This window comes from Streptomyces sp. NPDC000134, assembly GCF_042899225.1.
In the GTDB taxonomy this organism is placed as follows: domain Bacteria; phylum Actinomycetota; class Actinomycetes; order Streptomycetales; family Streptomycetaceae; genus Streptomyces.
In genome coordinates, this window is sequence record NZ_JBIAZN010000029.1 from 1 (window position 1) to 56,592 (window position 56,592).

General features: G+C 72.9%; 50 protein-coding genes, 1 tRNA gene and 1 pseudogene. 28 read left to right on the plus strand and 24 right to left on the minus strand.

The window, feature by feature from the left end:
- Positions 1–540, minus strand: a 540-nt coding sequence (locus ACFY32_RS31290; RefSeq protein ID WP_390676074.1) for an LLM class flavin-dependent oxidoreductase, incomplete at its 3' end; no start/stop codon positions are given.
- Positions 541–621: 81 nt separating this feature from the next.
- Between ACFY32_RS31290 and ACFY32_RS31295 the strand changes: the two genes are divergently transcribed.
- From ACFY32_RS31295 to ACFY32_RS31335, 9 genes are all read left to right on the plus strand, one after another.
- Positions 622–1,263: a hypothetical protein gene (locus ACFY32_RS31295; protein ID WP_390676075.1), complete on the plus strand. Its 642-nt coding sequence runs from the start codon at positions 622–624 to the stop codon at positions 1,261–1,263.
- Positions 1,264–1,802: 539 nt separating this feature from the next.
- Positions 1,803–3,371: an alpha-L-arabinofuranosidase B gene (locus ACFY32_RS31300; RefSeq protein ID WP_390676076.1), complete on the plus strand. Its 1,569-nt coding sequence runs from the start codon at positions 1,803–1,805 to the stop codon at positions 3,369–3,371.
- Positions 3,372–3,691: 320 nt separating this feature from the next.
- Positions 3,692–4,237, plus strand: a complete 546-nt coding sequence (locus tag ACFY32_RS31305) for a sigma-70 family RNA polymerase sigma factor (RefSeq protein ID WP_359202346.1) — start codon at positions 3,692–3,694, stop codon at positions 4,235–4,237.
- A gap of 263 nt (positions 4,238–4,500) precedes the next feature.
- Complete coding sequence (locus ACFY32_RS31310; protein WP_390676077.1) at positions 4,501–5,055, plus strand: hypothetical protein; 555 nt, start codon at positions 4,501–4,503, stop codon at positions 5,053–5,055.
- A gap of 178 nt (positions 5,056–5,233) precedes the next feature.
- A complete protein-coding gene (gene thyX / locus ACFY32_RS31315) occupies positions 5,234–5,968 on the plus strand; it encodes an FAD-dependent thymidylate synthase (RefSeq protein ID WP_390676078.1) in 735 nt (244 codons plus the stop codon).
- A 175-nt stretch (positions 5,969–6,143) separates the two neighbouring features.
- Complete coding sequence (locus ACFY32_RS31320) at positions 6,144–7,184, plus strand: isopenicillin N synthase family dioxygenase (RefSeq protein WP_390676079.1); 1,041 nt, start codon at positions 6,144–6,146, stop codon at positions 7,182–7,184.
- 128 nt (positions 7,185–7,312) lie between these two features.
- Entirely contained in the window at positions 7,313–9,217 is a 1,905-nt protein-coding gene (locus tag ACFY32_RS31325) for a hypothetical protein (RefSeq protein WP_390676080.1), read from the plus strand.
- A gap of 205 nt (positions 9,218–9,422) precedes the next feature.
- Entirely contained in the window at positions 9,423–10,253 is an 831-nt protein-coding gene (locus tag ACFY32_RS31330) for a sugar nucleotide-binding protein (RefSeq protein ID WP_359202356.1), read from the plus strand.
- A gap of 313 nt (positions 10,254–10,566) precedes the next feature.
- Complete coding sequence (locus ACFY32_RS31335) at positions 10,567–11,688, plus strand: polysaccharide biosynthesis protein (protein WP_359202358.1); 1,122 nt, start codon at positions 10,567–10,569, stop codon at positions 11,686–11,688.
- Positions 11,689–11,733: 45 nt separating this feature from the next.
- Here ACFY32_RS31335 and ACFY32_RS31340 read toward each other — a convergent pair whose 3' ends face one another.
- Genes ACFY32_RS31340 through ACFY32_RS31350 form a run of 3 tightly spaced genes read right to left on the minus strand, consistent with a single transcriptional unit; the run spans position 11,734 to position 13,987 of the window.
- The gene (locus ACFY32_RS31340; RefSeq protein WP_390676081.1) at positions 11,734–11,958 is read right to left on the minus strand and encodes a hypothetical protein; all 225 of its coding nucleotides are present in this window, start codon (positions 11,956–11,958) and stop codon (positions 11,734–11,736) included.
- Positions 11,955–12,782, minus strand: a complete 828-nt coding sequence (locus ACFY32_RS31345; RefSeq protein ID WP_390676082.1) for a glycosyltransferase family 2 protein — start codon at positions 12,780–12,782, stop codon at positions 11,955–11,957. Before ACFY32_RS31345 ends, ACFY32_RS31340 begins: the two co-directional genes overlap by 4 nt.
- Positions 12,783–12,823: 41 nt before the next feature.
- A complete protein-coding gene (locus ACFY32_RS31350) occupies positions 12,824–13,987 on the minus strand; it encodes a glycosyltransferase family 2 protein (RefSeq protein ID WP_359202364.1) in 1,164 nt (387 codons plus the stop codon).
- A 479-nt stretch (positions 13,988–14,466) separates the two neighbouring features.
- Here ACFY32_RS31350 and ACFY32_RS31355 point away from each other — a divergent pair, with 479 nt between their 5' ends.
- The 4 genes from ACFY32_RS31355 (at position 14,467) to ACFY32_RS31370 (ending at position 18,044) form a co-directional block, all read left to right on the plus strand.
- Positions 14,467–15,138: an ATP-binding cassette domain-containing protein gene (locus ACFY32_RS31355; protein ID WP_359202366.1), complete on the plus strand. Its 672-nt coding sequence runs from the start codon at positions 14,467–14,469 to the stop codon at positions 15,136–15,138.
- Positions 15,135–15,815: a hypothetical protein gene (locus tag ACFY32_RS31360; protein WP_390676083.1), complete on the plus strand. Its 681-nt coding sequence runs from the start codon at positions 15,135–15,137 to the stop codon at positions 15,813–15,815. The genes ACFY32_RS31355 and ACFY32_RS31360 overlap by 4 nt, the downstream gene beginning before the upstream one ends.
- 559 nt (positions 15,816–16,374) lie before the next feature.
- Positions 16,375–17,217 (plus strand): geranylgeranylglyceryl/heptaprenylglyceryl phosphate synthase, encoded by an 843-nt coding sequence (locus ACFY32_RS31365; RefSeq protein WP_390676084.1) that lies wholly within the window; start codon positions 16,375–16,377, stop codon positions 17,215–17,217.
- On the plus strand, positions 17,214–18,044 hold the full coding sequence (locus ACFY32_RS31370; RefSeq protein WP_359202372.1) for a Moenomycin biosynthesis protein MoeN5: 831 nt from the start codon (positions 17,214–17,216) through the stop codon (positions 18,042–18,044). Before ACFY32_RS31365 ends, ACFY32_RS31370 begins: the two co-directional genes overlap by 4 nt.
- Positions 18,045–18,084: 40 nt before the next feature.
- On the opposite strand, the gene ACFY32_RS31375 is transcribed toward ACFY32_RS31370, so the two are convergent.
- From ACFY32_RS31375 to ACFY32_RS31405, 7 genes are all read right to left on the minus strand, one after another.
- Positions 18,085–19,677 (minus strand): carbamoyltransferase C-terminal domain-containing protein, encoded by a 1,593-nt coding sequence (locus ACFY32_RS31375; protein ID WP_390676085.1) that lies wholly within the window; start codon positions 19,675–19,677, stop codon positions 18,085–18,087.
- Complete coding sequence (locus tag ACFY32_RS31380) at positions 19,677–20,987, minus strand: hypothetical protein (protein ID WP_359202376.1); 1,311 nt, start codon at positions 20,985–20,987, stop codon at positions 19,677–19,679. Before ACFY32_RS31380 ends, ACFY32_RS31375 begins: the two co-directional genes overlap by 1 nt.
- On the minus strand, positions 20,977–22,491 hold the full coding sequence (locus ACFY32_RS31385) for a B12-binding domain-containing radical SAM protein (protein ID WP_359202378.1): 1,515 nt from the start codon (positions 22,489–22,491) through the stop codon (positions 20,977–20,979). Before ACFY32_RS31385 ends, ACFY32_RS31380 begins: the two co-directional genes overlap by 11 nt.
- Positions 22,492–22,563: 72 nt before the next feature.
- Positions 22,564–24,099: an asparagine synthetase B family protein gene (locus ACFY32_RS31390; protein WP_390676086.1), complete on the minus strand. Its 1,536-nt coding sequence runs from the start codon at positions 24,097–24,099 to the stop codon at positions 22,564–22,566.
- Between the two features lie 2 nt (positions 24,100–24,101).
- Positions 24,102–25,310 carry a Moenomycin biosynthesis protein MoeGT1 gene (locus ACFY32_RS31395; RefSeq protein WP_359202382.1) on the minus strand — a complete coding sequence of 403 codons (1,209 nt, stop codon included), beginning with the start codon at positions 25,308–25,310 and terminating at the stop codon, positions 24,102–24,104.
- A 7-nt stretch (positions 25,311–25,317) separates the two neighbouring features.
- A complete protein-coding gene (asnB, locus tag ACFY32_RS31400; protein WP_390676087.1) occupies positions 25,318–27,267 on the minus strand; it encodes an asparagine synthase (glutamine-hydrolyzing) in 1,950 nt (649 codons plus the stop codon).
- Between the two features lie 5 nt (positions 27,268–27,272).
- Positions 27,273–28,265 (minus strand): NAD-dependent epimerase/dehydratase family protein, encoded by a 993-nt coding sequence (locus tag ACFY32_RS31405; protein WP_390676088.1) that lies wholly within the window; start codon positions 28,263–28,265, stop codon positions 27,273–27,275.
- Positions 28,266–28,677: 412 nt separating this feature from the next.
- Between ACFY32_RS31405 and ACFY32_RS31410 the strand changes: the two genes are divergently transcribed.
- Both ACFY32_RS31410 and ACFY32_RS31415 read left to right on the plus strand, forming a co-directional pair.
- Positions 28,678–30,384, plus strand: coding sequence for an ABC transporter ATP-binding protein (locus ACFY32_RS31410; protein WP_390676089.1), 1,707 nt, complete (start codon positions 28,678–28,680; stop codon positions 30,382–30,384).
- A complete protein-coding gene (locus tag ACFY32_RS31415; RefSeq protein WP_359202390.1) occupies positions 30,381–32,246 on the plus strand; it encodes an ABC transporter ATP-binding protein in 1,866 nt (621 codons plus the stop codon). Before ACFY32_RS31410 ends, ACFY32_RS31415 begins: the two co-directional genes overlap by 4 nt.
- Before the next feature lie 7 nt (positions 32,247–32,253).
- Here ACFY32_RS31415 and hemA read toward each other — a convergent pair whose 3' ends face one another.
- Entirely contained in the window at positions 32,254–33,456 is a 1,203-nt protein-coding gene (hemA, locus tag ACFY32_RS31420; protein WP_390676090.1) for a 5-aminolevulinate synthase, read from the minus strand.
- A 130-nt stretch (positions 33,457–33,586) separates the two neighbouring features.
- Between hemA and ACFY32_RS31425 the strand changes: the two genes are divergently transcribed.
- On the plus strand, positions 33,587–35,170 hold the full coding sequence (locus tag ACFY32_RS31425) for a long-chain fatty acid--CoA ligase (protein WP_390676091.1): 1,584 nt from the start codon (positions 33,587–33,589) through the stop codon (positions 35,168–35,170).
- Between the two features lie 45 nt (positions 35,171–35,215).
- On the opposite strand, the gene ACFY32_RS31430 is transcribed toward ACFY32_RS31425, so the two are convergent.
- A complete protein-coding gene (locus tag ACFY32_RS31430) occupies positions 35,216–36,352 on the minus strand; it encodes an NAD(P)/FAD-dependent oxidoreductase (RefSeq protein WP_359202394.1) in 1,137 nt (378 codons plus the stop codon).
- Between the two features lie 132 nt (positions 36,353–36,484).
- On the opposite strand from ACFY32_RS31430, the gene ACFY32_RS31435 reads away from it, so the two are divergent.
- The 7 genes from ACFY32_RS31435 (at position 36,485) to mnhG (ending at position 43,924) form a co-directional block, all read left to right on the plus strand.
- Positions 36,485–37,096: a helix-turn-helix domain-containing protein gene (locus ACFY32_RS31435; RefSeq protein ID WP_359202396.1), complete on the plus strand. Its 612-nt coding sequence runs from the start codon at positions 36,485–36,487 to the stop codon at positions 37,094–37,096.
- A gap of 260 nt (positions 37,097–37,356) precedes the next feature.
- Entirely contained in the window at positions 37,357–40,260 is a 2,904-nt protein-coding gene (locus tag ACFY32_RS31440) for a Na+/H+ antiporter subunit A (protein ID WP_390676092.1), read from the plus strand.
- Positions 40,257–41,024: a Na(+)/H(+) antiporter subunit C gene (locus ACFY32_RS31445; protein ID WP_359202400.1), complete on the plus strand. Its 768-nt coding sequence runs from the start codon at positions 40,257–40,259 to the stop codon at positions 41,022–41,024. The genes ACFY32_RS31440 and ACFY32_RS31445 overlap by 4 nt, the downstream gene beginning before the upstream one ends.
- Positions 41,021–42,667: a Na+/H+ antiporter subunit D gene (locus ACFY32_RS31450; RefSeq protein ID WP_390676093.1), complete on the plus strand. Its 1,647-nt coding sequence runs from the start codon at positions 41,021–41,023 to the stop codon at positions 42,665–42,667. Before ACFY32_RS31445 ends, ACFY32_RS31450 begins: the two co-directional genes overlap by 4 nt.
- Complete coding sequence (locus ACFY32_RS31455) at positions 42,664–43,251, plus strand: Na+/H+ antiporter subunit E (RefSeq protein ID WP_359202403.1); 588 nt, start codon at positions 42,664–42,666, stop codon at positions 43,249–43,251. The genes ACFY32_RS31450 and ACFY32_RS31455 overlap by 4 nt, the downstream gene beginning before the upstream one ends.
- The gene (locus ACFY32_RS31460; protein ID WP_390676094.1) at positions 43,248–43,565 is read left to right on the plus strand and encodes a monovalent cation/H+ antiporter complex subunit F; all 318 of its coding nucleotides are present in this window, start codon (positions 43,248–43,250) and stop codon (positions 43,563–43,565) included. The genes ACFY32_RS31455 and ACFY32_RS31460 overlap by 4 nt, the downstream gene beginning before the upstream one ends.
- Positions 43,562–43,924 (plus strand): monovalent cation/H(+) antiporter subunit G, encoded by a 363-nt coding sequence (mnhG, locus tag ACFY32_RS31465; protein WP_390676095.1) that lies wholly within the window; start codon positions 43,562–43,564, stop codon positions 43,922–43,924. The genes ACFY32_RS31460 and mnhG overlap by 4 nt, the downstream gene beginning before the upstream one ends.
- Positions 43,925–43,942: 18 nt before the next feature.
- On the opposite strand, the gene ACFY32_RS31470 is transcribed toward mnhG, so the two are convergent.
- The 5 genes from ACFY32_RS31470 to ACFY32_RS31490 all read right to left on the minus strand — a co-directional run bounded on the left by ACFY32_RS31470 (position 43,943) and on the right by ACFY32_RS31490 (position 47,026).
- Positions 43,943–44,470: an NUDIX hydrolase family protein gene (locus tag ACFY32_RS31470; RefSeq protein WP_359202447.1), complete on the minus strand. Its 528-nt coding sequence runs from the start codon at positions 44,468–44,470 to the stop codon at positions 43,943–43,945.
- Positions 44,471–44,549: 79 nt separating this feature from the next.
- Entirely contained in the window at positions 44,550–45,197 is a 648-nt protein-coding gene (locus ACFY32_RS31475; RefSeq protein ID WP_390676096.1) for an endonuclease, read from the minus strand.
- 2 nt (positions 45,198–45,199) lie between these two features.
- Entirely contained in the window at positions 45,200–45,532 is a 333-nt protein-coding gene (locus ACFY32_RS31480) for a DUF3140 domain-containing protein (protein WP_359202409.1), read from the minus strand.
- Between the two features lie 45 nt (positions 45,533–45,577).
- Entirely contained in the window at positions 45,578–46,060 is a 483-nt protein-coding gene (locus ACFY32_RS31485) for a DNA starvation/stationary phase protection protein (protein ID WP_359202411.1), read from the minus strand.
- Between the two features lie 87 nt (positions 46,061–46,147).
- Positions 46,148–47,026: an alpha/beta hydrolase gene (locus tag ACFY32_RS31490; RefSeq protein WP_390676097.1), complete on the minus strand. Its 879-nt coding sequence runs from the start codon at positions 47,024–47,026 to the stop codon at positions 46,148–46,150.
- Positions 47,027–47,160: 134 nt separating this feature from the next.
- Here ACFY32_RS31490 and ACFY32_RS31495 point away from each other — a divergent pair, with 134 nt between their 5' ends.
- From ACFY32_RS31495 to ACFY32_RS31505, 3 genes are all read left to right on the plus strand, one after another.
- Positions 47,161–48,348, plus strand: a complete 1,188-nt coding sequence (locus ACFY32_RS31495; protein ID WP_359202415.1) for a thiolase family protein — start codon at positions 47,161–47,163, stop codon at positions 48,346–48,348.
- 58 nt (positions 48,349–48,406) lie between these two features.
- The gene (locus tag ACFY32_RS31500) at positions 48,407–49,921 is read left to right on the plus strand and encodes a long-chain fatty acid--CoA ligase (RefSeq protein WP_390676098.1); all 1,515 of its coding nucleotides are present in this window, start codon (positions 48,407–48,409) and stop codon (positions 49,919–49,921) included.
- A 73-nt stretch (positions 49,922–49,994) separates the two neighbouring features.
- Entirely contained in the window at positions 49,995–50,789 is a 795-nt protein-coding gene (locus ACFY32_RS31505) for a sulfite exporter TauE/SafE family protein (protein ID WP_390676099.1), read from the plus strand.
- A gap of 37 nt (positions 50,790–50,826) precedes the next feature.
- On the opposite strand, the gene ACFY32_RS31510 is transcribed toward ACFY32_RS31505, so the two are convergent.
- From ACFY32_RS31510 to ACFY32_RS31520, 3 genes are read right to left on the minus strand one after another with little or no spacing between them, the layout of a single operon-like run.
- Complete coding sequence (locus ACFY32_RS31510; RefSeq protein ID WP_390676100.1) at positions 50,827–52,914, minus strand: MDR family MFS transporter; 2,088 nt, start codon at positions 52,912–52,914, stop codon at positions 50,827–50,829.
- 60 nt (positions 52,915–52,974) lie between these two features.
- Positions 52,975–53,745 carry a precorrin-6A synthase (deacetylating) gene (cobF, locus tag ACFY32_RS31515; RefSeq protein WP_390676101.1) on the minus strand — a complete coding sequence of 257 codons (771 nt, stop codon included), beginning with the start codon at positions 53,743–53,745 and terminating at the stop codon, positions 52,975–52,977.
- A gap of 49 nt (positions 53,746–53,794) precedes the next feature.
- Entirely contained in the window at positions 53,795–54,337 is a 543-nt protein-coding gene (locus tag ACFY32_RS31520) for a DUF309 domain-containing protein (RefSeq protein WP_390676102.1), read from the minus strand.
- A gap of 98 nt (positions 54,338–54,435) precedes the next feature.
- Between ACFY32_RS31520 and ACFY32_RS31525 the strand changes: the two genes are divergently transcribed.
- Positions 54,436–54,509 (plus strand) — tRNA-Pro (locus ACFY32_RS31525).
- An 86-nt stretch (positions 54,510–54,595) separates the two neighbouring features.
- On the opposite strand, the gene ACFY32_RS31530 is transcribed toward ACFY32_RS31525, so the two are convergent.
- From ACFY32_RS31530 to ACFY32_RS31540, 3 genes are all read right to left on the minus strand, one after another.
- Entirely contained in the window at positions 54,596–54,964 is a 369-nt protein-coding gene (locus ACFY32_RS31530) for a hypothetical protein (protein ID WP_359204173.1), read from the minus strand.
- A 107-nt stretch (positions 54,965–55,071) separates the two neighbouring features.
- Positions 55,072–55,635, minus strand: coding sequence for a TetR/AcrR family transcriptional regulator (locus ACFY32_RS31535; protein WP_390676103.1), 564 nt, complete (start codon positions 55,633–55,635; stop codon positions 55,072–55,074).
- Between the two features lie 259 nt (positions 55,636–55,894).
- Positions 55,895–56,179, minus strand: a complete 285-nt coding sequence (locus ACFY32_RS31540) for a DUF6355 family natural product biosynthesis protein (protein ID WP_359204167.1) — start codon at positions 56,177–56,179, stop codon at positions 55,895–55,897.
- A 118-nt stretch (positions 56,180–56,297) separates the two neighbouring features.
- Between ACFY32_RS31540 and ACFY32_RS31545 the strand changes: the two are divergent.
- A pseudogene (locus ACFY32_RS31545) lies at positions 56,298–56,567 on the plus strand (aldo/keto reductase); the annotation flags it as partial.
- Between the last annotated feature and the right edge of the window lie 25 nt (positions 56,568–56,592).

Here is a 56,592-nt window from a genome sequence, read left to right on the forward strand (position 1 = left end):
GGCGATCAGCGTGCCGTCCGCGACCCGCCCGGACAGCTCCAGCGAGCGCGGCCGTACCACCCCCGCCACCAGCGGCGGCGGCTCGGCGGGCGGATGCACCAGCTCGATGCCGTCGATCCGCACCTCCCGCCCGTCCACCGTGACCCGCTCCCCGTGCAGCAGCGCCCGCACCGCGGTGATCGTCTCCTCCAGCAGGGCCAGCGGAGAGCGCGGCGCCACCCCGACCTGCTCCATCCACTCCCGTACGCCATGACCGATCCCGGCCACCAGGCGGCCGGGGAACACCCGTGCCAGCGTGGCCAGTTCCATCGCCAGCAGGGCCGGGCTGCGCAACGGCGCCGGGGCAATCCCGATGCCCACTCGCAGCCGCTCGGTCGCGCCCAGCGCCACGGCCGCCGCCGACACCCCGCCGTTCCAGCGCAGGTCCTCCACCACCCACAGGTCGTCCGCCCCGAGCGCCTCGGCCCGCCGCGCGAAGGCGGGCAACTCCTCGGGCACCCAGTCGCGGTCGTACATCACACCGATCCGGAAATTCGTCATGCGACGGAACCTACGGTCCGGCCGAAGAGGTGATCAACAGCTTTGCCGGTACGGGGTCCGCTGCCGCCGAAGCCCTGGAACTTGAATCTTCGCCTGCTTGCCCTGGCGCGCGGCGTGCACGACCTGCGGAGCCTGGATGCCGAGCGGCCCGGCGGGCTGCCGGTGGCGGTATGGCATGGTCTGCTCACGGAGGATCGCGTCGACCTCGCGCCATTCCGGCAGCCCGGAAGTGACCGGTGGCGCAGCGGCAGCGGCCTCCCTTTGGGCCCCCTGGCCGCGCTCCAGCTCCACACCACCAACGCTAACCCTTTGATCGAGGGCAAGAGCCACTCACCGCTGTGCCGGCATGCTCACGAACGCGCGGTCGTGGCTGGTGACGACCTCCTCACCGTCGCCGATCTCATGGCCCGTACCGACTTCGACTGGTGCAACAAGTGCGGCGGTCACGCCGTACGCAGGCTCACCTGCTCGCAACTGTCCTACTACCGTGCGGCACACCGATTGCATGACATCAAACGGCGACTCGACGGCGGGACCCGCACTCCCGACACCGACAGCTCCACGGTGAGTGCCCGCCTGGAGGAACTCGCGGCCTGGCAGCCAGTCGATGGGGAACAGTGGTGCAGCAGTGATTCCTGGCAATGGCAGGACACCATTCGCGAACTCAGGCACAAGGCCGGGAGATCCCACGCCGCGACAGGCCCTGGCGCACCGGCCTCTTGACCCGGCGGCGGCCCTCAACGCGCGCATCACGGACATGGCCCGTGGGGACCAGTTGGGGACCAGACGGTGTCCGCGCACCTGAACGGCACGCACGGCACCGCACGCTGCGCACCCTGATTTCTAACTATATATGCTGGCAAATTGGACACCCCTTACTCCTGGGGGTCAAGGGGTCGCAGGTTCAAATCCTGTCGTCCCGACTCGTGAGAGTCGCAGATGAGGGCCGGTTTCGGAGGTTTGCGAAACCGGCCCTTGTTCCGTCGCCGGCCGCGCTTGCGGGGCACACCGCACGGCCCTGTCCACCTCACGCCGGAACGCCGGATCGGCGCCGAGGTCCAGTGGCGCCGTCCCGCATCTCTCCGGCCCCGCACCATGCTTTGCGTACTCGTGTATTGACTGCCCGTCACGGCATCCCTAGGGTCCACGACGAATTCACGAACGGCGTTCGATATATCGACCGCATCGATCAGGCGTGAATGTCATGCGCATGACTAAGCGAAGAACGGACTCCGCTCCCCCCGATCCCCAGGAGACCGCCCATGTCGGTGAGATCACCCCGCACCTGGCGGGACAGGCCGCTCGTCCTGCTCGCCCTCGCACTGGCTCTGGTCAGCGCCGTGTTCGCCACCCAGACCTCCGCGAGCACCAGCGCCGCGGCCGCCGGCTCGCAGCCCTGCGACCTGTACGCCGCGGGCGGCACCCCCTGTGTCGCCGCCCACAGCACCACCCGCGCCCTGTACTCCGCGTACAACAGCCGCCTGTACCAGGTGAAACGCGCCTCCGACGGCGCCACGCGGGACATCGGCGTACTCAGTGCGGGCGGTTACGCCGACGCCGCCGCACAGGACGCGTTCTGCGCCGGCACCGGCTGTCTGATCACCGTCCTCTACGACCAGTCCGGCCGCGGCAACCACCTCACCCAGGCCCCGCCCGGCGGCTTCCAGGGCCCCGCCGCCGGAGGCTACGACAACCTCGCCGAGGCATCCGCCGCACCCGTGACCGTGGGCGGCCACAAGGCGTACGGCGTCTTCGTCGCGCCCGGCACCGGATACCGCGACAACAGCACCAACGGCATCGCCACCGGCGACCAGCCGGAAGGCATGTACGCCGTCCTCGACGGCACCCACTACAACGGTGGCTGCTGCTTCGACTACGGCAACGCCGAGACGAACAGCCGCGACAACGGCAACGGCACCATGGAGACCATCTACTTCGGCAACAGCAGGACCTGGGGCTACGGCTCCGGCAACGGCCCCTGGGCCATGGCCGACCTGGAGAACGGCCTCTTCTCCGGCGTCAACCGCGGCTACAACGCGGGGAATCCCAGCGTCAGCCACCGTTTCCTGACCGCCGCCGTCAAGGGCGGACCGAACCACTGGGCCATCCGCTCCGGCAACGCCCAGTCGGGCGGCCTGGCCACCGCCTACGACGGTCCGCGCCCCAACGCCACCGGCTACAACCCGATGAAGAAGGAGGGCGCGATCATCCTCGGCATCGGAGGCGACAACAGCAACGGATCGGCAGGCACCTTCTACGAGGGCGTCCTGACGTCCGGCTTCCCGACCGACGCCACCGAGAACGCCGTCCAGTCCAACATCAACGCGGCCGGCTACGCCACGTCCGCCGTGGCGGGCGCACCCACCGTCGGCTCCCGTGTCTCCCTGCGGGCCACCACCTCCTGCTGCACCGCCGACTACCTGCGGCACAACACCGCCGACACCAACGCCGTCATCGCGGCGACGTCCTCGTCCAGCCCGGCCGCCGACAAGGCCGCCGCCACCTGGACCGTGCGCGCGGGGCTGGGCGACGCCTCCTGCGTGTCGTTCGAGTCGGCCGACAAGCCGGGCCAGTACCTGCGCCACTACGACTTCCGGCTGCGGGTCGACACCGTCGACACCGCGCTGGCCCGGCTGGACGCCACCTTCTGCCCGCAGGCCGCCCACAACGGCCAGGGCGTCTCCCTGCGGTCCGCCAACTACCCCGCCGACTTCGTCCGCCACTACGGCTACGCCGCCTACGTGGCCGCCGACGGCGGCACCCACGCCTGGGACAGCGCCACCTCCTGGGCCGACGACACGAGTTGGGTCGTGACCTCGCCGTGGGCCTGACCCCTCGGTCCTGACCTCTGACGCACAGGACGGCTGTGCCACCCGTGCCGGTGGCACAGCCGGTCACCCGCCGGCCGGTCGGCGCCAGCCTCGTCGACGTGGGAAGCGAGGCAGCTCACCACGGCCGCGCGGACGACGGCGCCGGATGCGCTGATCACAGGTGTACATGACCGACTTCGGCGGGCGGGGGCGCGAGTGCTGCCGTGGGGCGCTGAAGCCGCCGCGTGCTGCGACAGGCATGCACTCCTCCGTTTTCGCGGACCCATGGCGGGCAGCTAGGCGTCGTCCACTCCGTTCGAGCGCCTTGGGAGCCGTTCCGTATGTCTCAGCCGTCCGTCCGCCCTGTGACCGGTCATCAGGTGTGGGGGGAGATCGCCCGGCACCATGACCGTCTGATGCGGCTGGTGCAAAAACGTCTTCCCACACGTCAGGACGCCGAGGACTGCGTGCAGGAGGCCATGACGCGTACGGCAGCTCACCGGACCCTGGACCCCGGCCGGCTGGGCCCGTTCCTGACCTCGGTGGCCATGCGCCTGTGCGCCGACTTCTACCGCGCCCAGGACCGCGACCGGACTCTCGTGCGGCGCGTGCCCTGGGCGGACACCCACGGCACCGTCGAGGACGACATCTGCGACACCGCCTTCGGAGGGTGGCTGCTGGAGCAGGCGCGCACGCTCGAAGGACGGCAGCGGGAGATCCTGCTCGCCAGGGCGGCGGGAGTCTCCGTGTCGGCCTTCGCCCGACAACACGGCATCACCGCCAAGACCGCCGAAGCGCACTTCACCCGGGGCCGGGCCCGACTGCGCGAACTGGCACGGGCAGAGTTCGACAGCGCCCGCGCCGCTCCGGACGGGGCCACGGCGTAGACCGGCCCCGAACTGCCGTGCCCGTTGCCGGCCCGAGCTGCTCCCGGCGCGCAGGAGGCCGGCGGCCCGGCCAGTGATGTCGACCAGGCGCAGGCGCCGGTGTGAAGGCGTCACGCGCGGTGTGCGCGAACGTGCCGGTGTGCACACCCCTCCCGACGGGCTATGGCCTCGGGCGGCCGGCCGTCGCCAGAGTCAGGACCGCGGGTGATGCCCTGTCCGGCGCGCCCGCTCACACGCCACCGACCCGACCGCGGAGAGACCTCATGTCCTTCAAAGACCGCTCGCGCATACGCGCCGCCGCTGTCGGTGTCGCCGGGCTCCTGGCCCTGGGAACTCCCCTGGCACTGTCGGCCACCCCGGCAGTTGCCGCCGACGGCATCGTCTCCTGCCCGCTGGGAGTGCAGAGCACCACGTACACACCGGGTCTGACGTACACCACTCCGCCGCCCCAGGTGGACGTCGACGTCACCGGCACCCTGGGACCCTGTGTCTCCACCGACCTCAGCCACACGGCCGGCACTTACACGTTCTCGGGCAGCGGCAACCTGAACTGTCTCACCGGGAGCAGCGCCGGCATCGGCAAGATCACCTGGGCCAATCCGGGCACCCAGCCCTCGCGCTTCTCGCAGTCCTACTCCATCGCCCTGCGCCCCAACGGCACCACCGTTCTCGTGAGCAGCGGCCTGATCATCAGCGGTGACTACGCGGGGCACACCATCGTCATCACGATCGTCCTCACCAGCACCGACCTGCTGGCCTGCCTCACACCGCAGGGAATGACCAACACCTCCGGCCCCTTCCTCGTCACCGTGCTCTGACCGACGGACGGCCCGGCCTCACGTTCCGGCGCTCGCGGATCACCTCGGCTCGGTCCGCGAGGCGCGGCCAGGCAGCCGGGGGGCATCGACTCCTCGACGCGCCTTCGGCTCCCGCGCTCGGGACGCGCCCGTCGAGGCATCGGGAACGGGAAGCACCCGGTCAAGGAGTTGACTGATCATGAGAGACCTCACGGCCGACCCGCGCGGGGTTCGGACAAGCAGTTCCATCACCGCCGCACTCGTGGACTTCACGGCGTCCGACGCCGGGGTGGTCCGCGCTGCCAGGGTGTCGACGGCCGGGCTCGGCGCGCACAACGAGGACCACGGTGAGGGCTATATGAAGGGCCTCATCGGCTACCTGATGCGCAATCGGCACGGCAGCCCTTTCGAGCACAACTCGATGACGTTCCTGGTGCGCGCGCCCATCTTCACCGTTCGGCACCTGATGCGCCATCGGACGTGGTCCTTCAACGAGGAGAGCGCACGCTACAAAGAACTCACGGACGTCTTCTACCTGCCGGACCCCGAACGTTCGCTGAAGCAGGTGGGCAAGCCGGGGCATTACACGTACGTGCGAGGAACCGATGAGGACCGCGCACTGCTCAGAGAAGCCGCTGTCACGGCTTACAGTGCCGCCTACCACGAGTACCGGCGGATGCTGGACGCCGGCATCGCACGCGAGTTGGCCCGTGTCGTGCTTCCGGTGGCCACTTACTCCACCGTGTACGCGACGTGCAACGCCCGTTCGCTCATGCACTTCCTCAGTCTGCGCGTCCACGACGAGGGAGCTTTGCATGTCTCCCACCCGCAGCGGGAGATCGAGATGGTCGCGCAGCAGATGGAGACCGAGTTCGGGCGCCTGATGCCCATCACACACGCCGCTTTCGAAGAGCACGGCCGGCTGTCGCCCTGACCAGCCGGCACCGGCCCGGCACTTGATGCGCCCCACGGCCCGTACGACGGCGAGCGGATTCCCGGGCGGGGGATGAGGGCCGTGCCCCGATGCGCACCGAGCGCGCGGAAGGCTTCGCAAGAAATGGTGCGGGAGTGGCTCGAACCCCGCGGTGGACGAAGAGGGAGGCGGAACGATGCCGGAGAACAGCGAGGAGCGGGAAGCGGCGGCACGGGTGACGATCGTCGACGACTACGTGCCGGTGATCGACCTGAGCGGTATGCGTTCCTCCGAGTCGTCGGATCGCCGACTCGCCGACGCGATCGACGAAGCCTGCCGGACCAGTGGATTCCTGGTCGTCGTCGGGCACGGGGTTTCCGACGACACGATCACCAGGATGTACGAGGCGACCCGGTCGTTCTTCGCCATGCCGCACGAGGAGAAGACCGGACTCCTGGCCGATCCCGCCGACCCCCTGATGCGGGGATTCGGACGGGACGGCAGCGTGGCCGCGTCGAGGGAAGGTGCCGGAGTCGAACGGGAACGGGCCCTGCCCGATGTGGCGGGAACCTTCACGGTCAACCGGCTCGGCGAGCCCGGAGGCTCCCGCCTGCTCCCGGAGGGTGCCGACCCCGCGTTGTGCACCCCCAATCCCTGGCCCGAACTGCCCGGGTTCCGCGAGGCGTACCTCGCCTACTACCGGGCCATGGAGCAGCTCGCGGCAGAGATCATGCGGCTGTTCGCGCTGGCACTGCGCCTGCCGGAGAACTGGTTCGCCGACGAGATCGACCGGCACATGACGAACCTCACCGCGAACTACTACCCGCCACAACTCCAGGCGCCGGCCCCTGGGCAGTTGCGCAAGGGCGTGCACAGCGACTGGGGCAGCCTGACCGTTCTCTATCAGGATGAGGCACCAGGTGGTCTTCAGGTGCAGGACAAGGCCGGCCAGTGGCTGGGCGTCCCCCGCATCGAGGGCTCCTTCGTCGTGAACATCGGCGATCTGATGGCGATCTGGACCAACGACCGATGGGTCAGCACCGTCCATCGTGTCGTCAACCCTCCTCGCGAACTGGCGCGGACGGAACGCTACTCGGTGCCGTTCTTCCACCAGCCGTCCTACGACGCCCTGATCGAGTGCATTCCCACGTGTACCGGACCGGGGAATCCACCCCAGTACGCCCCGGTCCGGTCGGGTGACTACATCGTCGACAAGTTCCGCAAGGCCTACGGCTGACCCGCACTGCACGGGAGGGGCGGACGAGGTGTGTCCCCGGGTCTGCCCTCAAGGGCCTGGCCGGTCGGTTCCCGGTGCGGGTAGGCAGGAGTGGTAGTTGCCTGTCACGGCCCGGACGGAGACCCCTCATGCGCGCGCAGGACAAGCCTGAGCAGCACAAGTCGGCGTGGTCTGCGCCGCGGGCCGGCGCCAAGCGCGCGGCGGAGGCGGACGACCGGCCGGCGGCTCCCCTGCTGGAGTTGCAGCGCTGCGTCGGCAATGCCGCGGTCAGCAGGATGATGGCCGACGGGAACCCGGCCGTCGCGGGGCCGGCTGTGGCCGTGCAGTTGATGCCGAACAAGCGCAAGCGCACCGGCGACGAGCAGGTCAGCGACGTGGAGAGCGACAGGGAGGACGAGGAGGGGCTGGAGGGTCCGCTCGCGGAGACCGCGAAGGCGCACCTGGACCAGATCGCCGCCTTGGTCAAGGCGTGCACGTGTACGCCGGCGACCAAGCAAGAGGGCCGGATGACCGAGGAGCTGGACGTGCGCGGTCGGCGCAGCCGCGAAGGCGACCGGCCGCAGCAGACGCTCCAGCACATCGCCATCCGACTGCTCCGGTCGATCAAGCACCTGGAGGACGCCGAGAGGGAGAAGTGGGCCCAGGACCAGAGCACCGGCGGCCCGCACACCAAGAGCGAGACCGAAGTACAGGTGATGCTGGTCAAGGGGCGGCTGGTCATCGCCACCAACCGCAACGCGTCCATCACGCTGCTGGAGAAGTATCTGCCGGAGCAGGTCAGGAAGCGGCAGCAGGCCGACGCGATGGACGTCGACGCCGGCGGGCCCGCCCTGCACGGCGGACACTGGATGCAGGACATCCTGCTGGAGGAGGGCGTCCGGCCGGAGCGGAACAAGGTGACGGCGGGCACAGAGGAGGCGATCAGGCGCAGTACCCGGGCCAGGGGGAAACTGCACGACGTCTACCAGGGCGCCCGGAGCAACGACGTGGGCGGCGCCCTGCACCGGGTCCGGGCCGTGATCTCGGCCAACATCACGGATTCGAACGAGTACCTGGCCGAGTTGCTGACCGCCGAGGCGTACCAGGACACGGTGATCCTGCTGCGGGGCAAGCTCTCCCTGAGCGGCCGCGACGGCTCGGCGACGATGCACGCCGAACAGAAGCACCTCTCCGCGCTGGCGGCGGCGGCCAGTGCTGTCGGGGCGGCGGCCGTCGGACCGGCGGTGATCCGCGGTCAGCGCCGGCCGTGCGGCTCGTGCTGGGCGCTGTTCCACCTCTTCTCACGCTCGCTCGACGTCCCCGTCGACTTCAGTGACAAGCCGGGTCTGTACTTCCACGAGGGCGCGGTCGGCGCCGCCGCCGACGAACGGCTGTCGAGCCTGGTCACCGCGAAGGACATCGAGGGACGGTACTCGTTCGCGCAGTTGGTCACCGGAATCCAGCGGATGAACGTCTCCGCCAAGAGCACCGTCGCACCGGCGGACATCGCCGGCGAGCTCGGCGTGGTCCGTCCGAAATGGAGCAAGAACGACCCGGAGACCGGCGAGTCGCAGTTCACCCTCGACGACGACCGGATCGAAGCCGGCTTCGCCTCCGCCTCGGACAGCGAAGTCGAGGACCCGATGCCGGAGTACCAGCCCTCCATCGGTGTCCTGCCCGAGATCACGAAGAACGTGACCAGGGGCCAGGCCGGCAAGATGAGCCGGGGCGAGGCCGCGGCCCCCGCCCCGCGGGTGTCGGCGATGAAGGGAACGAACCTCACCGACCTCACCGAGGACCAGGTGGCCATGCTGGACGCGGCCAGAGCGGCCGGCGCGAGCCAGCCCAGGGACCCCAAGTCCCGTGGCGGGCACGCTCCCAAGATCACCCACCTCGAGTACGCCACGATCGTCAGCCTCCTCGACGAGGCGGAGGCCAACGGGCAGAAAGGCATGTCCAGCGCCGTCCACCGCTATTACACCGACCGCGGCGTCAGCATCACCGCCCCCGCGATCAGCAAAGGCGTCAAGACCTACCGGGACCGCAACAAGTGACGCCCGGCGCGACGCCGGACACCGCCGCGCCACCGGCCCCGGGCCGGGTCGGGTCCGGGCGAAGCCGTCGCGTAGGTGCTCTCCCCGTGGGCCGTCGTCTTCAGTAGCATCGGGCCCAGGAATCACGGCTCGACACGGTTGCGCGGACCCGTCCCCGTACTCCCGGGAGCGGTCGGGGAAAAGCCGGGCGTCAGGGGGGCGATGCGTGAGAGTGCTTGTCGTCGGCGGGAGCGGGTTCCTCGGATACGAAGTGCTCCGCCGGGCCGTGGCCGCCGGATGGGACGCGTCCGCGACCTACCGGACCCGCCCGGGGGACCTGCCGTCGGTCACCTGGTACCGGGCCGACCTGCGTGACCCCGGCCGGGTGGCCGAGGTGCTGGGCCGGGCCCGCCCCGCCGCGGTGATCAACGCGGCCGGCGGACACGCCGACTGGGCGGTCACCGCCGACGGCGCGGCCCGGCTGGCCCTCGAAGCGGCACGGGCCGGGTGCCGGCTGGTCCACGTCTCCTCCGACGCGGTGTTCTCCGGAGCCGCCGTCCACTACCGCGAGGACGCGCTGCCCGATCCCGTCTCCCGCTACGGGGCCGCCAAGGCCGCGGCGGAGACTGCCGTCAGGGTGGGGGTGCCCGAGGCCGCCGTGGTGCGCACCTCGCTCATCGTGGGGCACGGCCGGTCCGCGCACGAGAAGGCCGTGCACGCCCTCGTGGCCGGCACCCGCACCGGCGTCCTGTTCACCGACGACGTCCGCTGCCCGGTCCACGTCGACGACCTGGCCCGCGTACTCCTGGAGATCACGGAGTCGGACGGCTGCGGTGTGTTCCACGCGGCCGGACCGGACCCGATGAACCGTCACGACCTGGGCGTCCTCATAGCCAGGCGGGACGGACTCGACCCCGACCGGCTGCCGGCCGGGCTGCGCAGCGACGTGGACCCCCCGGGAGGGCTGGACATCCGCCTCGTCACCGACGCCACGCGGGCCCGGATCAGGACCCGTCTGCGGGGCGCGCGGGAATTCCTCGGCGCCGACGCTCCGTGAGCCGGCCCGGTTTACCACCCGGCACTGCCGGGTGCGTCCGGCAGTGGTCGGGGAAATCGCCCCGCGCCGGTCCGGCCCCCGATAAAGTGACGGTCCCGGCCGCCTCGGACGTCACACGGACCCGCCCCGACGTCGACGGGTGCCGGTGCGGCAGGCGGCGGACGGCCGCCGGAATGCGGTCCCCGGGCGCGGCTTCCCGGGGAGGCAACGCAAGGGTGTCGGCGAAGAAAGCACCAAGACGATACGTCGGTCCAGTTCGTCGTGTCGGTCGACACATCAGTCATGGCTCTTGTCTAAAAGGAAGAGTGACTGCATGTCTGACGATATTTTCGCAGGATATGGTGCGCACCTGCCAACCGGCGACCCTCCCGCCCTGGACATCGAGAGGATTCTCGGCCGGCAGCGGATAAGAACCGGTCTGGAGAGCAGCGCCGGATTCCTGCGCGGCCGGCGGGTCCTGGTCACCGGGGCCGGCGGCTACATCGGATCGGAGCTGTGCCGGCAGCTCGGCCGGTGGGAACCCGAGAGCCTGATGATGCTCGACCGCAACGAGACGGCCCTCCACCTGGCGGCCGGCAGCGTCGCGGCCGGCCCCTCGTCGGTGCGGCCCGCCATCCTCCTCGCCGACATCCGGGACTCCCGGGGGCTGCTGCGGCTCTTTCGCCGGTGCCGGCCGGACATCGTCTTCCACGCGGCGGCCCTCAAGTGGGTGCCCATCCTGGAGGAGTTCCCCGGTGAGGCCGTCAAGACGAACGTCTTCGGCACCCGGGCGGTCCTGGACGCCGCGCTGGCCGCGGACGTCGCGTTCCTGGTGAACATCTCGACCGACAAGGCGGTCGACCCGGTCGGGGTGCTGGGTTACTCCAAGCGCATAGCCGAGGGACTCACCGCGGCGGCCGCCATCCAGTCGGGCCGGCCGTACGTGAGCGTGCGGTTCGGCAACGTGCTCGGCTGCCAGGGGTCGTTCCTCGACGTCTTCGCCCGCCAGGTCGCGGCCGGGAACCCGGTGACGGTCACCCATCCCGGGGTGACGCGCTATCTGATGACCGTGCAGGAGGCCGTGGAACTGGTCATCCAGTCGGCGGCGCTGGGCAGCGTCGGCCACGCCCTGGTCCTGGACATGGGGGAGCAGGTCCGCATCCTCGACATCGCCCGCAGGGTCATCGCGCAGACGGGCGCGGAACTCCCGGTCCACTACATCGGACTGAGACCGGGGGAGAAGCTCACCGAGTCCCTGGTGGCCCCCTCCGAGACCCCGGTCCGGTACGTGCACCCGAAGATCATGGAGGTGCCGGTGCCGGCCCTGAAGGCCGGGGACGGTCCGGACCTCGACGCCTGGGGCGAGGACGACGCCGTCGTCGCCGCCCTGCGGGCCACCTGCCGGGCCATGGAGGGCGGCTCCGTCACGCCGGAACCGGGCCGCTGGCCGGCCTGACACCGGGCGGCCGGCCGCCGGACCCGCCCGGCGCGCCGGCCCGCCTCACAGATACGGAACGCCCCGCCGTACGCTGCCCGCCAGGAACCCGACCGGCCGCGCCCCGTAGCGGGCCGCCGTCACCACCGTGACCGAGACGGGCCGTACCGTCCGGGCGAGCAGGCCGCGCACGGTGCGCCCCGCGCCGCCGTCCGGATCGGCCACCACGACCGCGATCCGCGGCAGCGGCGGGTCCGCGCCCCCGGCGGGCGCCTCCCGCACGTCGTTCACCTCCGCCCCTGACCGGCGTCGACCGGGGTCAGGGTGAAGTCGATGTCGTTGGGCGGGGCGATCAGCAGCGGCATCAGCTCCGCACGGGTGCGGGCCCGTCGCCGCCGCTGCTCCTGGGCGGTCATCGCCTCCGTGTACGCCCGGCGCTGCGCCGACCCGAACCCGGTGCCGGGCGCCTGGGTGAGCGACTTGGGCCAGATCCGGTACCGGTAGAGCACCTCGCGCACGCTGCGCAGCCGGTACAGGCGGGCCGCCCGGAGGTGGAAGTCGGTGTCGGCGCCCAGCCGCACGGTGCCGTCGAAGCCGCCGAGGGTGTGCAGCACCGAGCGCCGGACCACCGAGGACGGATGCAGGAGCACGGTCGTCCGTCCCAGCCGCATCCACAGGTTGCCGTTGCGGGGCATCCGGCGCCGCCCCGTCGTACGCCCGGCCTCGTCGATGTAGGAGTAGGCGCACCCCACCAGGTCGGCACGGTCCCTTTCCAGCAGGGCCAGTTGGTGGCGCAGGCGGCCCGGCAGGCTGATGTCGTCGGCGTCCTGGAAGGCCACGTAGGGGGTGTCCACCGACTCCAGGACCTTGTTCTTGATCCGCAGGTGCCCGACGTTCCGGGAGGTGCGCAGCACCGTCAGCCGGGGATCGGAGGCGTACGGACGGAGTTCGGCGACCCACTTCTCGTCCGGTGAGCAGTCGTCCACCACCGTCAGCCGGAGGTCCGGACGGTCCTGGGCGAGCACCGACGCGACGGCCGCGCCCAGATACGCCGCGCAGTCGAAGTGGGGCAGGATGACGGTCACCGCCGCCGCGGCCGGACCGGCTGTCGCCATCGGGTCTCCTTCCGGGCCGTCCCGGAGGGCGGCCGCGTGTGTCAGTGCCCGGCGGTCGCTCCCGCCGCGGGTCCCTCGACGGTGGGGCTGCGGTAGTCCCCCTCGTCGCCCCAGGCCACGTGCCGCCGGGGCCGTCCCGTCGCACCGCGCACCGCCAGCGAGCCGGCCACCGTGCAGAACCAGGCGAAGTGCACCCCCTTGACCAGCCAGCGCTGTGCGCCGCGCACGGGACCGCGGCTGCCGTCCCAGGCCGCGAGCGGCCACAGGCCGTGGAAGAGGAGCCGGGTCAGGTAGAACCGCGCGGTGGGCCAGGGGTAGTCGGCGACGAGGGTGACATGGCTGTAGAGGGAGCGGCGCAGCCGCTGGTAGGTGTCGTGGGTGCGGCCGACGCGGTAATAGCTGATCCGGGCCTCGGGCAGCACCTCCAGGTCGTGCAGCGGATCGGGCGCCCCGGGGTCGAGCAGTTCGAACACCACGTATCCGTCGTCGGTCAGGTGCCTGGCCGGGATGCCGGTGCCCAGGACGTCCGTCGCCACCACCAGGCAGGCCGCCGCCGGGCAGGGCTTCGGCGGCGCGGTGACGCCCGAGACCCGGTACATGGCCTGCGAGGTGGCCGTCTCCCGGGCCAGCGCCACCGAGTACGCCCCGACCGCGCCCCGCGCCCCGCGCTCCAGGAACCGGGAGACCAGCAGGGGGAGGCAGCCGGGCGCGATCTCGATGTCGTCGTCCGTCCAGAGCCAGCCGGAGTAGCCGAGATCCGCGGTGAGCCGCAGCACCGTGCTCACCGTGCGCAGCTTCCCCGGCCCGGGAAGGGCCAGGCCGACCAGGGTGAGGTCCAGGTCCCCGGGGACCAGCCCGGACAGCGCGCGCAGCCTGCGCAGCGCCTCCTCGTCCTCGCCGGGGCCGTACTGCAGGCCCACCCACAGCGTCAGCGGCAGGGCCGGGTGGGCCCGCCGCACCTCCGCCAGGGACTCCAGCACATGACGGAACGTCTGCTCGTGCGCCGCGGCGTCGCACCGCCCCACATAGGTGGGCAGCAGCACCCCGAGGCCACCGGACGGCAGCGGGAACGCCGCCGTGCCGGGCCGCGCGCCGCTCACCCCGTCCGCGCGCACCTCGCCGCGGACGTCCGAGCCGGGCCCCTCGCGCCCCACCAGGACGTACGGGGTGGGGCGGGCGGGCGGCGGCGCGAAACCGCGGGCCACGGCCCGTTGCCACCACAGACGACGGTCTCCGGTCCCCCCGCGCATCCACGTCCCCTTCGTCGTTCCGGGCGGAAACACCCGCTGGCTCTGACACGGGGTGCGGCCCACCGGCTCCCGTCCCGGCGGCGAACTCCGGAAGAGACGAATCAGACGCTGATGCGGGCAACGCACAAGTGAGCGATGAATGTGGCTGGTCCGGTACGCTATCCAGCTTCCGGGCGGGCCTGCAAGAGCGCTTCCGGGCGCGGGGATCGGTTGGCCGAAATACGGGGGCCTGGACCTCGCCCCCGGCCGGCCGCCCGTAGAATCCCCCGAAACCGGCCCGAGGGGGGACCCGGACTTCCGGGGAATCGCGATCCCGGCCGCCCCGCACACCGCGTGTGGCAGGCTGAGTCCCCGAGCGCCGGCCGGGTCGCGAATGCCGACCGCCGAGGCCGAATTGCGTGCCGTTTGCCGCGGTTCACAGAAAGGTGACAGCCATGGGCTATTCCGTCGGTGCCCGAGAGGAGTTCCACGGCATGGCCGGGCCCGCCGACCGCAAGATTGTGCTGCACGCGCGGGGCATCGTGAAGCGCTACAAACGCCGCCGGGTCCTGACCGGTGTGGATCTCGTCGTGCACGCGGGCGAGGTCGCCGCGATCGTCGGCGGCAACGGGGCGGGCAAGTCCACCCTGCTGAAGATCTGCGCCGGCCTGATCTCCCCCGACAAGGGGCGGGTCACCGTCTCCGGCAGCGTCGGCTACTGCCCGCAGAACGCGGGCGTCATGGGTTTCCTGACCCCGGGGGAGCACTTCAGCCTCTTCGGCACCGGCCGGGGCCTGAGCCGCCGGGAGTCCGACCACCGTGGCCGGAAACTCGCGGGTGAACTCGACTGGTCGCCCGCACGCGGCGTCCTCGCCAAGGACCTGTCGGGCGGCACCCGCCAGAAGCTGAACGTCGTGCTGTCGGCCCTCGGCGATCCCGACCTGCTGCTGCTCGACGAGCCCTACCAGGGCTTCGACCACGGGTCCTACGTGGACTTCTGGCGCAGCGTCTGGGCGTGGCGCGAGGCCGGCCGGGCCGTCGTCGTGGTCACCCACATGCTCAACCAACTCGACCAGGTGGACCAGGTGCTGGACCTCACCCCCGGCAGGGACAGGGGCATCCGATGACAGCCACCCTGCGGATGGCGGACGCCACCTTCCGCGAACTGCTGCGCCGGCGGGGCGTGCTGGGCCTGCTGCTGCTGGTCCCGCTCGTCTTCTACCTCGGGCGCTACGACCAGACCGGGCAGGCGGTCCGCTTCGCCAGCCTCGGCGTGGGCTTCGCGGTCAGCGCCGCGGCCCTGTTCTCCACGGTCGGCGGCCGGGAGATCGAACCGCTGCTGGCCCTCTCCGGGTACCGCCCGCTCCAGCTCTTCGCGGGGCGCCTGCTGGCCCTGCTCACCGCCGGACTGGCGGTCAGCGCCCTGTACGCCGTGATCGTCCTGGTCGGGCAGGAGGTGGCGCACCCGGGGGCCGTCCTGGTGGAACTGGCCCTGACCACACTGGTCGCCGTGCCCCTGGGGCTGCTGCTCGGGGCGGTGGTGCCCAGGGACATGGAGGGCGCCCTGCTGCTCATCTCGGTCATCGGCGCCCAGATGGTGATGGACCCGGCCAAGGATTCGGCCAAGGTGCTGCCCTTCTGGTCGACCCGGGAGATCATCACCTACGCCGTCGACGGCGCCGGCGCCGGTTCGCTCACCTCCGGGGCGGCCCACGCCGTCGCGGTGACGCTGCTGCTGGTCGTGGCGAGCGGGTGCGTGATGGCGGGCCGATTGCGGCGCCGGCGCCATCTGCAATTCGCCTGAATTACGCCCGGACCACTGGAAACGTCCCGCGCGGCAAAGGCGCCGGGGCGTTCCCGCTTTGCCGCGGCCGACTTCGGTGTGACGGACATTCATAACCGGCGTACAAAGCATCCCTACCCCGTGGAAACGAACGCGTGTAGTATCGGCAATCGCCCTGCCGCTCCCTGTTCTCCACGCGGCCCGGTGGACCCGCTGTTCGCCTCTCCAATGGAAGGGGAGCACGTGAACGACGCCCTTGGTTCGTCCACCGGTGAATCCGCCGGCGGGCTCGCCGAAGGATTCCGCAGCGCTCCTCCACTTCCCCGGACCCCAGCGGACGCCGGAACGCTCCGGTGGTTCCCGGTACGGGCATGACGGAACACCGCGGGACGGCGCCGGCGTAGGCGCCCGCTCCGGCGTCGGCGACGCCGTGCCGGTCACTCGCGGCCCGGTCAGGGAACGAGTTCGAGAACCGAAGCACCCCGCACCTCCGCCCGAACGCGCGACACCTCATCCGAACGCGTGACGCGGCCGGCACCCCGTCGCGCGACCCGCCCGGACGACAAGGGGGAAGACGCTGGTGAACGCCTTACCGCGGCTCGACCATCACACCGAACACCAGGCCGCACCGCCACTGTGGCGCTCCGGGCGGGTCCTCGCCCGACTGCGCGCCAACCCGGGCCCCGTCCACATCATCGACCCCTTCAAGGTCCCGGTGACGGAGGCGGTGGAGAAGGCGGCGGAGCTGACCAAGCTGGGCTTCGCCGCCGTCATCCTGGCCAGCACGGACTACGAGTCGTTCGAGTCGCACATGGAACCGTACGTGGCGGCGGTGAAGGAGGTCACGCCGCTGCCGGTCGTCCTGCACTTCCCGCCCCGTCCGGGCTCCGGGTTCCCGGTGGTCCGCGGCGCCGACGCGATGCTGCTGCCCGCGCTGCTGGGCTCCGGCGACGACTACTACGTGTGGAAGAGCTTCCTGGAGACCCTGGACGCCTGCCCCGGCCGAATACCCCGCGAGGAGTGGCCCGAGCTGATCCTCACCGTCGCCCTCACCTTCGGCGACGACCGGCGCACCGGGGACCTGCTGGGCACCGTGCCGGTGCGCACCACGAGCACCGAGGAGATCGACCGGCACCTGCACGTCACCCGGACCTTCGGCTTCCACATGGTCTACCTGTACTCCCGCAACGACCACGTGCCGCTGGAGGTCGTACGGCACTTCCACAAGGGGCTGGGCCCCGACCAGGTCCTCTTCGTGAGCGGCAACGTCCGCACCGGCCGGCAGGTCAGCGACTACCTCGACAGCGGGGCCGACCACGTGGGATTCGCCGGGGCGCTGGAGCACCCGGACTGGCGGGCCACCCTCGCCGAGATCGGCGGGACGCGTCCCGCGACCCCGGCCCGCCCGGGGAGCGGGCGGTGACGGCGGCCCCGGTCACGGCCCTGCCCGAGGAGTACACCCGCTCCATGCTCGCCGCCGAGGCCGCCAACCGCGACCACGTCACCCGGTGCGTCGCCGGCACCGGAGGATCACCGGACCTGGTGGCCCACACCGCCGCCCTCCGCCTGTACCTGCGGGTGCCCCACTTCCTCACCGAGTGGACGACCGACCCGGCGCGGCGGGCCGCGGTCTCCCGCGCGCTGGCCCTCGACATCGTCTCCATGAAACTCCTCGACGACCTGATGGACGACGACACCGGCCTGGACCGGGTCGAACTCGCCTGTGTCTGCCTCCGTCTGCACCTGCGGGCCCTGCACGAACTGGCCTCCCTCGCCCACGAGCCCAAGGCGGTGACGGACATCCTGGAGCGGGACGCCGTCTACCTGTGCGGCGGCCAGATAGGCACCAAACGCAGCCGGGCGGCGAACCTCCAGGAGTGGCGCGCCCACGCGGACACCTACGGCGCCGCCTTCCTGGGCCGCTACGGGGCGCTCGCGGCCGTCTGCGGCGCAGCGGACCAGCCGCGCGAGGCGGTACGGGAGTTCGCGGAGGCGTTCGCGCTGACCATCACCACGGCGGACGACCTGACCGACTACGACCGCAACGGCGAGCGGGACGGCAACCTCGCGCACCTGATGCGGACCGGAGCGGTGGCCGCCCAGGACGTCGTGGACCACCTGGAGGAACAGCGCGGCCGGGCGCTGGCCGCCGTGCGCACCCCGCCCGGCGCCCCCGGTCTCGTACCGGTCGTCCACCTCTACACCGACGACGTGCTGACCCGGCTGGTCCCCCGGCACCTGGCCGCGTGACCGGCGGCCGGCCGGAGCGCCTCCGGCCGGCCGCCCGGCGTCAGCGGGTCGTGTCGCCCCGCGCCATCAGATCGTCGAACACGAACAGGTCGACGTCCGTGTGCGCGAAGTCGTCGAGCACGTCCCGGGCGGTGTGCGCGATGGGCCGGCCCGGCCCGTTGAGCGAGGTGTTGATCAGCGCGGGCTCCCCGGTCAGGTCCTCGAACGCGCCGAGCAGACCGTACAGCCGCTCCTCCTCGGGGCCCAGGGTCTGAATCCGGCAGGTGCCGTTGACGTGCCGCGCCTCGGGCGCGACCCCCTCCGGCAGCCCGTACTCGAAGAGCATGTACGGCGACGGCGACTGCCCCGGGTACAGCGCGGCGAACCGCTCGTCGCGCAGCACGGCGCCCAGCGGCCGGTACCACTCGCGCTGCTTCAGCTTCTCGCTCATCCGCTCGCGCATCCCCGGCACCGAGGGGGAGCCCAGCAGCGACCGGTGCCCCAGGGCGCGCGGCCCCAGTTCCGCCGCCCCCTGCGTCAGCGCCACGACACCGCCGGCGGCCAGCACCGCGGCGACCTCGGACCGGTCGTAGTCGACGGCCCGCAGTCCCGCGCGCTCCACCGCGTCCAGCACGTCGGCGCGGCTGTCGCCGCCGCCGTTGCGGTACACGTCGAACGGCTCCGGCGGCACGCCGGCCACCTGCGACAGGGCGTAGACGCCGGCTCCCGTCAGGTGTCCCGCGTCCCCGCAGGCGGGCGGGATGGCGATGGACCGTCCGAAGTGGGCCCGCAGCGCCGAGTTGGCCACGATGTTCAGGGCGCAGCCGCCGCCGAGGGCGATCGGGCCCGCTCCGGCGGCCGTGCGCGTCACATGCCGGTCGAGCACCTCCCGGACGGCTTCGGTGAACATCTCCTGGAACGTCGCCACCACGTGCGAGGCGGTCTCGAACCCGGAGTCGAACTCGGGCCGGGCGGCGAGGTCCGCGCGTACCCGCTCGGCGAGTTCCCGGTCGTTCATCACGTCCGGGTCGACCGCCAGCAACTGCTCGCGGATGCGGGCGTCGGGCTGCCCGTAGCCGCCCAGGGCCATCACCTTGCCGGCCACGCTGGGGCTGGGCCCGAAACCGAGGAGGTAGCCGATCGCCGTCCACCCGAAGCCGTTGCCGAACCAGGGCAGCGGGTCCTTGTCGACCCACTTCAGCACCCCGTCGGAGACCCGGAACAGGGAACTGCGGGTGACCTGTCCGCGGCCCTCGTTGACGAGGACGACGGTGCCCTCCTCCCAGCCCGCGTAGTGGGCGGCCAGCGCCGCGTGGGAGACCTCGTGGGTGACCACCACGCAGTCCACCCGGCGCCCCAGCATCTCGCAGACGGTCCGGTGGTGCGGGGCGCCCGCCGCCGTCCGCTCCAGGGCCCGGTCCAGGTCGGGGATGCGCAGCAGCGCGCTGCGCACCGGCGTGCTCACGGCCACCAGGTCGATGCCGTCGACGTCCACGCACTCCTGCGCGAACAGGTGCCGCAGGGCCACGTCGCAGCGGTGGTCGTGCTTGACCCGGGTGAGCCGCTCGGTCTCGACGGCGAAGACCAGCCGCCCGTCCTCGAAGTAGGCGACGCCGGTGTCGTGCCCGGCGGAGTGGAGCGAGAGTACCTTCATCAGCTCTCCTGAGGCGTGGATGAGGACGGTTCGGACACACCGGACGACGGGGACGACGGGGTGAGCCTGCGGATGTCCGAGTACGGGGCCCACTCGATGCCCCGCAGCGGCCTGCCCAGCAGCCCGCGGGCGTACAGCTCGCCCCCGATGCCCGCGAACCACGCGAAGTACAGCCACTTGATGAGCGCCTTCTGCACGCCCGGACGGACACCGCGGGAGGAGTCGAAGCCGGTCACGGGCCACATGCCGCCGAACAGGACGTGGCCGACGTAGTACCGGACCACGGGCAGCGGCCAGTCGGCGACGTCGACGAGGTGGTTGAGCAGCAGCCGGCGGATGCGGCGGCGGGTCTCACCGGCCGGCCCCGCCACGTAGTAGTGGCACCGGGCGTCCGGCACCAGCTTCAGCCGGGCCAGCGGGTCGGGCAGCGCGGGGTCGAGGAGCCGGTAGCACACATAGCCGTCGTCGGACAGGTAGCGTCCCGGCAGCCCGCCGGAGACCACGTCGGTGGCGACCAGCAGGCAGCAGCCGTGGGGGTAGTTCGTGGCCGGCGCGGCGATCGCCTTGGCCCGGGACAGCAGCCGGGAAGTGGCGTTCGCGTGGGTGTGCGCGATCTTGGTCGCGCCGACCGCGCCGCGGCACCCCGCCGCCAGGAAGTCCCGTACCAGCCCGGACAGGCAGCCGTCGTCCAGGACCACGTCGTCGTCGGCCCACCCGACGCCCGCGCAGCCGAGGAGTTCGGCGACCGCGATGGCCCCGTTGAGGGTGCGCGGCTTGCCCGGTCCGGGCAGCGACAGACCGCAGACCCGCAGGGCGGGCAGTCGGGCGCGGGCGTCGGCCAGCAGGACCCGCAGGCGCCGCAGCGACTCCGCCTCCTCACCGGCCGACGACCACTGCATGCCGACGAACAGCACCAGCGGCACGTGGGGGTGGTCCTCGGCCATGGCGGCGGCCTGGTCCAGCAGCGCGCCGAACCACTCCCGCTGCCGCGCCAGACCGGTCCGGGTGACGTAGGTCGGCACGACCATCGCGATGCCCGGCTGCCCGGGGGGCGTGCGCAGCGCCGCCGCGGCCTCCTCGGCCCGCCGGGTCCCGTCCTGCGGCAGCCCCGGCAGCACGTGCCGGACCGGGACGTCCCAGGACGCGGGGGGCCGGAAACCCCGGGCCATCGTGCGGCGCAGATGGTGCGTCAGCGGGCCCTCGCCGGCCGGCCGGCGCCGGCGCGGCCCGAGCGGGCGGTTGAGGGGGACCGGCGGACCGGGGCGGGCCGGCGGACGCGGGACGGCCGGGGCCGCGGGCTCAGAAGTCACGGTCGGTGTTGGACGTGGACCGGTGCAGGCTGCGCAGGCCGTCCAGGGTGTTGCGCCACTGGCCGGTCACCGCCATGTGCGTCACCAGCGGCTTGACCATCGAACGGCGCATGAAGAAGGACCGGTACGCCCGCTGGGCGCGCTCCTGCGCGTCCGGCACCAGGTAGCCGATCCGCGCGTCGAACTCGCCCCGCACGAACCGGTCCCAGTAGTCGGGCGGTATCCGGCCGGCGGCCACGGACTCGGTGTGCAGGGGAGTGCCGGGCAGCGGCGTCGCGGTGTAGAAGCTGGCGTAGTCCAGCGGCAGCTTGCAGGCGAGGTCGACGGTCCGGCGGAACTGCTCCCGGGTCTCGTCCAGCCAGCCGACGATGAAGTACCCGAAGCCCTTGATCCCGGCGTTGTGCGCGTCGGTGACCGCCTTCTCGATCTTCCCCAGATCGCTCTCCTTGCGCATCCGTTCGAGGATCTCGCTGTCGCCGTGCTCGATGCCGAACCGCAGGCGCACGCACCCGGCCCCGGCCATCGCCTCCAGCAGCGGCTCCGGCACCAGGTCGACGCGGGTGGGCGCCTCCCAGCGGACCTTCAGGCCCTGCTCCTTGATGAGCGCGCAGATCTCCCGCACCCGGCCGCGGTGCAGGGTGAACACGTCGTCGTAGAACATGATCTCCTTCACCCCCCACCGCTTCTTGAGTTCCGTCATCTCGCCGACGACGTCCTCGGGACTGCGGTACATGGACTTCTTGTCCACGGCCTGCTTGAAGCAGAAGCTGCACTTGAAGGGGCAGCCGCGGCTGGAGATCATCGTGGCGAACGGCCGCGGGGCCATGATGGAGTAGTAGCTGTCCATCGGCAGCCCGGAGCGTTCGGGCCAGCCGACCTCCTCCAGGTTCACCATGGGCGCGGCACCGCCGTCGTGCTTGCGGGTCACCAGGCCGCGGATGCCCTCCGGGTCCTCGCCCCGCTCCATCGCCTCCGCCAGTTCCGGCATGATCGTGATGCCTTCGCCGACGCCGATGTAGTCGATGCACTCGTGGACGAGGTTCTCGTGCGCGTACACCTCCGTGTGCGGCCCGCCCAGGATCACCTTGGCCCCGGTGCTCTTGGCCGCCTGGCACGCCTCGATCGCGCCGGGCAGTCCGGGCGTCGTGGTGCTCACCCCCACCAGGTCGGGCCCGAAGTCCGCGAGCAGTTTGCGCAGGCCCTCGCTGTCGAGGCCGAGGGCGGGGGTGTCGACCTGGATGACCTCGTGGAACCCGGCCGTCTTCAGCGCGGTGTGGATGTAGCCCAGCCCCAGGTGGGGCAGGACCCCGGCCCGCTTCTGGACCCGGGCGATCTGACGGGTGTTCAGGCACAGGTCGTGGTGGCGCACCAGGGCGATGCGCAGCCTGCGCTTGCGCCACAGCGGCAGCGCCGAACGGGCCGGGGCCGCGGCCGTGGACGAGCAGCCGCCCGAGGCCGTCCCCGCGGCGGGACCTGTGCTGATCACGGGCAGTGTCTTTCGCATACGGTGCGCTCCTTCTGGGCCCTGCGGCTGTGGTCGGTGCGGTGCGCGGGTGTGACGGCTGTGCGGGTGCGGTCAGGACCGGTGGCCGGCCCGCCGGGTGGCGAGGTCCTCCAGTCGCAGCAGGTAGAGCGCCAGGGGCTGGAGCCGGCTGACGCGCTGCGGCGCCCCGGGCCCCCGCCCGGCGGCCAGCAGGCGTTGCAGGAAGCGGTCGGGGCTGCGCCACCACTGCGGTTCCACGGCCACCGCGTGCGCGAGGAACCCCAGCAGGTACGCCAGCCGGTGCGCGACCAGCGCGGGGCCGTTCCGCTGGGGCACCGACGAGGCGAATCCCAGGTCCGCGTGTTCGGGGAAGGCCCGGTGCAGCGCCCGGTCGTGGAAGGTGCCGTCGATCAGGAACCGGCGCGGCACCGCGGCGAGATGGTCGAAGAGGGCGTGGTCGAGATAGGGGGTGTGCGTCACCAGCCGTCCGTCGCCCAGCGCGAACGGGGCCGCCGAGATCGAGCGGCGGGTCCGGTTCCAGAAGAAGAAGGAGCTGAGCGGGCAGGCGCTGTCCGCGTGCCGGGCCAGCTCGGTGACCAGCCTCCGCCGGGCCGCCTGCCTGCTCCACAGCACGCCCGTGCGCGGGCCCAGCAGGTGCTCCACGTGGGGGCCGGTCCGGCCCGCGTCCATCAGCCGGTCCGCCAGGCCCGGCAGGCCGGCGGGGTCGTAGGGGTGGGCCCGGATGAAGGCGACGCTGGGGTTCTGGGCGAGTTCCCCGCCGCCGAGACCGTCGTAGGACAGGCGGTTGTGGCGGCGCAGGTACGCCAGGAGCGGCTGGGTCCACGCGCCGTCCAGGGTCGTCATGCCCTGCGCGGGCAGCGCGGACAGCTCGGCGCGGAACTGCCCGCGCGGACGCGGCACCACCGTGTGCGGCAGGCCCAGCCTGCCCGCGAGGACGGCCGCGACCCGGGCGTCGGCCCCCGGGTCGGGCGGGAACTTCGCACCGCTCACGCACCGCCGGGGCGGGGTCCCCAGGCGGCACAGTTCGAGCAGGATGTGCCGCGAGTCCCGGCCGCCGCTGAGCGGCAGGTCGTACGGCCCGCCGGGCGCCCGGCGGGCCACCGAGGCGCGGAACAGGTCGATGAAGCCGTCCACCGCCTGCGTCTCGGTCAGCGCGGCCGGCCCGGGGATCGGCAGTTCCCCGGAGCGCAGGCGCGTCCCGTCGGCGTCCCAGGTCAGCGTGGCCGCCGGGGGAAGCGCGCGGATTCCCGCGAGAGCGGTGTCCTCGGCGAGGAAGAACCCCAGCCGGAGGAAGACGGCCAGCGCGTCGTGGTCCAGCTCGGCGGGCCCGTCCTCGGGCAGCAGCGCCAGCGGGTCGGGGGAGAGGGCGAGCGAGGCGCCGCCGGACCGGTAGAAGAGGGGGCAGACGCCGTACCGGTCGTTGCGGGCGGTCAGGCGTTCGCCGTCCCAGCGCCAGCCTGCGAAGACGCCCTCGGCCGGCGGGCCCGGGGCCAGGTGGTCGCCGGTGAGGGGGTGCCCGAGGCGCACCTCCTTGTCGCCCTCGGCGCGCACCCCGCCGGCCTCCGCGACCAGGAGGAGGCGGGGGGCGGGAGCTGCTTCGTGGCGCACGGTCACCGGGCGTCCAGCAGCGGCCGTACGGCGGCTCCGATCCGTTCCGTCACCGCGTCCTGGTCCAGCACGGAGTCGGCGAAGGCGAGCGCCGCCTTCTTGTGTCCCTCGATCACCGACGGACGGGTCAGCCAGTCGTCCGCCGTGTCGAAGAGTTCCCCGGGGGTGGCGCAGGCGCGGCCCAGCCCCTCCTCGTCGATGAGTCCGGGCACCCACTGCTCCATGGGCAGCCCCGATTCGAGCATCAGCACCGGTATGCCGAAGTAGGCGGCTTCGAGGGTGGTGTTGGGGCCGGCCTTCGAGATGAGGAGTCCGTACCTGGACCGGGAGGCGCGGCGGATGTAGTCGAAGTACTCGCGCTGGTTGAGCACGCTGTGGAACCGCCAGTGGGGCCGCCCGAGGGCGGCGGTGCGCCGGGCCAGCTCGGGGTCGCCGTAGCCGACGAAGACGAGGTCGATGCCGGGGTGCCGGTCGGCGAGGCGCCGCACCAGCTCCGGGTACGTGTCCCCGCCCCGGTTGGAGAAGATGATCACCCGGGGCCGGTCCGGGCCCCCGTCGTCGCCCCAGGGGCCGGTGTCGGCGTCGGCCGAGTCGCCGGTCATGAAGTCCTGGAGGTCGTGCTGGGCGACGAGCGGGCCCACCACCCGCACCCGGTCCGGGTCGGCGCCGGCCGCTTGGACCAGGTGCTCCTTCGCCCGGGGGAAGCCGACCAGCGTCAGGTCGGGGTAGCGGCTGCGGTGCAGCGGCAACTGGAGCAGCCCGGGGTTGGTGACATGGCTGACCACCCGGGTGGACGTCCCGGCGAGCCGGACGGCGGCCACGCACAGCCGCGCCACGAAGCCCTTCGTGCCGACCACCACGTCCGGGGCGGTCCGGCCCAGATGCCGGGTGAGGGGCTCCAGGTCGGCCCGCTGGGCGGGCGTGGGGTCGGCCTCGAAGCCCTCCGGGAAGCGTGCCTGGAGACGGTCCATGAGCGCCATGTACCGCTGGTTGCGGACGACCGCGTCGGGGCTCTCCAGGGAGATGGTCCTGATCTCCGCCCCGGCCTCGCCGATCCACGGCAGGATCGGCTCCGCCTCCAGCAGGGTCACCTCCGCGTCGATCACGCTCCGCAGGGCGCGGGAGAAACGCGTCGCGGCCAGGTAGTTGCCGAACTCGCCCCAGGTCCGGGGGGAGAGCACGTGGACGAGCGGTCGGTCGGGAGCAGCCATGGTTCTCCTAGGAGAGGGCCGGGTACGCGGGGGACTCGGAGGAGCGGGGCCGGGCCGTCAGGTTCTCGGCCCAGAGCTGGTAGACCAGGAGGGCCCACAGCTTGCGGGAGGTGTCCCGCCGGCCGCCGAGGTGGTCGTCGACCAGCAGCCGCACCGCCCCGGCGTCGAACAGGCCGCCGCGGCGCAGCGCCGCCGTGGAGAGGGTGTCCAGCAGCAGGGGCCGCAGCTCGCCGCGGAGCAGCGCGGCCATCGGCGCGCGGAAGCCCAGCTTGGTCCTGCGGACGACGGCGGGGGGAAGCCAGTCGGCGGCGACCCGCCGCAGCAGGAACTTGCCGGTGAACCGGCGCAGTTTCAGCTCGGTGGGCAGGGAGTTGACGTACTCGACCAGGTCCAGGTCGAGGAAGGGCGAGCGCAGTTCGAGGGCGCTGCGCATGCCGCCCCGGTCCGTCTTGGTGAGGATGACGTCCCGCAGGAAGTGGGCGGTCACGGCGAGCTGGCTGAGCTGGACCTGGGAGAGACCGGGCTGGTCCCGCAGGAGGCGCGCGACCTCGGTGAACGGGTCGTGTCCGGCCAGCTCGGCCCCGGCCTCGGGGGTGAGGAGGCGTGGCAGTTCGCCCGGGGCGAAGGGCGCCGTCGAGAGGTAGAAGCGGTGCTCCGGCGCGGCGCGCAGCCCCTTGGCCAGCAGGCCGAGGGCCGCCGCCGCGGGGAGGTTGCCGGACCGGGCCGGCAGCGTGCGCGCGAGCTGCCGCACGAGGGTCTCCAGCCGAGGGGCCGGCAGGACGCGCAGCGCCAGCTCGATCGCCCGCTCGGCCTGGAAGTAGCGGTAGCCCAGGAGCAGTTCGTCGGCGCCGTCACCGGTGAGGGCGCCCCGCACCTGGGTGCGGGCCGCCCGGCAGACCAGGCGCATCGGCAGCAGTGAGGGATCGGCCAGCGGCTCGTCCGCGTGCGCCAGTTCGGACTCCACCACGCCCGCCAGGTCCGGGCCGCCGATCCGTACGACGTGGTGTTCGGTGCCGAGATGGCGGGCGACCGCCAGGGCGTGGCCGCTCTCGTCGAAGTCCGGGTCCACGAACCCCGCGCTGAAGGTGGGCACCGGCCGGCCGGGCTGGAGCTGCTGGGCCACCGCGGCCACCGCGCTGGAGTCCAGTCCGCCGCTGAGCAGCACGCCGAGCCGTCGGTCGGTGCTGGTGACACGGCGGGCGACGGCGGCCCGGAACAACTCCTCGAACCGCCGCTCGGCCTCCCGCAGTCCGGGACCCCGGCGCCCCTCGGTGCCGCCGGTGAGGCGGGGCCGCCAGAACTCGGTCTCCCGCACCTGTCCGCGCTCATGGGTGACACAGCTTCCGGGGCGCACCTTGAGCACTCCCCGCACGGCCGAGGCGGGGGCGCAGAACGCCTGGAACACCAGGTAGTCGGCGAGCGCGCCGAGGTCGGGGTCGCGCGGTACGGCGGGATGGCGCAGCAGGGCGGTGAGTTCGGAGGCGAAGGCGATGCCGTCCGGCACCCGGGTGTAGTAGAGGGGCTTCTTGCCCATCGGGTCGCGGGCCAGCACGGTGGTGCCGGTGCGGGCGTCGTGCAGGGCGAAGGCGAACATGCCCCGCAGCCGGTCGAGCATCCGCGTTCCGCACAGCTCGTACAGCTCCACCAGGACCTCGGTGTCGCTGCCGGTGCGCAGCGCGACCCCGGCGGCGCGCAGTTCGGCGCGGAGTTCGGCGTGGTTGTAGATCTCGCCGTTGAACACCAGGGCGGTCGCTCCCGATGCGGAGACGAAGGGCTGCGTGCCGTGGTCCGGGTCGGTGAAGGTCAGGGCGCAGTGCGCGAGGGTGACACCCCGGTGGTGCAGCCGGTGCGAGCCGTCGGGGCCGCGGTGCGCCACGGCGGCGAGCATGTGCTCGGCCGTGGCCCCCGTGTCCTCCCGGCCGGCGCCGGCGTCACTGAATCCGACGAATCCGCACATGCCGGTTACAGGTGCGGCGCGGACGCCGTGGAACCGCCGACCGTGACGGCGTCCTGTCCTTCGCGGGCCAGTGCCCGCCGGGTCGCCTCGATCTGGGTGGCGAGTCCCTCGCGCAGCCCGGTCCGGGCCGTGAAGCCCAGGACCCGGTCCGCCCGCCGGACGTCGGCGGTGGTCGAGCGGACGTCGCCGATGCGGGGCGCGCCGTAGGAGATGCGGGGGCGCGATCCGGACAGCTCGGCGGTCATGGACACCACTTCGTTGACCGAGACGGCGCTGCCGGTGCCGATGTTCAGGACCGTGCTGCCCCGGTCCCGGACCGCCGCGGCCAGCACCAGCGCGCGCACCACGTCGGACACGTGGGTGAAGTCGCGGAGCTGGGTCCCGTCGCCGTAGACCTCGACGGGCTCGTCGCGCAGCGTCGACCGGATCAGGCGGGAGATGAACATGTCCGGGCGCTGCCCGGGGCCGTAGACGGTGAAGAACCGCAGGGCGCAGACCGACAGGTCGGCGTCGCCCCGGGCGGCGAAGGCCAGGGCCAGCTTCTCCGCGGCGAGTTTGGTGACCCCGTAGGGGGAGAGCGGACGGGGCAGGTCGTCCTCGCTCATCGAACCGTCCGCGCCGCCGTACACGCTGGACGACGAGGCGACCACCACGCGTGCCACCCCGGCCTGGACGCAGGCGTCCAGCAGGCGCTGGGTGGCCAGAACGTTGCACTGGAGATACTCGGGGAATTGGGTCCACGACGGGCGGACCCCGGGTAACGCGGCCAGATGGAACACCGTGGAGGTGTTTTCCAGACAATCCCCCAGCGGCAGCGAGTTCAGGTCGCCGCGTATCGTCCGGAGGGTTCCGGAAAGGTCTGGTGACTGCCTCTCCAGATCATCCGGAAAGGGCTTGCGGTCCAACGCCACTACGTTTCTTCCGGAACTCCTCAATTCCGTCACGAGATGAGAGCCGATGAAACCGGCCGCACCGGTGACCAGAACGTTGTCGTCCATCGAGTCCGTCCCGCGTATGTCGCTCGACACGAATCCCCCTTGTTTCGCTCACATGTGGCTGATCAAGGCGGTGCTTGGGCGGTGCAGTCGGTGCACGTACGCGCGCTGCCTCCGGATCGACCGGACCGACCGCGCAACCGCTCGGACGCCCGTGGCGTAGTGCGACGGGAAGAGCGCGGCTGACCAGGATTTTGGCGTCGAGAAACGCATGTCCGGATCGAGAGACCTGGGGAGTGTAACAGCATGCGTCAATCACGAGCAATAGGACGCTTCGGTCCCCGGCCGGGAAGGGGACGAAATCGGCATTACCGTGTCATTCACAAGCGGCCGTACGGGACTTTATGCTGGCCGTTCGCCGCCGGGCGAATGGGGGAGGGACACGTTGGCAGGCAGTCCGTTGCGGCACCTTTCCATGCTTGTCCGCTACCTGCGCGGCGAGCGGACCGCCATGACACTGCTCGCTGTGCTGGTCCCCTCCGGGATCGCCCTGCAGCTCGTCGCGCCCTACCTGCTGCGCGCGTTCATCGACGGCACGCTCTCGGGCGACTCCGGCGACGCGCTGACGGGCCTGGCCACCTGGTCCCTGGCCGCCGCCCTGGGCGTGCTGGTGGTCACCGCGGGCACCGAGGCGCTGTCCTCGCGGGTGGCCTGGCGCAGCACCGACCGGCTCCGCGCGGACCTGGTCGCGCACTGCCTGAGCCGGCCGCCGGACTTCTACCGCAGGCATCCGCCCGGCGAGCTGGTCGAGCGGATGGACGGCGACGTCACCCGGCTCGCCGCGGTGATGTCGGCGCTGCTGCTGGAACTGCTGGCGCAGGCACTGCTGATCGTCGGCATCCTCATCGCCCTGTTCGAGCTGGAGTGGCGGCTCGCCCTGGTCTTCGCCCCGTTCGCGGCCGGCACCCTGCTGCTGCTGCGGGCCCTGGTGGGCCACGCCATGCCCTTCGTCACCGCGCGCCAGCGGGTGGCGGCGGACCTCCAGGGCTTCCTGGAGGAGCGCCTCGCGGCGGCCGAGGACCTGCGCGTCAACGGGGCCGCGCGGTACACGCTGCGCGAACTGGGCCGGCGGCAGGACGACCTGTACCGCAGGGCCCGGCAGGCCGCCCGCGCCTCGACCCGCTGGCCCGCCACCGTGCAGAGCCTGTCCGCCGCCAGCGTCGTCCTCGCCCTGGCGGTCAGCGCCTGGCTCCACTCCCGCGGCCAGCTCTCCACCGGGACGGCCTTCGCCGCCCTGTCGTACGCCATGCTGCTGCGCCGTCCCCTGCTGGCGGTCACCACCCGCTTCCGCGACCTGGAGGACGCCGCCGCGAGCGTCCAGCGGCTGAGGGACCTGCTGGGCCGTCCGACGACGTCCCGCACGGGGGACCGGACCCTGCCGGCCGGGCGGCCCGGCGTCCGCTTCGACCGGGTCTCCTTCTGTTACGAGCCCGGCGAACCGGTGCTGCGGGACGTCTCCTTCACCCTGCGCCCCGGTGAACGTCTCGGCGTCGTGGGGCGTACCGGAAGCGGCAAGTCCACCGTGGTACGGCTGCTGTTCGGGCTGCACCGGCCGGTGTCGGGCACGGTGTCGGCCGGCGGTCTGGACGTGACCGAACTCGACCCCCGGGCGCTGCGCGACCGGGTCGCGCTGGTCACCCAGGAGGTGCACGTCTTCCACGCCGCGCTCCGCGACAACCTCACCTTCTTCGACCCCGCCGTGCCCGACGACGAGCTGCACGCCGCGCTGGGCGAGGCCGGACTCGGCCCCTGGCTGCGCTCCCTGCCCGACGGCCTGGACACGGTGCTCGGCGCCGGCGCCCGGGGCATGTCCGCGGGCGAGGAGCAGCAGCTCGCGCTCGCCCGGGTGTTCCTGCGCGATCCGGGACTGGTCCTGATGGACGAGCCGACGGCCCGGCTGGACCCGTACAGCGAGCGGCTCCTGGTGCCCGCGCTGGAGCGACTGCTGCACGGCCGGACCGCCGTCGTGGTCGAGCACCGCCCGCACCTGCTGCGCACCGCCGACCGCATCCTGGTGCTGGAGGACGGCAAGGCCGTCGAGGAGGGCGAGCGGACCGCCCTCGCCGCCGACCCCGCGTCGCACTTCCACGAACTGCTGCGCACCGCGGAGGCCGCCCGGTGACGGCCGGGGACGGCGAGCGGCGGTCGGTCCTGGGGCGGCTGGTGGTCGTGCTGCGCGGGTCCGCCCGCGCCTACTGGACCCTCACCGGGCTCTGGGTCCTGCTGCGGCTGGGCACCCTCGCGGTGGGGCTGCTGTTCCAGCGACTGTTCGACGCCCTCGGCGCGGGCGGCGGCGTGTGGCTGGTCATCGCGCTGGTGGCCGGGATCGAGACGGGACGCCTGTTCGTCCAGTTCGGCGTCATCGTCAACAGGCTGGAGCCCCGGGTCCAGTACGCCACCACGGCCAAGCTGCGGCAGGCCCTGCTCGGCTCGGCCCTGCGCGGACCGGAGGTGACCGCCCGCACCACGCCCGGCGAGTCCCTGCGCACGGTCGGCGAGGACGTCGACGAGACGGGGTTCTTCGTCGCCTGGGCGCCGACCAACCTCGCCCACTGGCTGTTCGTCGCCGCGTCGGTCACGGTGATGATGCGCGTCGACGCCGTGGTCACCGGCGCCCTCCTCGCCCTCCTCGTCGTGCTGACGCTGGTCACCGCGCTGACCCACAGCCGGTTCCTGCGCTACCGGCGCGCCACCCGGGCCGCGTCCGGCGAGGTGGCGGGGGCCCTGCGGGAGATGGTGGGCGCCGTCGGCGCGGTGCAGGCCGCCGCCGCCGAACCCCGGGTCGCCGCGCACGTCGCCCGGCTGAACGGCGCCCGCGCACGGGCCGCCGTACGGGAGGAGCTGTACGCCGTCGTGCAGCGCACGGTGATCGGCAACGCGGCCCCGATCGGGGTCGCCCTGGTGCTGCTGCTGGTCGCGGGCCGGATGGGCGAGGGCGCCTTCGGCGTCGGCGACCTCGCCCTGTTCGCCTTCTACCTGCAAGTGCTCACCGAGGCCCTCGGTTCGATCGGCATGCTGTCCGTACGGCTGCAACGGGTCTCCGTGGCGCTCGGCCGGGTCGCCGGCTTCCTCGGCGGGAAGCTGCGGTGGTCCCTGGAGCGGTCCGGTACGCCCCCCGAGCCGGAAGACGGCCGGGCGGCCGCCGCACCGGACGGCGCCCCGCGGCCCGTCCCGCCCCCGCGGCCGGCACCCGCCCGGGGACTCCCGCCACGGGCGGCGCCCCTGCGGGAACTGGCCGTCCGCGGCCTCACGGCCCGCCACCCCGGCACCCCGCACGGCATAACCGACGTGGACCTGGTGGTGGAGCGGCACACCGTCACCGTGGTCACCGGCCGCGTCGGCTCCGGCAAGACCACCCTCGTCCGGGCCGTGCTCGGACTGCTGCCGCGCGACGCGGGCACCCTGCTGTGGAACGGGGAACCCGTCGCCGACCCCGCGTCGTTCCTGGTCGCGCCCCGCTGCGGCTACACGCCGCAGGTGCCGAAGCTGTTCAGCGGAACGGTCCGGGAGAACGTCCTGCTGGGCCGGGACGGCGCGGCCTTCGGCGAGGCCGTCCGCCTCGCCGTGATGGAACCCGACCTGGCGGCGATGCAGGACGGCCCGGAGACCGTGGTGGGCCCGCGCGGGCTGCGCCTGTCGGGCGGGCAGATCCAGCGCGCCGCCATCGCCCGGATGCTGGCGGGCGGCCCCGAACTCCTGGTGCTGGACGACGTCTCCAGCGCCCTGGACCCGGAGACCGAACGCCAGTTGTGGGAGAGGCTGCTGGACGGCAGGCGCACCGTGCTGGCGGTCTCCCACCGGCCGGCGGTGCTGCGCGCGGCCGACCGGGTGGTGGTGCTCGTGGACGGGCGGGTGGAAGCCTCGGGCACCTTCGACGAGGTCATGGCGGCCTCCGCCGAGCTGGGCAGGATCTGGACCGGAGCGGGGCAGACGGACGGCACCGGGGACACCGGGCCCGTTCCGCCCGGCCCTCCCCGGCGGTGACGGGCCCTCAGCCGGTCCGGGCCGCCCCCAGCTCGGACCAGATGCCGTCCAGGGCGTCCACGAACCGGTGGATCTCCTCGGGCTCGTGCACCGCCGAGGGCGCGAGCCGCAGGATCTCCTCACCCACCGGGACGCTGGGCGCGTCGATGGACTGGACGTACGCGCCGTGCCGCTCCAGCAGCAGGACCGACATCCGCCGGCACAGCCGGTCCTCGCCGACCAGGACGGGCACGATGTGGGACTCGTCCGACAGCACCGGGATGCCGCGTTCGCGCAGCAGACCGTGGGTCAGCCGGGCGTTTCGCGCCAGGCGCTCCCGCTCCACGTCCGAGCGCCGCAGATGCCGTACCGCGGCGAGCGCGCCCGCCGCGACCGCGGGCGGCAGCGCGGTGGTGAAGATGAAGGAACGGGCGTGGGCCCGTACCGCGTCCATGAGCACGGCCGGTCCCGCGACATAGCCGCCCGTCATGCCGAACGCCTTGGCGAGGGTCCCCATCACCACCGTGAACTCGGAGTCGAGCCCGGCGCGGGCCGCGATGCCCGCCCCTTCCGGCCCGTACATGCCGACCGCGTGCACCTCGTCGAGGAACGTCACCGCTCCGTACCGCTTGGCCAGGCCGGCGACCTCCGCCAGGGGCGCGATGTCGCCGCGCATCGAGTGCACGGACTCCAGGACGATCAATTTCGGCCGGTCCGGATCGGCCGCGGCCAGCAACTCCTCCAAGTGCTGCCCGTCATTGTGCCGGAATATGTGCTTGCGGGCGCCGCTGTGCCGTAATCCGTCGATGATGGACGCGTGGTTCGCCGAATCCGAGAACGCCTGGCAGCCGTCGATGACACCCGCGAGCACCGACAGCGATCCCTCATTGGCCGAATATCCCGAGGCGAAGAGAACGGCGTCCTCCTTGCCGTGCAGGTCGGCCAACTCGCGTTCCAGCGCCACATGGCAGTGGTTCGTGCCGCCGATGTTCCGGGAACCGCCTGATCCGCCGCCGTATTCGTCCACCGCGCGCTTCATCGCGTCCAGGACGTCCGGATGCTGGCCCATACCGAGATAGTCGTTGCTGCACCAGATGGAGATCTCGCCATCCGAGGTGCTCGCCGTGGGGAACCGGCCCGCCTTGCGGCCCAGTTCGAGAAATTCCCGCTTCCGGTCCCCGGTTTCCTGGGCGAGGCGCACGAAGAAGTCCATGTAGAGGGACATGTCCATGTTCCGCTCCTTTTCGCTTCCCAACGGGTCGGGCTCATCCTAGGATCCACCGCGGAACTTGCACAGAAGTCGTTTCCTGCTGTCGTACGGCCGGTAATCACCGATCACCGGAAAACGAAGCGGAGTGGTGATGAGTACTTACGGGAATGCGACGCTTTCGGCGGCCACGATCCTTTCGGACTCCGCGGCCCGCCGGCCCGATCGCGTCGCCGTGGTCAGCGGCGCCGAGCGGATCACCTACGGCTCGCTCTGGCGCTCGGCGCTGCGGTACGCGGCGGTGCTGCGCGAGCGGGGGGCGGGCCCCGGCGACCGGATCGGGCTGCTGGTGGACAACTCGCCGCACTTCCCGGTGGCGTACTTCGCGGTCCTCGCCCTGGGCGCGACCGCCGTACCCGTGAACGTGCTGCTGAAGAGCGACGACATCGCCTACATCCTCCGGCACGCCAAGGCCCGGCTCCTCGTCTGCTCGGCCGGGTCGCTGGGCGAGGCGGAACCCGCGGCCGGGGCGGCGGGCACTACCGTCCTCACCGTCGGCGCGGGCGTCGGGCACGGCCCGCACCCCGCGCTCGGCGAACTCGCCGCCGGCGCGGCGCCGTTGGCGGGAGCCGTGCCGCGCTCCCCGGACGACATCGCGGTGATCCTCTACACCTCCGGCACCACCGGCCGCCCCAAGGGCGCGGCGCTCACCCACCTCAACCTGGTGATGAACGTGGCCACGACGATGCTCTCCCCGTTCGAGATGGGGCCGGCCGACGTGCTGCTGGGCTGTCTGCCGCTGTCCCACACCTTCGGCCAGATCTGTGGCATGGGGACATGCTTCCGGGCCGGGGCGCGGCTGGTCCTGATGCGGAGGTTCACCGCCGAGGAGGCGCTGGACCTGATGGAGGCCGAGGGGTGCACGGTCCTGATGGGCGTGCCCACCATGTACCTCGCCCTCATCGAGGCGGCCCGCCGCCGTCCCGGGCGGCCGGGGCTGCAGCGCGCCTACTGCGGGGGCTCGGCCCTGCCGGTGGACACGCTCGCCGCGTTCGAAGCCGCCTTCGGCTGCCCGGTCCACGAGGGGTACGGCCTCACCGAGACATCCCCTTGTGTCGCCTACAACCAGCGCGACTGGCCGAGGAAACCCGGCACGGTCGGCAAGCCGGTCTGGGGCGTCGAGGTCGCCATCACCCGGCCCGAGGCCGAGGACACCCTGGAGCCGCTCCCCGCCGGGGAGGTCGGCGAGATCGTCGTACGCGGGCACAACCTGATGGCCGGTTACGTCGACGACCCCGGTGCCACCGCCGCCGCGTTCGTGGAGGGCTGGTTCCGCACCGGGGACCTGGGAAGCCTGGACGACGAGGGGTATCTGACCGTCGTCGACCGCAAGAAGGACGTGATCCTGCGGGGCGGGTACAACGTCTACCCCCGGGAGGTGGAGGACGCGCTGCTGCGGCACCCCTCGGTCGCCCGGGTCGCGGTGGTCGGGCTCCCGGACCCGGTCCACGGCCAGGAGGTGTGCGCCGTGGTGGTGCCGCGGGACGGTCTGCGGCCGGACGAGGAACTGGCGGACACCCTGCTGGCCTGGGGCGAACGCCACATCGCGGCCTACCGGCGCCCCCGGCGGGTGGTCTTCCGCGACCGGCTGCCCCTGGGGCCGAGCGGCAAGGTGCTCAAGCGGGAGCTGGCCGCGCTGCTCCGGCCGGCCGGCGACGCCGGGCCGCCGCCTGCCTGAGCCGGCCTCGACCGCCGCCGGACCGGCCGGACGCACGGGGAGCGGTCAGCGGGCGCCGTCGTGGCCGGGGTCGTGCGGTGCGGCGGAGAGCAGGTCCTGGGCGTGGCCGTCCAGGGCGTGCTGCGTCTCGGTGGAGCGGGGCAGCATGGTCTTCTCGTAGGCCCGGAGCGCGTCGGCGACGCTGTCGTGGCTCGCCAGGGCGAGGGCGAGTTCACAGGCGTCGAGCATGGCGAGGTTGACGCCGACGCCGAGCGGGGGCATGAGGTGGGCGGCGTCGCCGAGCAGGGTGACGGCCGGGTCCGGGTCCCAGGTGTGGGGGACCGGCAGGGCGTACAGGGGGCGGTCGACGTAGGGGCCGTCGTTGTCGGAGAGCATGCCGCGCAGCCTGGGCGACCAGGCGCGGTAGCGGTCCAGGAGGACGGCGCGGATGCCGTCGGTGTCCCCGGCGGTGAGGCCGGCGCCGGTGATCCAGTCGGCGGGGACGCGCTGTATGACGTAGACCCGGATGTGGTCGCCGTCGTTGCGCTGGGCGAACAGCCCCCGCTCTCCGTCCGCCGCGAGGGCGCTGCCCAGGCCCACGAGTCCGGCGATCCCGGCGTGCCGGTCGCCGACGTCGTGGAACCACGCCTCCAGGAAGCTGATGCCGGTGTACCGCGGGACGGCGTCGGAGACGGCGCGGCGGACCGTGGACCAGGCGCCGTCGGCGCCGATGACGAGGTCGGCCTCGATGGTGGTGCCGTCGGCGAAGCGCAGTCGGCGGGGGCCCTCGCGGGGGCCTTCGACGCGGCGCAGGGCGTGGCCCCAGCGCACGGTGCCGGGCCGGAGCGAGTCCAGGAGCAGGCCGCGCAGGCGGCCGCGGTCGATCTCGGGCTTGAAGCGCTCGCCCTCGGCGGGGACGTGGTGGAAGCCGATGGCACCCGACGCGTGGTCGAGCCGGCGCATCTCCTGCCCCTCGGGACGGGAGAGGCGGAGGAACTCCTCCAGCAGCCCCGCTTCGCGCAGGGCGATCTGGCCGTTGTCCTCGTGCAGGTCGAGGCTGCCGCCCTGGTCGCGGGCGCCGGGGCCGGTGTCCCGGTCGTACACGGTGACGTCGATGCCGTGCCGCTGGAGGATGCGCGCGCAGGTCAGACCGCCGGGACCGGCTCCGACGACGGCGATCCGGGCGGCCGATGGCGTGGGCATGGTGATGCTCCGTCCGTGAGGTGTGTCGGCCGGGTCCGTCCCCGGGCCGCCGCACCAGCAGAGCACAACGAGTAAATAAGTGCAACAACTCAACTTTTTGTACGAGGCAATCGATGGGGTAGGGTCGCTGCCATGCCCGGTACCAGTGAGCAGAGCGGCGCCGCGCCCGCGCCCGTGGGGCGCCGTGAGCGCAAGAAGGCCGCGACCCGTCAGGCCATCGCCGACGCCGCGCTGCGCCTGTTCCTGGAGCGCGGCTACGACGACGTGGGCATCCGGGAGATCGCGGACGCCGCCGACGTGTCCACCACCACGCTGTTCAAGCACTTCCCCGTCAAGGAGGCCCTGGTCTTCGACCGGGAGGCCGACCTGGAGGCCGGTCTGCTCGCCGCCGTGCGCGAGCGGCCCCGGGGGCGGTCCGTCCCGGACGCCCTGCGCGAGCACGCCCTGCGCCACCGCCGGGCGGGCGCCGCCGGCGAGCCGGAGTTCGCGGCCTTCCTGGACCTGGTCGACAGCACCCCGGCGCTGCGCGACTACCACCAGGCCATGTGGCTGCGCCACACCGCCGCCCTGGCCCGGGTCATCGCCGAGGAGAGCGGCCGCCCCGCGGACGACGCGGCCTGCACCGCCCTGGCCCACCTCGCCCTCGCGGCCCCGCACGCCGCCCGCGGCCACGACGCCGCCGAGGAGGTCGTCAACCGGGCCTTCGACCTGCTCGACGGCGGCTGGCGGACCCTGACCGGCTGACCGGCTGACCGGCCCTTCCGCACCGCCGGCGACCGCCCGCCCGCCGCTCCTTCGAACCGTCGGCTCCGTACCGTCGGCGGGACCGCCCGCCACCCTCCGTACCGGCACGGGCGGTCCGCCCGGCCCCCGCCTCCCCCGGGCCCCGGCCGACCCACACCGCCCCTGCCCGTCGCGGCGTGCCTGGGCGGCGCGGCGGCATGGGCGATATATCACTGTTGGGTGCTCTTTCCTTCCACCGTCCTGCCCCCGTCCGGACCCGCGTGACCGCGCTCGTCCTCGGCCACTTCGTGCTCGCGCTGTTCGCCGCGCCGCTCGTCCGGCGGTGCGGAACCCGCGCGTTCCTCGTGCTGGCCCTGCCCCCCGTGGCCGCCGCCGTCTGGGCGGCCACCCGGTGGAGCACCGCCGCCGGGGGCGGCACCGACACCGAGGTGTGGACCTGGCTGCCCGCCTACCACGTCGACTGGGCGCTGCGCCTGGACGCCCTGGCCGAACTCATGGTGCTGCTCGCCGCCGGGGTGGGCGCCCTGGTCCTGGTGTACTGCGCCTCCTACTTCGAGGACCGGGCGCCGGACCTGGGCCGGTTCGCGGGGAACCTGCTCGCCTTCGCCGGGGCGATGCTCGGCCTGGTCCTCGCCGACGACCTGATCCTGCTGTACGTCTTCTGGGAACTGACGACCGTCTTCTCGTACCTGCTGATCGGGCAGAGCAGCGACCGCAAGGGGAACCGGCGCAGCGCCCTGCAGTCCCTGACGGTGACCACGCTAGGCGGGCTGACCATGCTGGTCGGCTTCCTGCTGCTGGGCCGGCAGGCCGGTACGTACCGGATCTCGGCGATCCTCGCCGACCCGCCGCCCGCGTCGGCGGCGCTGTCGGCGGCGGTCGTGCTGATCCTGGCCGGGGCGCTGTCCAAGTCGGCGATCTGGCCGTTCAGCCTGTGGCTGCCGAACGCGATGGCCGCCCCCACCCCGGTCAGCGCCTATCTGCACGCCGCCGCGATGGTGAAGGCCGGGGTCTACCTCGTGGCCCGGCTCGCCCCGGCCCTCGCCGAGGTCACGCCCTGGCGGCCGCTGCTGCTGGTGCTCGGCGGCGCGACGATGCTGCTCGGAGGCTGGCGGGCGCTGCGCCTGTGCGACCTCAAACTCGTCCTCGCCCACGGCACCGTCAGCCAGCTCGGGTTCCTGACGGTGCTCACCGGCGCCGGCCGCCACGACACCGCCCTGGCCGGCACCGCCATGATCCTCGCCCACGCCCTGTTCAAGGCGCCCCTGTTCCTCGTCACCGGGATCGTCGACCACGCCGCCGGCACCCGTGACCTGCGCAAGCTGTCCGGGCTGGGGCGCGAGCTGCCCGCCGTGTGCGCGGTCGCCGTCGTCGCGGGGCTGTCGATGGCCGCCGTACCGCCGCTGCTCGGGTTCGCCGCGAAGGAGGCCGCGTTCCAGACGCTGCTGGACGGCGGCACCGCCGACCGGTGGGCGCTCGCCGCGACCGTCCTCGGATCGGCGCTGACCACCGCGTACACCCTGCGCTACCTGTGGGGTGCCTTCGCCCGCAAACCCGGCGTCCCCAACACCCGCGCGCACCGCGTCCCCGTCGCGTTCCTCGCGCCGCCCGCCGTGCTGGCCGGCGCCTGCCTGGTCCTGGGCCCCGGCGCCGGGTGGCTCCAGGGTCTGCTCGGCGCGTACGCCGAGGGGTTCCCGGCGCCCGCGCGTCCGTACCATCTGGCGCTCTGGCACGGGGCGGGTCCCGCCCTCGCGCTGTCCGGCGCGGCCTGGGCGGGCGGGGTGCTGCTGTTCCTCGCCGCCCGTCCCGTCGTCCGGGTCGGCAAGGCGCTGGCCTGGCGCTCCGCCGACCGGAACTTCGGGCACCTGCTGCTCGCCCTGGAACGCGCCGCCCTGCAGTGCACCGGGTTCGTGCAGCGCGGCTCGCTGACGGTGTACCTGATGACCACCCTCGGTGTCGTCCTCGCCGGTCAGATCGCCGTCCTCGTCACCGACCGGCCCTGGACCGGCGCCCCCGCCCCCCGTCTGTGGGACACCCCGGTCCAGGCCGGTGTCACGCTGCTGACCTGCGCCGCCGCCCTGCTCTGCCTGGGCGCGCGGCGCCGGATGAAGGCCGTGGTGCTCGCCGGGCTCACCGGCTACGGCACCGCGCTGCTGTTCGTGGTGCAGGGCGCCCCCGACCTCGCGGTCACCCAGTTCTGCGTCGAGACCGTCTCGATGATCGTGTTCGTGCTGGTGCTGCGGCGGATGCCGGTGCGGTTCGAGGAGAGCTACCGGCTGCGCCGGCGCGTCCTGCGGATGCCGCTGGCCCTCGCCGGCGGCGCCGCCGTCGCCGTCGTCCTGTGGATCATGGCGGGGCACCGGCGGGGCGACACCGCCGGGTCGGCGATGGTCGAGGAGGTCGCCCACCACGGCCTGAAGGACGTCGTCGCCACCATCCTCGTAGATCTGCGGGCCTGGGACACCATGGGGGAGTCCGCCGTGCTCGCCGCCGCCGCGATCGGCGTGACCAGCCTCATCTACCTGCACCGGCGCACCGACCGGCCGGCCCCGCCACCGCCCGGCGACCCCCCGGGCGGCGCCGCGCTCACCGCCTGGAGCCTGCCCCCGGGCAGCCTCGCCGGAGTGCCCAGCGGCGACGAGAGCGCCCCGGAACGGACCTGGCTCGCGGCCGGCGACACCCTCACCCCCGAGCGCCGCTCCATCCTCCTCGAAGTGGTCGCGCGGCTGATCTTCCACCCGATCCTGGTGCTCTCCGTCTACCTGCTGATGTGCGCGGAGAACCTGCCGGGCGGCGGCTTCGTCGCCGGACTGGTCGCCGGGGTCGCCTTCATCACCCGCTACCTGGCCGGCGGACGCCACGAACTCGGCGACGCCGCGCCCTTCGCCCCCGGCCTCTTCACCGGCCTCGGCATGTTCCTGTCCACGGGGGTCGCGCTGGGCGGGCTGATCGAGGGCACCGTGCTGCACGGCTGGACCTGGCACGGCCACCTCCCGGTGTGGGGCGACAGCCATCTGAGCACCGCCGTCCTCTTCGACTGCGGCGTCTACCTCCTCGTCCTGGGCGTGGTCCTCGACATCGTGCGCGCCCTCGGTGCCCGGATCGACCGGCAGATCGAACGCGCCGCCGCCCGGCGCCACCAGCGGGAGGCGGGCACCGAGTGACCGTGAGCCTGGCCCTCCTGGTGGCCGCCGCCGTCCTCAGCGCCGTCGGCGGCGTGCTGATGCTGACCCGGTCCCTGACCCGCGTCCTGCTCGGCGCCGTCGTCCTCGGCAACGGCATCAACCTGCTGGTCCTCGCCTCCACCGGCAGCGCGGGCGACGCCCCGCTGCTGTACCCGCACGTCATCCGCAACCGGGTCACCGACCCGCTGCCGCAGGCCATCGCGCTCACCGCGATCGTCATCACCCTCGCCACCACCGCGTTCCTGCTCTCCATGGCCTACCGCAGCCACCAGGTCACCGGCTCCGACGAGATCAGCGACGACACCGAGGACCGGCTGGTCGCGCTGCGCGCCGAGGTCCTGCACCGGCGCGGCGAACTGCGCGCCCGCTACCGCAAGCTGCGCGCCGAGCGCGGCACCACCCAGGAACAGCGCGACCGCTACCGCGCCGCCCGCAAGGAACTGCGCGACCGGATGCGGGAGGAGCGCGCCTACCAGGCCAGGACCAACGACGTCTCCGGCAACATCTGGAACGACATCCTCGGCGCCGACCCCGAGGACTACCGGGCCGGCCGGGAACAGGGCGCGCGGGACGCGGCCGGCCGGCCCGGACCGGCCCCCGCCCACGACGCCGGCCCCTCCAACGACCCCGGGGAGAGCGGCCGCGAACCCGAGGAGCAGGCCGACGCCGGCCCGGACCGGCCGCCCGGCCGGCCCGGACAGCCCGACGACCCCGAGGGCCCCGGCAAGGAAGGAACCAGGTGAACGCGCTCGTCCCGCTCCCCGTGCTGCTGCCCCTGTGCGTCATGGGCCTGGAACTGGCCATCGGACCCCGGCTGCACCGGTTCAAGCGCCTGATCAGCCTCACCGTGCTCGGCGCCGTCTTCGTGTTCTCCGTGATCCTCATGATCGCCGCCGACCGGCACGGCCCGCTCCACGTCGATCTCGGCGACTTCGCCCCGCCGCTCGGCGTCACCCTCGTCGCCGACCGCCTCGCGGGCCTGATGCTCACCGTGTCCAGCGCCATCACCCTGCTCGTCCACCTGTACTCGCTCGGCCAGGGCATGGCCGACCGCGACGAGCGCACCCCGCTCGGCGTCTTCCACCCGGCCTATCTGATCCTGGTGGCCGGCGTCTCGTGCACCTTCCTCGCCGGTGACCTCGTCAACCTCTACGTCGGCTTCGAGATCATGCTGGTCGCCAGCTACGTCCTGCTCACCATCGGCGGTACCGCCACCCGCATCCGGGCCGGATCGACGTACGTGATCATCTCGCTGTTCTCGTCGATGCTGTTCCTCGTCGCCATCGCCATGGCCTACTCGGTCGCCGGCACCGTCAACTTCGCCCAACTGGCGGGCCGGCTCCAGGAGATCCCGCTCGGGGTGCGGACCCTGCTGGAGGCCATGCTGCTGACCGTCTTCGCGATCAAGGCGGCGGTCTTCCCGCTCGCCGCCTGGCTGCCCGACTCCTACCCGACCGCGCCCGCCCCGGTCACCGCCGTCTTCTCGGGCCTGCTCACCAAGGTCGGCGTGTACGCGATGCTGCGCACCCAGACCCTGCTCTTCCCCGGCCACCGCCTCGGCGACCTGCTGATGCTGGCCGCCCTCGCCTCCATGGCCGTCGGCATCCTCGGCGCGGTCGCGCAGACCGACCTCAAACGCGTGCTGACGTTCACCCTGATCAGCCACATCGGCTACATGGTCTTCGGAATCGCCCTCGCCGGCCGCGCCGCGCTGGGCGGGGCGATCGTGTACGTGGCCCACCACATCACCGTGCAGACCACCCTGTTCCTCGTCGCCGGGCTCATCGAGCGGCGCGGCGGCACCACGGAACTCACCCGCCTCGGCGGCCTCGCCAGGTCCGCGCCGCTGCTCGCCGTGCTGTTCTTCGTGCCGGCCATGAACCTGGCGGGCATTCCGCCGCTGTCCGGGTTCATCGGCAAGCTCGGCCTGATGCGGGCGGGCGTCGACAACGGCGGCAACTGGGCCTGGGCGCTGGTCGCCGGGTCCGCCGCGACCAGCCTGCTCACCCTCTACGTCATGGCCAAGGTGTGGAACCTGGCGTTCTGGCGGCAGGCGCCGCCCGGCACCGAGGAGGAAGGCGTGGTCCTGGAGTCCGCCGAAGACGACGACGGCGACGACGGCGACGACGGCGACGACGAGGAGACCGGCGGGCCCGCCGGCCGCCGCCCCGCCCCCGCCGGGGCCGTGGTCACCGCCGGTCTGCTCGGCCGGTCCATCACCACCACCCGGCACCTGCCCTGGCCCATGGTGACGGCGACCTGCGCCGCCGTCGCCCTCGGCCTGCTCTACACCGTCCTCGGCGGCCCCCTGACCACCTTCGCCGACCGCGCCGCCGCCGAACTCCTCGCCCGCGGCCCCTACATCGAGGCGGTGCTCGACCGGTGAGCGACCACCCGCCCTACCGCTGGACCATCGGCGTCGGCACCGGCCGCCGGGTGCTGGACCTGCCGCTCATCGCCTGGCTCACCGTCATCTGGGTCCTGCTCTGGGGCACCCTGTCCTGGGCCAACCTGGTCAACGGCGTGCTCGTCGCGGTCTGCGTCTGCCTCGCCTTCCCGCTGCCCGCCGTCGACCTCGGCCTGCGGCTGCGCCCCCTGGGCATCCTCCGCCTCGTCGCCTACCTGCTGTACGACATGTACTCCTCCAGCATCGCCGTCACCCGGCAGATCTTCACCCGGGCCCCGCTCAGGGCGGCGGTCGTCGCCGTGCCGCTGCGCTGCCGCAGCGACCTGATGCTGACCTCCACCGCCGTCGCCGTCTCCAACGTGCCCGGCGGTTCCGTCATCGAGGTGCGCCGCGCCACGGCCACCGTCTTCCTGCACGTCCTGGACGCCGACGACCCCGGCGCGATCGAGGCCGCCAAGCGCTCGGTGTGGCGCATGGAGGAACTGGTCGCCCGCGCCTTCGGCACCGCCGAGGACATCGCCCGCGCCGCCCGGCCCGTACCGGAGGGGGAGCAGTCGCCGTGAACACCCTGCACGCCGTCGAGGACGCCCTGCTGACCGCCTCGGTGGTGATGATCGTCGTCGCGGGCGCCCTGCTGCTGTACCGGATCTGGTACGGGCCCTCGATGCTGGACCGGGCGGTCTCCCTGGACGTGGCCGCCGCGCTGATCGTGGCCGGCATCGGCGCCAAGTCCGCGCGGGAGGGCGACCCGTTCTACTTCCCGGTGATGCTGGTGCTCGCCTTCCTCGGCTTCACCGGGTCGGTGGGCATCGCCCGGTTCATCGCGGTACGCGACCGGCCCGCGCGCCGCCCGGACGGCACGGAGGACCACCGGTGAACGCCCTCGCCGAGGCCGCCGACCTGATCGGCGCGCTGCTGATGTTCCTCGGCTGCCTGCAGTCCCTGCTCGGCGTGATCGGGATGCTGCGCTTCCCCGACGTGCTCTCCCGCACTCACGCCGCGACCAAGCCGCAGACCCTCGGGATGCTGCTCGTCCTCGCCGGTGTCGCGCTGCGCCTGCGCCACGGCATCGACCTGGGCACCCTGGCGCTCATCGCGTTCTTCCAGTTCCTGACCGGTCCGGTCGCCTCCCACCTGGTGGCGCGCGTGGCGTACCGGACCGGTCAGACGGGCAGCCGGGGCCTGCTCCGCGACGACCTGGACCCGCAGCTCAGCGACGACGAGGAGCAGCGGTGACGAGCCGCCGGGGGCCGCTCAGGCCACGCAGCCCACATGGGCGAGCGCCTGCTTGAGCAGCACCCCGTGGCCGCCCGGCATCTCGCTCTGCACCGCCGGCGACAGCGCCTCCTGGGGGCTGAACCAGACCAGGTCCAGCGCGTCCTGCCGGGGCCGGCAGTCCCCGGTCACCGGCACCACGTAGGCGAGCGAGACGGCGTGCTGGCGGGGGTCGTGGTACGGGGTGACGCCCTGGGTCGGGAAGTACTCCGCGACCGTGAACGGCTGGAGCGAGGCCGGCACCCGGGGCAGCGCCACCGGGCCGAGGTCCTTCTCCAGATGGCGCAGCAGGGCGTCCCGGACCCGCTCGTGGTGGAGCACCCGGCCCGAGACCAGGGTCCGGCTGACCGTCCCGTCGGGGCCGATGCGCAGCAGCAGGCCGACGCTGGTGACTTCGCCGCTGTCGTCGACACGGACGGGGACGGCGTCGACGTACAGGATGGGCATGCGGGCGCGGGCCGATTCGAGTTCGTCGGTCGTCATCCAGCCCGGCGTGGTTTCGGTCATGTCAGACATCGCTTGATCATACTTTCAGCGTCTCCTTCTGCCCGGGAAACGCTCCGGGCCGACTGCGACCGGTCCGACGTCATCCGGCCCGTTCCAGGGTGTCACGGACCACCTCCGGGTCCAGGGCCGCGCGGACCAACGCGGCGGCGAGGACCGCCGGTTCGGTGTCACCGGCGGCCCTCACCACGGCGTCGGGGTCCTCCGGCAGGCCCAGGCGGGCGGCGCCCTGGAGGGCCTTGCGGTCCAGGCGGGGGGCCGACCGGGGCCAGACCCGCTGGACCTCGCGGAGGAAGATGTCGGCGCCGGCCGGGCCGACGCCGGGGAACTCCTGGAGCAGGCGGCGCAGTTCGGGAACCTGTCCGCCGGCCTCCTCGCGCAGCGCGCGCAGATCGCCGCCCCAGCGCGCGATCAGCAGCTCGGCCTCCGCGCCGAGCTGGGTGGCGGTCCGCTCGTCGTAGCGCCGGTAGCCGCCCCGGCCGAGCACGTCGACCCGCCGCCGCCGACTAGCGTCGGCCATGCGGCGCGGGTCGCGCAGCCCCGCCTCGTACAGGGCACGGGCGGTGGCCACGGCGACCGGGCCGCGGATGCGGGCGCTCAGCAGATGGGCCAGGACCAGCAGTCGGTACAGCGGCTGCGGGGTGTCCCGCAGCCGGATGCCCGCCTCCTCGGCGTACGTCCGCCCGTGCGCGCCGACGAGTTCCGCGAGGACGCGCCGGTCGCGGTCCACGGCTACGCCTTGAGGGGGTCGTGCCCGAGCGTCATCAGCCGGTGCCGGCGCTCGGCGTCCTGGGCGACGGGCTCGTTCTCGACGTCCGTCTCCGCGGTGACCGTGTCCACCACCTCGCGCATCACGCGTACGTCGTCCTCGGTCAGATCGGTACGGCGCTTGCGCAGGATCGCCAGGACGTGCTGGCCGGTCGGCGTTCCCGCCTCGCCCGGCAGCGGCTCGGTCGTCTCACCCGCGTCGCGGACCCGCAGCCAGTCCGCGAGTTCGGCGGAGGTCATGTTCACCACGCGGTGGAAGTCCTCCCACAGCGTGTCCAGTTCCAGGGCGTCGGCCATGGGGGTGCCCCTTCCCGTCGTGCGTGTGTGCGGCGCGGGCCGTGGTCAGTCGTCCTTCGGCCAGTTCTCGGCGTCGAACATCCAGCGCTGCTTCTCCAGTTCGGCGGTGATGCTGATGAGCAGGTCCTGGGTGACCGGGTCGGCCTCCTCGGTGGCCGCGATCCGCTCGCGCAGCCGGGCGATGGCCGTCTCCAGGGCCTCGACCATCAGCGCGACGACGTCGCTGTCGCGCACCCAGCCCTCCTTCGGACCGGGCAGGGTGAACGCGGACGCGACGGTCTCCGGGCGGCCGTCGGCCGGGACGCCCAGCGCCGCGGACCGCTCGGCGACGGTGTCCGAGAACGACCGGGCCGCGTCGACGAGTTCGTCGAGCTGGAGGTGGATCGCCCGGAACCGCGGTCCGACGATGTTCCAGTGTGCCTGCTTACCGATCAGGGAGAGGCCGAGCAGATCCACCAGGGTGCTCTGCAAGGCGTCCCCGGTGACCTGACGGGCGGATTCGGGGATCGTGCTCTTCACGACAGTCATACGGTGCCGCTCCTTGACGCTTCGACTCCGGTGGTACGGGCAGTGGCGCCGCGTTCCGTGCCACGCGCTCGGGTCCGCGAACGGCCGTCACGCGGGCCGCGCGGCGCGACCACTCCACGAACGCGGGTGCCCCCGGGCCACCAGCGCAAACCCGGGCTCAGCGGGGCAGCACCCGGCCAGGAACCCGGTCAGGTCGGCCAGTACCGCGGCCCTGTTCGTCTCCAGGAACACCTCGTGCCGGGCGCCCGGGTAGATCCGCTCGGCCGGCTCCCCGCCGGCCAGCCTCTCGACGCCCGGCCGGCTGCCGGACAGCGGCACCAGCCGGTCGTCGGCGCCGTGCAGCCACAGCAGCGGGACCGAACCGGCCGGACCGCCCTCGGCGACGGTCTCCAGCATCCGGACGAACGCCTCCAGCGTCGGCCGCTTCATCGGGCCGTGCCACACCAGCGGGTCCGCCGCGTAATCCGCGCCGACGGCCGGGTCCCGGGAGAGCGCGGACGGGCTGACCGGCGTGTCCGGGATGTCGTCCAGGGCGAGCAGCCGCCGGGGCAGCTCCCAGTCCCCGATCACCGGCCCGGACAGCACCAGCGCGGTCAGCCCGTCCGGGTACCGCTGGGCGTACCGGGCGGCGATCAGCCCGCCCATCGAGTGGCCGATCATGACGACCGGCAGGCCCGGCCGGGCGTCCAGGGCCAGTCGCGCCGTCCGGCGCACATCGGCGACCAGGTCCTCGAAGTCCTCGACCAGCACCCGCTCGCCCTCCGACGTCCCGTGCCCGGCGTGGTCGGGCCCGTACACCGCCGCGCCGTGCGCGGTGAGCGCCTCGGCGAGCCCGGCGTACCGGCCGGTGTGCTCGCCGTAGCCGTGCACCAGCAGCGCCACGTACCGGGGGTGCGGGGCGGACCACTCGCGGACGGTGATCTTGCCGCGGGCTCCGCTGAGGACGTGGGCGCGCGCCTCGGCCATGGTTCCTCCGGCTCCGTCGGTGAAGGTCTGCCGGGGGGATCTTCCCAGGGAGCCGCCCGGCGGTCTATAGTCCAAAACTAGCAGTGCTAATTAACGGTCGTCGCGGACCGCGCGACGACGGTCAGGAGTCCCCGTTGCGCCCCGTACACTTCGCGGCCGCTCGCCGCACCCCCATCGGCAAGCTCCGCGGCGCCCTGTCCGGCGTACGGCCCGACGACCTCGCCGCCGCCGTCATCCGGGGCCTGGTCGCCGACCTGCCCGCCCTGGACCCGGCCCGCATCGACGACGTCTACTGGGGCGCCGCCAACCAGGCGGGCGAGGACAACCGCAACGTCGCCCGCATGGCCGCGCTCCTGGCCGGCCTGCCCGACTCGGTGCCCGGCGCCACCGTCAACCGCCTGTGCGCCTCGGGCCTGGAGGCCGTCACCACCGCCGCCCGCACCATCGCCGCCGGCGAGGCCGACATCGTCCTGGCGGGCGGCTCGGAGTCGATGAGCCGCGCCCCCTTCGTGCTGCCCCGGCCCGACGAGGCCCTGCCGCACCGCATGGAGACCGCCGACACCCGGCTCGGCTGGCGCCTGGTCAACCCGGCCATGAAGGACCTGCACGGACTGCTCGCCATGGGGGAGACCGCCGAGGAGGTCGCCGAGCGGTACGGCGTCGGACGCGAGCGCCAGGACGAGTTCGCGCTGCGCAGCCACCACCTGGCCGCCGAGGCCCGCGAGAAAGGCCGCTTCGACGACGAGCTGCTGCCCGTCGAGCGCCCCGACGGCGTCACCGTCACCGCCGACGAGTGCGTCCGCGAGGACACCTCGCTGGAGAAGCTGGCCCGCCTCAAGCCGGTGTTCCGCCCCGGCGGCACCGTCACCGCGGGCAACGCCTCCCCGATGAACGACGGCGCCGCCGGCCTCCTCCTGGTCAGCGAGGAGGCCCTGCACGAGCTGAACCTGGAGTCCCTCGGCCGCTATGTCGCCGGTGCCTCGGCCGGCGTCCACCCCGACGTGATGGGCCTCGGCCCGGTCCCCGCCACCCGCAAGGCGCTGGACCGCGCCCGCTGGAGCGTCGGCGACATCGAGGAAGCCGAGTTCAACGAGGCGTTCGCGGCGCAGGCCCTCGCCTGCGTCGACCAGCTCGGCATCGACCCCGAACGGGTCAACCCCTACGGCGGCGCCATCGCGCTGGGCCACCCGCTCGGCTGCTCGGGCGCCCGCATCCTCACCACCCTGCTCCACCGCATGCGCCGCACGGGAGCGGCCCGCGGGCTGGCCACCATGTGCGTCGGCGTGGGGCAGGGCAGCGCGGTGCTGGTCGAACGGCACTGACCCGCCGACGCGCCCCCACCCCACCCAGAGCCGCAGTCAGGAAACGGAGCAACACCCCATGGCAACCCTTTCCGTCGCAGCCGTCCTCGCCGAGAACGCCCGGCGCCGCCCCCGCAAGGAGGCGCTCGTCGAGGGCGACCTGCGACTGACCTTCGCCGAGGTGTGGCAGCGGGCCCTCGCCCGCGCCGGTGCCCTCACCGGCCTGGGCGTGCGGCCGGGGGACCGGGTCGCGCTGATGGCACCCAACACCGCCGAGTTCCCGCAGGCGTACTTCGCGATCGCCGCGGCCGGCGGCGTGGTCGTACCGGTGCACCTGCTGCTGTCGGCGGAGGAGGTCGGGCACGTGCTCGCCGACAGCGGCGCCACCCTGCTGCTCTGCCACCCCGCGCAGGCGGAGACCGGAGCCGCCGCCGCCCGCGCCGCCGGGGTGCGGGTGGTGATGCTGGGCGAGGAGTTCGCCAAGCTGGCCGCCGACGCCGAGCCGCTCCCCTCGTACGTCACCCGGAACGCCGACGACCCGGCCGTCGTCTTCTACACCAGCGGCACCACCGGCGTCCCCAAGGGCGCGGTGCTCAGCCACTTCAACCTGGTGATGAACGCGACCGTCAACGCCTTCGACGCCAACGACGTCCGGCCCGGCGACGTGGCGCTCGGCGCGCTGCCGCTGTTCCACGCCTTCGGCCAGACCGTCTCGATGAACTCCACCTGGCGCGCGGGCGCCACCCTGGTGCTGCTGCCCCGCTTCGACGCGGCGCGGGCCATCGAGCTGATGGTGCGGGAGAAGGTCAACACCTTCCACGGCGTCCCCACCATGTTCGTCGCCCTGGCCGCCGCGGCGGCCGACGCCGGTGCCCTGCCCGAGCTGCGGATCTGCATCTCGGGCGGCGCCTCGCTGCCGGTCGCGGTGCTGGAGCGGTTCGAGGCCGCGTTCGGCGCCAGGATCTACGAGGGGTACGGGCTGTCGGAGACGTCCCCGGCGGCGTCGGTCAACCAGCCGGTGTTCGGCGCGAAACCCGGCACGATCGGCCACCCCCTGTGGGGCGTCGACGTGGAGATCGCCCGCTCCGAGACCGAGGGCCGGATCGAGCTGCTGCCGCCCGGCGAACTGGGCGAGGTCGTCGTCCGGGGCCACAACGTGTTCTCCGGGTACCTGGGCCGCCCCGAGGCCACCGCCGAGGCGCTGGTCGACGGCTGGTTCCGCACCGGGGACCTCGGCACCAAGGACGACGAGGGGTTCCTGCGCATCGTCGACCGCAAGAAGGACGTCATCATCCGCGGCGGCTACAACGTCTACCCGCGCGAGGTCGAGGAGGTCCTGATGCGCCACCCCGGCATCGCCCAGGTCGCGGTCATCGGGCTGCCCGACGAGCTGCACGGCGAGGAGGTCTGCGCCGTGATCGTGCCCGCCCCGGACGCGGTCCCGGACGCCGCCGCCGTCACCGAGTGGTCCAAGGAGCACCTCGGCCGGCACAAGTACCCGCGGCGCGTGGAGTTCACGGACGCGCTGCCGCTGGGCCCGAGCATGAAGGTCCTCAAGCGGGAACTGCGGACGCGGTACGCCACCACCGGTTAGGCCCTCCGGCCGGTCCCGCCGGTCGGGCCCGCCGGTCGGGTCCGTCCGTTAGGCGCATAGCATCGGTGTCCGCATGGACACGATGACTCTGTGGCACGTCACCCCCTGGGGATTCGCGGCGCTCGCCTGCGCGGCCCTGCTCGTCGGCTTCTCCAAGACCGCCGTGAGCGGGGCCAACACGGTCAGCCTCGCGATCTTCGCGGCGGTGCTGCCCGCCCGCGCCTCCACCGGCGTACTGCTGCCGGTGCTGATCGCCGGGGACGTGCTGGCGGTCCTGACCTACCGGCGGCACGCGCACTGGCCGACGCTGTGGCGGCTGTTCCCGGCGGTCGGGGTGGGGGTGGTGGTCGGCACGGTGTTCTTGATGTTCGCCGACGACGGTGCGGAGCGGGTCTCCATCGGGGCGATCCTGCTGGTGATGGCCGGGGTGACGGTGTGGCGCCGGCGGACGGCGGACGCGGGGGAGCCGCCGGAGGGGGACACGGAAGGCGCGGGGGGTTCCGGCTCCCGGGCGGGGCGGATCAAGGCCCGCTCGTACGGGGTGCTCGGCGGGTTCACCACGATGGTCGCCAACGCGGGCGGCCCGGTGATGTCGATGTATCTCCTTTCCGCGGGCTTCCGGAAGCTGGGTTTTCTGGGCACCTCGGCGTTCTTCTTCCTGATCGTCAACGTCTCCAAGCTGCCGTTCAGCGTGGGGCTGGGGCTGATCGACGGGCGGTCGCTGCTGCTCGACGCCGCTCTCGTGCTGTTCGTGGTGCCCGGGGCGCTGTTGGGCAAATGGGCTGTGAACCGGATCAACCAGCGATTGTTCGAGCAACTGGTGATCGCCGCCACGGTCGTCGGGGGACTGCAACTGCTGCTGCGCTGAGGCGTGCCGGCGGGGGTATGGACGCGGGACCCCGGGGTCAGCTCTCGGCGTGCGCGCCGACCGGCCGTCGCGGTCGCATCCGCTCCGGCAGACCGCTGTTCAGGTCCTCCACCAGCAGCCGCTTGGCGATCGCGTCCACCGCCACGCGGATCTCCGCGTCCGTCGGCCGGCCGATGTCCTGCTCCACCCGGTCCTCCAGCCAGTCCGTCCACGCGTCCGCGATGACGGCCGCCTCCCGCGCCCCCGCCGCGGTGTGCGAGAGCAGCGAACCGTGCCGGGTCAGATACCCCTCCTCGACCATCCGGTCGAACACCGGCAGCAGCACCTCCGGCGGCAGCCTCCGGCGCGCCGCGATCAGCCCCAGGCTCGCGTGCCCCACCAGCCGCGTGAACAGCTCGACCTGCATCACCGCCCACGCCCCCGCGACGTCCAGCCTCGTGTCGCTGTCCGCGATGATCCGCCGCGCGGTGTCCAGCCGGGTACGGCCGATGATCTTCCCGATGGACGCTTCCAGTACCCGCCGCGAGTCGGCGTCGTGCGGCTGGGCGAAGCCCTCGCCCATGTCGGTGGAGCCCGCCCGCGCGCTGTCGCGCAGCCGGACCTGCTTGAGGAACAGGGAGACGAGGAAGCCGAGCGCCGCGACCGGCACCGTCCACAGGAAGACGGTCTGGATGGTGTCCGCGTACGCGCCGACGATCGGGTCCGCCGCCCGCGCCGGAAGCTGGTGCAGCCCCTCCGGGCTGGTCGCCGCGCGCTGGATCACCGACGGGTCGGCGGTGCCCGTGGCCGCCGCGCGGGCGATGCCGTCGCGCAGGTTGGGGGTGAGGGCGTTGGCGTAGATCGTGCCGAACACCGCGGTGCCGAAGGAACTGCCCAGCGTACGGAAGAAGGTGACGCCCGAGGTGGCGGTGCCGAGGTCGGAGTAGTCGACGGTGTTCTGCACGGCGATCGTCAGCACCTGCATGCACAGGCCGATGCCGGCGCCCAGCACGAACATGTACACCGACTCCAGGAACGCCCCCGTCGACGGCCCCATCAGGGACATCAGGTACAGGCCGGCGCCCATCACCACCGTGCCGACGATCGGGAACAGCCGGTAGTGCCCGGTCCGGCTCACCATGCTGCCGCTGAACACCGAGGCGATCAGCAGCCCGATCACCATCGGCAGCGTCCGCACACCGGAGATCGTCGCCGAGTCGCCGTCGACGTACTGCAGGTAGGTCGGCAGATAGGTCAGCGCGCCGAGCATCGCGAAGCCGACGATGAAGCTGAGGATCGAGCAGACCGTGAACACCGGGTTGGCGAACAGCCGCATCGGCAGCATCGGCTCCGCCGCCCGGGTCTCCGCCCAGCAGAACAGCGCGAGGGCGATCAGCCCGCCCGCGAACAGGCCGATGATCACGGCCGAGCCCCAGGCGTACTGGTTGCCGCCCCAACTCGTCGCCAGGATCAGCGCGCTGGCGCCGATCGCGACCAGCGCGATGCCCAGATAGTCGATGACCGGGCGGACGGCCGACTTCACCACCGGGATGGTGCGGGCGGCGGCGATCACGACGACGACCGCGATCGGCACGTTGACGTAGAACGCCCAGCGCCACGACAGATGGTCGGTGAACAGCCCGCCGAGGAGCGGCCCGATGACCGTCGACACCCCGAACACGGCGCCGATCGCGCCCTGGTACTTGCCGCGCTCGCGCAGCGGGATCACATCGGCGATCAGCGCCATCGCGGTGACCATCAGCCCGCCCGCGCCGACGCCCTGCATCGCCCGCCACAGGATCAGCAGCGTCATGTTCGTGGACAGGCCGCACAGGAACGACCCCACGATGAACACGATCGCGGAGACCTGGAAGACCACCTTGCGGCCGAACACGTCACCGAACTTGCCGACCAGCACCGTGGCGACGGTCTCCGCCAGCAGATACGAGGTGACCACCCACGACATGTGCTCGGCGCCGCCCAGGTCCGACACGATCGTCGGCAGGGCCGTGCCGACGATCGTCTGGTCCAGGGCCGCGAGCAGCATGCCGAGCATGATCGTGACGAAGACGACGTTGCGGCGCCGACGGTCCAGTACCGGCGGCTGGGCGGGCGCGCTCCGCTGCGTTTCCTCGGCGACTGTCACACGGCCACGATCACACCGGTGCCCGGTCCACGCATGTGGGAGCGGTCCGCCCGGGTGCGGCTACTTCCCGGGATCGCGGCGCAGCAGATACGTGTCCATGATCCAGCCCTTGCGCTCCCGGGCCTCGGCGCGCAGTCGCTCGATGCGGGGGGCGGCCTCGGCGATCGGGCCGGAGACGAGAATCTCGTCGGGGGTGCCGATGTAGGCGCCCCAGTAGATGTCGATGTCCTGGTCGGCGTAGCGCCGGAAGGTCTGGTGCGCGTCCAGCATCACCACCACGTCGTCCACCCCTTCGGGCAGCCCCTCCGCGAGCCGCCGTCCGGTGGTGATCTGCACCGGCCGCGCCACCCGGTTCAGGCCCGTACGGTGCCGGGCGACCAGCGCGGACACACTGCTGACCCCGGGGATCACGTCGTACGCGAACGTCACCGTGCCGCGCTCCAGGATCTCCTCCAGGATGCCCAGCGTGCTGTCGTACAGCGCCGGGTCGCCCCACACCAGGAACGCGCCGGTCTCATCCTCGCCCAGTTCCCCGGCGATCAGCTCCTCGTAGATCCCGGCGCGGGCGCTGCGCCAGTCGCCGACGGCGGGGGAGTACGCCGCCCCGCCCGCGCCGCGGTCCCGCTCCGGGTCCTGGGCCTCGACCACCCGGTAGGTGCCCTCCGGGACATGGGTGCGGAGGATGTCGTGCCGCAGCCGTACCAGGTCCGCCTTGACCTCGCCCTTGTCCAGCACGAAGAACACGTCCGTGTCCCGCAGCGCCCGGACCGCCTGGAGGGTGAGCTGCTCGGGGTCGCCCGCACCGATACCGATCACATGAATAGTCCGCACGCCCCGAGTCTGCCGTACGCCCCACCCGACCCCACCGCCGGGCCGGACCTCACCCCCGCAGCCGGGGCGCCCGCGCGGCCGCGTCCAGGGGGGCGTCCCGCGCGTCGCCGGGGGCGGTGGCCCGGTCCGCGGCGGCGGCGTGGCGCTCCACGTCGGCCGCCAGTTCCCGGGCCCACCCGGCGACCGACGCGAGGTCCATCCCGTACGGCCGGGGCCGCGCCGAGCCGGACGCCCACGCCTCCACCGCGCCGGCCCCGCGCCGCAGCAGCCGGGCACCGCCGGTGACGTTGCCCCGGGCCGCGTGCGTGAGCCCCACCGCGAGCTGGGCCAGCCCCCGCCACAGCTCCCGTTCCTCCTGCGGCCCCGACTTCCAGGCGTCCTCGAACACCTCGTGCGCGTGGAACGGCTTGCCCTCGTCCAGCAGCCGTTGCGCCTCCGCCACGGTCTCCTCGGGGGCGCGCACCACGCCCTCGGGCTGCCGGGGCACGCCGTGCGCGCCGTGCGGCAGGGGGCGTCCGAGCCCGTCCCGCGGCCGGGCGTTGCGCGCCCGCCCCTCGTCGTCGCGGTCGCGGCCCTGGCGTGAGCTGTCCATGCCCCGATTGTGCCGCGCCGACGCGTTTTCACCGCACGGCGGGGCGTGCGGTAAAGTTCTGTTCGCGTCACCGCACGGAACACCGCGCGACGACGCATCGGGACGTGGCGCAGCTTGGTAGCGCACTTGACTGGGGGTCAAGGGGTCGCAGGTTCAAATCCTGTCGTCCCGACTCGCGAGAGTCGCAGGTCAGAGCCGGTTTCGGAGAGATCCGAAACCGGCTCTCGATCGTTGCGCAGGATGTGGCGGGGGACCCGGTTATGCCGGTGCGCACCCGGTCGCGTAGACGCTGTCGCCGTTGACGGTCACGGTGGAGCACACCAGGGACAGGTTGTAGAAGACGTACGGGCGCGGCGGATTCCCGAGCACCGATGCGTTGCTCGTCGCCTTGTCGATCGTGAAGTAGTACGGGGCGCCGCCGTCGACGAAGCCGCATGCGGACTTCGAGACGAACAGGTTGGGGAAGAGGAAGCCGCTGCCGGAGGGCAGCAGGGCAAAGGACGTCGACGTCGGGCAGTGGGCGGTGGTCGACGCCTGCGCGGCCTGCGCCGGGGCGCCGACGGCCACGACGGCCGCGGCCAGAGCTGACGCGCACGCCGCCGTCACGCGGCGTAGGGGCTGTCTCATCGCTTTCCTCCGGTCTGTCGGGGGCGCGCTGCTGTGCGCCGGGCCAGCCTCGCCGCACGCCGTCACCCGAACCAGCCCCAAACCGGCCAGTCCCCGGTGAGTCCCCCTCAGTAGTGGGTGATTCCGGACGTCAGCGTCCGGGTCCAAGGTGCCGAGACCGCCTCCGCGTTGATGGAGACCAGCAGGTGGCAGAGCATGCCGGTGGCGAAGAACCGCTGTACCTGCTCGTCGTCGCCGCCGGAGGCGCTGCGCACGTACTCGACCGTGCGGGCGTACCCCGCGCGGACCGTCTCCCTGATCGCCGGCTCGGAGACCGCGGCGGCCTGGGCGTGCAGTTGCACCAGCATCAGGTCGTTGTCGCTGATCAGGCGGGCGTAGGCGTCGCCCATCGAGTCGAGCACGGCCTCGGGCGAGCCGCTCTCGGCCCGCGCCGCACCGCCTTCGAGGGCGGCGCGGACCCGGACGAAGCAGTGCTCGACGACCGCGGCGAACAGCGCCTCCTTGTTCGGGAAGAGGCGGTAGACGTACGCCTGCGAGATGCCGGCGGCCTTCGCCACCTCCGTAGTGGTGGTCCCGAAGTAGCCCCGGGCGGCGAAGGCGCCGATGGCGGTGCGCAGGACCGTCTCCCGCCGTTCCTCGGCCGTGGACAGGTGACGCCGTTCCGACTTCATGTGAGTACTCAATCACTCACTTCAGCGGGGTGTCAAAGGTGGGTGGCGGATGGGTGTGAGGCCGGCCGGACGTGTTCTCCCGTCCCCGGGAATGGATCGGCGCCCGGGGGAACACGGTCGGCGCGGGGGATTTCGAGGCCCAGGCCCGTCGGGCGCTGGCGAACCTGTCGAGATCGAGGCGATCGGCCTCGTCCGCTGAGGCTCGGTGGTGAGGGCCGGTTGCGGGGGGACCCGGGGCCGGCCCTCGGCAGGGGTGGGGTCAGCAGGTGCGGTTGACGTAGTGGGCGCTCTGGATCTTGGCCGCCGAGCCCAGCCAGGTCCGGCCGGGGCCGACGCACCGCTCGTAGTCCGACGCGCGGGCGACGCGGACCTTGATGACGACGTGGGAGCCGTCCGAGGTGCAGTGGTTGTAGTAGGCGTCGGAGCCGGTCTCGTAGAAGCCGCACGGGTCGGCGGTCGCGGGGGTGACGGCCACCGTGCCCAGCGAGGTGAGCGCGAGGGCGGCGGAGGTGAGGGCGCCGGTCACCAGGTGTCGGAAACGCACAAGGACTCCTTCGGTCGGGTCGGGAACGCGGCGCCGGCACGCGGGCGCCGGTCCTGAGACTCCCAGCCCCGCGCCCCCGCACCGGCGTGAACGGTCCGCGTTCACCCGGACGGGGAGAGGCGCGCGGCACCGCCCGCCGCGCCGTCTCGCACCGGGACGACGACCACCGACCACCCGCTACGCCCCCAGGCCGGCGGTGCTCCGCGAGGTGGCGAAGGAGACCGGCGCCACCGTCAGCCAGGGCGTCCTGGCCTGGCAGACCGGCGCCGAACTGCCCGTCCTCCCGCTGGCCGGGGCCTCCTCCACGGCGCAACTGGAGGAGAACCTCGCCGCCGTCGGCCTGACGCTGACCGCCGTGCAGCGGGCCCGGCTCGACGCGGCGCACTGAGGCGCCGTCAGGGCCGGGCCGGCGG

Bases quoted from the DNA above. Each gene is read 5' to 3' on its own strand.
- ACFY32_RS31300 (WP_390676076.1), top strand. From the start codon at position 1,803: ATGTCGGTGAGATCACCCCGCACCTGGCGGGACAGGCCGCTCGTCCTG.
- ACFY32_RS31305 (WP_359202346.1), top strand. From the start codon at position 3,692: ATGTCTCAGCCGTCCGTCCGCCCTGTGACCGGTCATCAGGTGTGGGGG.
- ACFY32_RS31310 (WP_390676077.1), top strand. From the start codon at position 4,501: ATGTCCTTCAAAGACCGCTCGCGCATACGCGCCGCCGCTGTCGGTGTC.
- thyX (WP_390676078.1), top strand. From the start codon at position 5,234: ATGAGAGACCTCACGGCCGACCCGCGCGGGGTTCGGACAAGCAGTTCC.
- ACFY32_RS31320 (WP_390676079.1), top strand. From the start codon at position 6,144: ATGCCGGAGAACAGCGAGGAGCGGGAAGCGGCGGCACGGGTGACGATC.
- ACFY32_RS31325 (WP_390676080.1), top strand. From the start codon at position 7,313: ATGCGCGCGCAGGACAAGCCTGAGCAGCACAAGTCGGCGTGGTCTGCG.
- ACFY32_RS31335 (WP_359202358.1), top strand. From the start codon at position 10,567: ATGTCTGACGATATTTTCGCAGGATATGGTGCGCACCTGCCAACCGGC.
- ACFY32_RS31345 (WP_390676082.1), bottom strand. From the start codon at position 12,782: ATGGCGACAGCCGGTCCGGCCGCGGCGGCGGTGACCGTCATCCTGCCC.
- ACFY32_RS31355 (WP_359202366.1), top strand. From the start codon at position 14,467: ATGGGCTATTCCGTCGGTGCCCGAGAGGAGTTCCACGGCATGGCCGGG.
- ACFY32_RS31360 (WP_390676083.1), top strand. From the start codon at position 15,135: ATGACAGCCACCCTGCGGATGGCGGACGCCACCTTCCGCGAACTGCTG.
- ACFY32_RS31375 (WP_390676085.1), bottom strand. From the start codon at position 19,677: ATGAAGGTACTCTCGCTCCACTCCGCCGGGCACGACACCGGCGTCGCC.
- ACFY32_RS31385 (WP_359202378.1), bottom strand. From the start codon at position 22,491: ATGCGAAAGACACTGCCCGTGATCAGCACAGGTCCCGCCGCGGGGACG.
- ACFY32_RS31395 (WP_359202382.1), bottom strand. From the start codon at position 25,310: ATGGCTGCTCCCGACCGACCGCTCGTCCACGTGCTCTCCCCCCGGACC.
- asnB (WP_390676087.1), bottom strand. From the start codon at position 27,267: ATGTGCGGATTCGTCGGATTCAGTGACGCCGGCGCCGGCCGGGAGGAC.
- ACFY32_RS31405 (WP_390676088.1), bottom strand. From the start codon at position 28,265: ATGGACGACAACGTTCTGGTCACCGGTGCGGCCGGTTTCATCGGCTCT.
- ACFY32_RS31410 (WP_390676089.1), top strand. From the start codon at position 28,678: ATGCTTGTCCGCTACCTGCGCGGCGAGCGGACCGCCATGACACTGCTC.
- hemA (WP_390676090.1), bottom strand. From the start codon at position 33,456: ATGGACATGTCCCTCTACATGGACTTCTTCGTGCGCCTCGCCCAGGAA.
- ACFY32_RS31425 (WP_390676091.1), top strand. From the start codon at position 33,587: ATGAGTACTTACGGGAATGCGACGCTTTCGGCGGCCACGATCCTTTCG.
- ACFY32_RS31430 (WP_359202394.1), bottom strand. From the start codon at position 36,352: ATGCCCACGCCATCGGCCGCCCGGATCGCCGTCGTCGGAGCCGGTCCC.
- ACFY32_RS31435 (WP_359202396.1), top strand. From the start codon at position 36,485: ATGCCCGGTACCAGTGAGCAGAGCGGCGCCGCGCCCGCGCCCGTGGGG.
- ACFY32_RS31470 (WP_359202447.1), bottom strand. From the start codon at position 44,470: ATGACCGAAACCACGCCGGGCTGGATGACGACCGACGAACTCGAATCG.
- ACFY32_RS31480 (WP_359202409.1), bottom strand. From the start codon at position 45,532: ATGGCCGACGCCCTGGAACTGGACACGCTGTGGGAGGACTTCCACCGC.
- ACFY32_RS31485 (WP_359202411.1), bottom strand. From the start codon at position 46,060: ATGACTGTCGTGAAGAGCACGATCCCCGAATCCGCCCGTCAGGTCACC.
- ACFY32_RS31490 (WP_390676097.1), bottom strand. From the start codon at position 47,026: ATGGCCGAGGCGCGCGCCCACGTCCTCAGCGGAGCCCGCGGCAAGATC.
- ACFY32_RS31500 (WP_390676098.1), top strand. From the start codon at position 48,407: ATGGCAACCCTTTCCGTCGCAGCCGTCCTCGCCGAGAACGCCCGGCGC.
- ACFY32_RS31505 (WP_390676099.1), top strand. From the start codon at position 49,995: ATGGACACGATGACTCTGTGGCACGTCACCCCCTGGGGATTCGCGGCG.
- ACFY32_RS31520 (WP_390676102.1), bottom strand. From the start codon at position 54,337: ATGGACAGCTCACGCCAGGGCCGCGACCGCGACGACGAGGGGCGGGCG.
- ACFY32_RS31530 (WP_359204173.1), bottom strand. From the start codon at position 54,964: ATGAGACAGCCCCTACGCCGCGTGACGGCGGCGTGCGCGTCAGCTCTG.
- ACFY32_RS31535 (WP_390676103.1), bottom strand. From the start codon at position 55,635: ATGAAGTCGGAACGGCGTCACCTGTCCACGGCCGAGGAACGGCGGGAG.